This is a genomic window from Streptomyces sp. 142MFCol3.1 (genome assembly GCF_000424945.1).
Taxonomy (GTDB): domain Bacteria; phylum Actinomycetota; class Actinomycetes; order Streptomycetales; family Streptomycetaceae; genus Streptomyces; species Streptomyces siamensis.
This window is the reverse complement of the sequence record NZ_AUKV01000003.1, coordinates 228364-286034: the sequence shown is the minus strand read 5'-3', so window position 1 is coordinate 286034 and position 57671 is coordinate 228364. Positions and strand designations below refer to the sequence as shown.

50 protein-coding genes and 2 pseudogenes (1 of these 52 running past the window's edge) are annotated in these 57671 nt (G+C 71.5%); 32 read left to right on the top strand and 20 right to left on the bottom strand.

Annotated elements, in window-relative coordinates; translation table 11 throughout:
• A protein-coding gene (locus H305_RS44600; RefSeq protein WP_234020628.1) for a SpoIIE family protein phosphatase crosses the window boundary here: on the bottom strand, positions 1–2295 show its 5' portion. The gene continues 738 nt to the left of window position 1, outside the view; the window shows 2295 of its 3033 coding nt (coding positions 1–2295); the start codon lies at positions 2293–2295; the stop codon falls past the left edge of the window.
• Between the two features lie 496 nt (positions 2296–2791).
• On the bottom strand, positions 2792–4150 hold the full coding sequence (locus H305_RS0105910) for a diacylglycerol/lipid kinase family protein (protein ID WP_051370384.1): 1359 nt from the start codon (positions 4148–4150) through the stop codon (positions 2792–2794).
• Positions 4151–4725: 575 nt separating this feature from the next.
• Between H305_RS0105910 and H305_RS0105905 the strand changes: the two genes are divergently transcribed.
• Positions 4726–6369 carry a sigma-70 family RNA polymerase sigma factor gene (locus H305_RS0105905; protein WP_028799601.1) on the top strand — a complete coding sequence of 548 codons (1644 nt, stop codon included), beginning with the start codon at positions 4726–4728 and terminating at the stop codon, positions 6367–6369.
• A gap of 352 nt (positions 6370–6721) precedes the next feature.
• Here H305_RS0105905 and H305_RS0105900 read toward each other — a convergent pair whose 3' ends face one another.
• The 3 genes from H305_RS0105900 to H305_RS0105890 form a co-directional block, all read right to left on the bottom strand.
• Positions 6722–7417, bottom strand: coding sequence for an LPXTG cell wall anchor domain-containing protein (locus H305_RS0105900; RefSeq protein WP_028799600.1), 696 nt, complete (start codon positions 7415–7417; stop codon positions 6722–6724).
• 411 nt (positions 7418–7828) lie between these two features.
• The gene (locus H305_RS0105895; protein ID WP_028799599.1) at positions 7829–9910 is read right to left on the bottom strand and encodes an NPCBM/NEW2 domain-containing protein; all 2082 of its coding nucleotides are present in this window, start codon (positions 9908–9910) and stop codon (positions 7829–7831) included.
• 408 nt (positions 9911–10318) lie between these two features.
• The gene (locus tag H305_RS0105890; RefSeq protein ID WP_028799598.1) at positions 10319–10798 is read right to left on the bottom strand and encodes a hypothetical protein; all 480 of its coding nucleotides are present in this window, start codon (positions 10796–10798) and stop codon (positions 10319–10321) included.
• Positions 10799–10839: 41 nt separating this feature from the next.
• On the opposite strand from H305_RS0105890, the gene H305_RS0105885 reads away from it, so the two are divergent.
• The 4 genes from H305_RS0105885 (at position 10840) to H305_RS0105870 (ending at position 17549) form a co-directional block, all read left to right on the top strand.
• The gene (locus tag H305_RS0105885) at positions 10840–13620 is read left to right on the top strand and encodes a helix-turn-helix transcriptional regulator (RefSeq protein WP_028799597.1); all 2781 of its coding nucleotides are present in this window, start codon (positions 10840–10842) and stop codon (positions 13618–13620) included.
• A gap of 314 nt (positions 13621–13934) precedes the next feature.
• The gene (locus H305_RS0105880; RefSeq protein WP_028799596.1) at positions 13935–14366 is read left to right on the top strand and encodes a Fur family transcriptional regulator; all 432 of its coding nucleotides are present in this window, start codon (positions 13935–13937) and stop codon (positions 14364–14366) included.
• 51 nt (positions 14367–14417) lie between these two features.
• Positions 14418–16631 carry a catalase/peroxidase HPI gene (gene katG, locus H305_RS0105875; protein ID WP_028799595.1) on the top strand — a complete coding sequence of 738 codons (2214 nt, stop codon included), beginning with the start codon at positions 14418–14420 and terminating at the stop codon, positions 16629–16631.
• A 102-nt stretch (positions 16632–16733) separates the two neighbouring features.
• Positions 16734–17549 (top strand): DUF427 domain-containing protein, encoded by an 816-nt coding sequence (locus tag H305_RS0105870; protein WP_028799594.1) that lies wholly within the window; start codon positions 16734–16736, stop codon positions 17547–17549.
• A gap of 18 nt (positions 17550–17567) precedes the next feature.
• Here H305_RS0105870 and H305_RS0105865 read toward each other — a convergent pair whose 3' ends face one another.
• Positions 17568–18068 (bottom strand): carboxymuconolactone decarboxylase family protein, encoded by a 501-nt coding sequence (locus tag H305_RS0105865; protein ID WP_028799593.1) that lies wholly within the window; start codon positions 18066–18068, stop codon positions 17568–17570.
• Positions 18069–18193: 125 nt separating this feature from the next.
• On the opposite strand from H305_RS0105865, the gene H305_RS0105860 reads away from it, so the two are divergent.
• Entirely contained in the window at positions 18194–19183 is a 990-nt protein-coding gene (locus tag H305_RS0105860; protein WP_028799592.1) for a pirin family protein, read from the top strand.
• A gap of 219 nt (positions 19184–19402) precedes the next feature.
• Here the strand turns inward: H305_RS0105860 and H305_RS0105855 are convergent, their stop codons facing one another.
• The 5 genes from H305_RS0105855 to H305_RS0105830 form a co-directional block, all read right to left on the bottom strand.
• Positions 19403–19936 (bottom strand): hypothetical protein, encoded by a 534-nt coding sequence (locus H305_RS0105855; RefSeq protein ID WP_028799591.1) that lies wholly within the window; start codon positions 19934–19936, stop codon positions 19403–19405.
• Positions 19937–20448: 512 nt separating this feature from the next.
• Positions 20449–20694 carry a hypothetical protein gene (locus tag H305_RS0105845; RefSeq protein ID WP_028799590.1) on the bottom strand — a complete coding sequence of 82 codons (246 nt, stop codon included), beginning with the start codon at positions 20692–20694 and terminating at the stop codon, positions 20449–20451.
• Positions 20695–20853: 159 nt separating this feature from the next.
• The gene (locus H305_RS44595) at positions 20854–21393 is read right to left on the bottom strand and encodes a hypothetical protein (RefSeq protein ID WP_037762626.1); all 540 of its coding nucleotides are present in this window, start codon (positions 21391–21393) and stop codon (positions 20854–20856) included.
• 184 nt (positions 21394–21577) lie between these two features.
• Complete coding sequence (locus H305_RS0105835) at positions 21578–22480, bottom strand: TIGR03943 family putative permease subunit (protein ID WP_028799589.1); 903 nt, start codon at positions 22478–22480, stop codon at positions 21578–21580.
• Entirely contained in the window at positions 22477–23496 is a 1020-nt protein-coding gene (locus H305_RS0105830; protein ID WP_028799588.1) for a permease, read from the bottom strand. The genes H305_RS0105835 and H305_RS0105830 overlap by 4 nt, the downstream gene beginning before the upstream one ends.
• Positions 23497–23698: 202 nt before the next feature.
• On the opposite strand from H305_RS0105830, the gene H305_RS44590 reads away from it, so the two are divergent.
• From H305_RS44590 to H305_RS0105810, 4 genes are all read left to right on the top strand, one after another.
• On the top strand, positions 23699–25204 hold the full coding sequence (locus H305_RS44590; RefSeq protein ID WP_051370383.1) for a purine-cytosine permease family protein: 1506 nt from the start codon (positions 23699–23701) through the stop codon (positions 25202–25204).
• A gap of 32 nt (positions 25205–25236) precedes the next feature.
• Entirely contained in the window at positions 25237–25824 is a 588-nt protein-coding gene (locus H305_RS0105820; RefSeq protein ID WP_267880781.1) for a cysteine hydrolase family protein, read from the top strand.
• Between the two features lie 397 nt (positions 25825–26221).
• Positions 26222–29191: a carbohydrate binding domain-containing protein gene (locus H305_RS0105815; protein ID WP_028799586.1), complete on the top strand. Its 2970-nt coding sequence runs from the start codon at positions 26222–26224 to the stop codon at positions 29189–29191.
• Between the two features lie 286 nt (positions 29192–29477).
• A complete protein-coding gene (locus H305_RS0105810) occupies positions 29478–29900 on the top strand; it encodes an SseB family protein (RefSeq protein ID WP_028799585.1) in 423 nt (140 codons plus the stop codon).
• Between the two features lie 181 nt (positions 29901–30081).
• On the opposite strand, the gene H305_RS0105805 is transcribed toward H305_RS0105810, so the two are convergent.
• Both H305_RS0105805 and H305_RS0105800 read right to left on the bottom strand, forming a co-directional pair.
• A complete protein-coding gene (locus H305_RS0105805) occupies positions 30082–30471 on the bottom strand; it encodes a MarR family winged helix-turn-helix transcriptional regulator (protein WP_028799584.1) in 390 nt (129 codons plus the stop codon).
• Between the two features lie 142 nt (positions 30472–30613).
• Entirely contained in the window at positions 30614–30964 is a 351-nt protein-coding gene (locus tag H305_RS0105800) for a VOC family protein (RefSeq protein WP_028799583.1), read from the bottom strand.
• 428 nt (positions 30965–31392) lie between these two features.
• Between H305_RS0105800 and H305_RS0105790 the strand changes: the two genes are divergently transcribed.
• The 13 genes and pseudogenes from H305_RS0105790 to H305_RS0105730 all read left to right on the top strand — a co-directional run bounded on the left by H305_RS0105790 (position 31393) and on the right by H305_RS0105730 (position 42961).
• On the top strand, positions 31393–32901 hold the full coding sequence (locus H305_RS0105790) for an FAD-binding oxidoreductase (RefSeq protein ID WP_028799582.1): 1509 nt from the start codon (positions 31393–31395) through the stop codon (positions 32899–32901).
• 282 nt (positions 32902–33183) lie between these two features.
• Positions 33184–33471: a helix-turn-helix domain-containing protein gene (locus H305_RS0105785; protein ID WP_028799581.1), complete on the top strand. Its 288-nt coding sequence runs from the start codon at positions 33184–33186 to the stop codon at positions 33469–33471.
• Positions 33472–33475: 4 nt separating this feature from the next.
• Entirely contained in the window at positions 33476–34471 is a 996-nt protein-coding gene (locus tag H305_RS0105780) for an SMP-30/gluconolactonase/LRE family protein (RefSeq protein WP_078628887.1), read from the top strand.
• A 417-nt stretch (positions 34472–34888) separates the two neighbouring features.
• Entirely contained in the window at positions 34889–35365 is a 477-nt protein-coding gene (crcB, locus tag H305_RS0105775) for a fluoride efflux transporter CrcB (protein WP_028799579.1), read from the top strand.
• Complete coding sequence (locus H305_RS0105770; RefSeq protein WP_028799578.1) at positions 35362–35541, top strand: hypothetical protein; 180 nt, start codon at positions 35362–35364, stop codon at positions 35539–35541. Before crcB (H305_RS0105775) ends, H305_RS0105770 begins: the two co-directional genes overlap by 4 nt.
• A complete protein-coding gene (gene crcB, locus H305_RS0105765) occupies positions 35538–35912 on the top strand; it encodes a fluoride efflux transporter CrcB (RefSeq protein WP_028799577.1) in 375 nt (124 codons plus the stop codon). Before H305_RS0105770 ends, crcB (H305_RS0105765) begins: the two co-directional genes overlap by 4 nt.
• Positions 35913–35995: 83 nt before the next feature.
• Positions 35996–36832 carry an undecaprenyl-diphosphate phosphatase gene (locus H305_RS0105760; protein ID WP_028799576.1) on the top strand — a complete coding sequence of 279 codons (837 nt, stop codon included), beginning with the start codon at positions 35996–35998 and terminating at the stop codon, positions 36830–36832.
• A 148-nt stretch (positions 36833–36980) separates the two neighbouring features.
• Positions 36981–37712 (top strand): FadR/GntR family transcriptional regulator, encoded by a 732-nt coding sequence (locus H305_RS0105755; protein ID WP_078628886.1) that lies wholly within the window; start codon positions 36981–36983, stop codon positions 37710–37712.
• Positions 37713–37797: 85 nt separating this feature from the next.
• Positions 37798–38829 (top strand): asparaginase, encoded by a 1032-nt coding sequence (locus tag H305_RS0105750; protein WP_037762519.1) that lies wholly within the window; start codon positions 37798–37800, stop codon positions 38827–38829.
• A gap of 15 nt (positions 38830–38844) precedes the next feature.
• A pseudogene (aspA, locus tag H305_RS50165) lies at positions 38845–39057 on the top strand (aspartate ammonia-lyase); the annotation flags it as partial.
• A gap of 38 nt (positions 39058–39095) precedes the next feature.
• Positions 39096–40028: a glutaminase gene (locus H305_RS0105740; protein WP_028799573.1), complete on the top strand. Its 933-nt coding sequence runs from the start codon at positions 39096–39098 to the stop codon at positions 40026–40028.
• 162 nt (positions 40029–40190) lie between these two features.
• Positions 40191–41585: a polyprenol phosphomannose-dependent alpha 1,6 mannosyltransferase MptB gene (gene mptB, locus H305_RS0105735; RefSeq protein ID WP_028799572.1), complete on the top strand. Its 1395-nt coding sequence runs from the start codon at positions 40191–40193 to the stop codon at positions 41583–41585.
• Entirely contained in the window at positions 41582–42961 is a 1380-nt protein-coding gene (locus tag H305_RS0105730) for a glycosyltransferase 87 family protein (RefSeq protein ID WP_028799571.1), read from the top strand. Before mptB ends, H305_RS0105730 begins: the two co-directional genes overlap by 4 nt.
• Before the next feature lie 59 nt (positions 42962–43020).
• On the opposite strand, the pseudogene H305_RS50160 reads toward H305_RS0105730, so the two are convergent.
• Positions 43021–43875 (bottom strand): annotated as a pseudogene (locus tag H305_RS50160) (D-alanyl-D-alanine carboxypeptidase family protein); the annotation flags it as partial.
• A 90-nt stretch (positions 43876–43965) separates the two neighbouring features.
• A complete protein-coding gene (gene rho, locus H305_RS0105720; RefSeq protein ID WP_028799569.1) occupies positions 43966–45102 on the bottom strand; it encodes a transcription termination factor Rho in 1137 nt (378 codons plus the stop codon).
• Between the two features lie 480 nt (positions 45103–45582).
• Here rho and H305_RS0105710 point away from each other — a divergent pair, with 480 nt between their 5' ends.
• From H305_RS0105710 to H305_RS0105685, 6 genes are all read left to right on the top strand, one after another.
• The gene (locus H305_RS0105710; RefSeq protein ID WP_028799568.1) at positions 45583–45900 is read left to right on the top strand and encodes a hypothetical protein; all 318 of its coding nucleotides are present in this window, start codon (positions 45583–45585) and stop codon (positions 45898–45900) included.
• Between the two features lie 75 nt (positions 45901–45975).
• The gene (locus tag H305_RS0105705; protein WP_028799567.1) at positions 45976–47235 is read left to right on the top strand and encodes a cytochrome P450 family protein; all 1260 of its coding nucleotides are present in this window, start codon (positions 45976–45978) and stop codon (positions 47233–47235) included.
• Positions 47236–47423: 188 nt separating this feature from the next.
• Positions 47424–48161, top strand: coding sequence for a nuclear transport factor 2 family protein (locus H305_RS44585; protein WP_051370382.1), 738 nt, complete (start codon positions 47424–47426; stop codon positions 48159–48161).
• Positions 48158–48499: a YciI family protein gene (locus tag H305_RS0105695; protein WP_028799566.1), complete on the top strand. Its 342-nt coding sequence runs from the start codon at positions 48158–48160 to the stop codon at positions 48497–48499. The genes H305_RS44585 and H305_RS0105695 overlap by 4 nt, the downstream gene beginning before the upstream one ends.
• A complete protein-coding gene (locus H305_RS0105690) occupies positions 48496–49761 on the top strand; it encodes an RNA polymerase sigma factor (protein WP_028799565.1) in 1266 nt (421 codons plus the stop codon). Before H305_RS0105695 ends, H305_RS0105690 begins: the two co-directional genes overlap by 4 nt.
• 52 nt (positions 49762–49813) lie before the next feature.
• On the top strand, positions 49814–50059 hold the full coding sequence (locus H305_RS0105685) for a hypothetical protein (RefSeq protein WP_028799564.1): 246 nt from the start codon (positions 49814–49816) through the stop codon (positions 50057–50059).
• 19 nt (positions 50060–50078) lie between these two features.
• Here H305_RS0105685 and H305_RS55970 read toward each other — a convergent pair whose 3' ends face one another.
• Genes H305_RS55970 through H305_RS44565 form a run of 3 tightly spaced genes read right to left on the bottom strand, consistent with a single transcriptional unit; the run spans position 50079 to position 52811 of the window.
• A complete protein-coding gene (locus tag H305_RS55970; protein WP_051370381.1) occupies positions 50079–50834 on the bottom strand; it encodes a hypothetical protein in 756 nt (251 codons plus the stop codon).
• Positions 50831–51148, bottom strand: a complete 318-nt coding sequence (locus tag H305_RS44570; RefSeq protein WP_037762607.1) for a PadR family transcriptional regulator — start codon at positions 51146–51148, stop codon at positions 50831–50833. The genes H305_RS55970 and H305_RS44570 overlap by 4 nt, the downstream gene beginning before the upstream one ends.
• Positions 51149–51167: 19 nt before the next feature.
• Positions 51168–52811 (bottom strand): alpha-amylase family glycosyl hydrolase, encoded by a 1644-nt coding sequence (locus H305_RS44565; protein ID WP_051370391.1) that lies wholly within the window; start codon positions 52809–52811, stop codon positions 51168–51170.
• A gap of 54 nt (positions 52812–52865) precedes the next feature.
• Here H305_RS44565 and H305_RS0105665 point away from each other — a divergent pair, with 54 nt between their 5' ends.
• From H305_RS0105665 to H305_RS44560, 3 genes are all read left to right on the top strand, one after another.
• Positions 52866–53609 (top strand): class I SAM-dependent methyltransferase, encoded by a 744-nt coding sequence (locus tag H305_RS0105665; protein ID WP_028799563.1) that lies wholly within the window; start codon positions 52866–52868, stop codon positions 53607–53609.
• Between the two features lie 148 nt (positions 53610–53757).
• Positions 53758–54021 (top strand): hypothetical protein, encoded by a 264-nt coding sequence (locus H305_RS0105660; RefSeq protein WP_028799562.1) that lies wholly within the window; start codon positions 53758–53760, stop codon positions 54019–54021.
• Positions 54011–55459 (top strand): MFS transporter, encoded by a 1449-nt coding sequence (locus H305_RS44560; RefSeq protein WP_051370380.1) that lies wholly within the window; start codon positions 54011–54013, stop codon positions 55457–55459. The genes H305_RS0105660 and H305_RS44560 overlap by 11 nt, the downstream gene beginning before the upstream one ends.
• Before the next feature lie 174 nt (positions 55460–55633).
• On the opposite strand, the gene H305_RS0105650 is transcribed toward H305_RS44560, so the two are convergent.
• Together H305_RS0105650 and H305_RS0105645 are read right to left on the bottom strand one after the other, a co-directional pair.
• On the bottom strand, positions 55634–56359 hold the full coding sequence (locus H305_RS0105650) for a GntR family transcriptional regulator (protein WP_028799561.1): 726 nt from the start codon (positions 56357–56359) through the stop codon (positions 55634–55636).
• A gap of 142 nt (positions 56360–56501) precedes the next feature.
• Positions 56502–57668 carry an EstA family serine hydrolase gene (locus H305_RS0105645; RefSeq protein ID WP_028799560.1) on the bottom strand — a complete coding sequence of 389 codons (1167 nt, stop codon included), beginning with the start codon at positions 57666–57668 and terminating at the stop codon, positions 56502–56504.
• Positions 57669–57671 lie beyond the last annotated feature (3 nt).

The following is a 57671-nucleotide window of genomic DNA, read 5'->3' as shown; positions in this document are numbered from 1 at the left end:
CGGGGGCGCCTGACCGGCGCTGGCGTACGACAGACACCGGGTCACCGGGTCGTAGATGCCGTACAGACAGGTCACGAAGGCATCGGTGCCCAGCTCGCCGACGATGTCGTTGAGGTGGCCGAGGATCTCGTCGGGCGGCAGCTCCAGCTCCGAGAGGGTGCGGACGGCGGTGCGGAGCCTGCCCATGGTGGCCGCCTCGGCCATGCCGTGGCCCATCACGTCGCCGATCACGAGCGCCACCCGGGCCGCGGAGAGCGGGATCACGTCGTACCAGTCGCCACCGACGTCGGCTCCCTGCTTGGCCGACTGATAGCGCGCCGCCGTCGTCACCTCGGGCAGCACGGGGAGCGCCTGCGGAAGCAGGCTGCGCTGGAGCGTACGGGCCCGGGTCGTCGCCTCGTCGTAGAGCCCGGCCCGCTCCAGGGCCTGTGCGGTCAGTCCGCTGAGCGCGGTCAGCAGCGTCCGCTCGTCATCGTCCAGCACGCGCGGCCGGTGGAAGCCGATCACCGCGGCGCCGATCCCGCGCCCCGATACGGCCAACGGCAGAAAGGCCCACGCTTGCTTGCCGCCCTCCTGGATCAGGATCTCGGTCCCCGGGTACCGCTTCAGGAACTCCTCAGCGGAGGAGACGCAGATGGGCGTGCGGGTCCGCAGGGCGTCCACCACCGGGCTCGCGGTGTCCCGCAGCGACCACTGCCCGTCCAGCAGCCGGGTGAAGTGCTCCGAATACCCCTGGGAGCCGATCACGTTCAGTCGGTCGCCGACGACGCCGAGCATGATGAGTCCGCTGGCCCCGAGGGGTGTCATCACGCCGTCGGCCACCGCCGTCATCACATCCTGGGCGGTGACGGCCTCGGCCAGCTCCCGCGTGATCCGCTGCACGAGACAAGCGCGCTCCGCAGCCGCACGCTCCGCGGCGACGCGCTCGGCCTCCCGCAGGTGTCGCTCGGTGGTGTCGGTGATGTAGAGCGTGAGGCCTTCCGGCACCGGTACCAGCCGCAGGTGGTACCAGGACGCCCCGTCCGAACCCGGTACGTCGAATCCGGCCGGCCGGCCCTCGGCCGCCGTGGCCCGGCACCGCTGCTCCAGCCCCGGCACGGCACGTACCGCGGGGATGTCCCAGAGCAGTGCTCCGGCCACATCTCCCGCGGCGCCCAGGAGCCGCTCGGCGGCCTGATTGAGAAATCCGATGCGCCAGTCCGAGTCCAGAGAGACGAAGCCGTCGCTCATGTGCTGCAGCGCCCGCCCCACCGACTCGGCGGCGGCATGCGTTTCACTGCTGTCCCGAAGGGTGCCGATCACCTTCACCGGCGTCCCCTCCGCGTCCGTGATCGTCCTGGCACCGGCTTCGATCCAGACGTACGTGCCGTCCTGGCGACGGATCCGGTACTCGTTCTGGAAGCCGCCGCGCAGTTGGATGCCCGTGTCGAAGCCGGCCACCGCACCCGGCAGGTCGTCCGGGTGGATCAGCTCCGCCCACGCCTCGATGCCGCCGCCCATCACCTCCGGATCGATGCCGGGCAGCACCTCCTCGACGGGCAGGTCGGAGGTCAGCTCGCCGGTGCGCAGGTCCCAGGTGTAGGTGAGGGTGGGCGTCCCTTCCCTGTCGTCCCACGGGGAGGCCTCCCGCGGTCCTGGCTCGTTCTCCAGGGCGCGCAGCAGGGTGGGGGACGGATTGAGGATCCCGGACGACCTGAGCCTCGCGGACATCCAGGCCGCCACCTCGCTCAGAAACGCGCGCTCCGCCGCGCCGACCGTGGCGCCCGGCGCGAAGAGAACGGAGAGCGCGCCGCGGCGCGAGCCACAGCCCGCGATGGGGACGGCCAGGTGACCGATGCCGGCGGTGAGCCGGGCAGGCCACATGACCGCGGGGTCCCGACCCGGTACCGGGTCGGGCGGGGCAAGCTCGGGCTGCCAGGCGATGGTGTCGTAGCGGGCGGCCCTGCTGGGCGGCGCCGTGCCCCGTACCGGAATGATGACCCAGGGCCGGGTCATCGACTCCGGCAGGCCGCTGTCGGAGACCATGTAGAGGATGCCGCTCATGCCGCCGCCCGGGAGATGCACCATGCCGCCCAGGCCGTGCACCTCGGCCACCGCCTGCTGGAGCGCGGTCAGCAGCACGTCGACATCGCGCCGGCCCTCGTCGACGGCGTCGAGCAGCAGCATGCGCATGCGGTGTCGGTCCATGGGCGGTACGGCCTGCAGGGTCCGCAGGCCGTGTGTCTGGCGCAGCGGACGGGGGACGTGGGGTATGGACGAGTCGGTTCTCTCCGCGTCGCCGCCTCTGGTGTTCACCACTGTCGACTGTCGCCTCCGCTCACCGCTTGGGCACCCGCTGAGCCGTATGCGATCGGACATGGACCCACAGCGGTCTACATTCATCGCATCCAACCTAATTAGAACAACTTAGGCGATTTCATCCGCTCAGGTGAACTGTCTATGGTCGATCAACCGTACGTGGTGTCGACTCACGCTGTGTCACCACCGAGGATTCGCCCCCGGGCTCGGCGCCGTGGCGGTACCAGCAGCGCGCTTCATCAGGCGGCGGAGAGCGGTGCTGGCAGGGCGGTGAACCCGGCGGTGGACAGCGATGCCTGAGGGCGGTGCCCTATCGCGCGATGACCCTTCGATCAGGGCTGGGCGCGACGCGCATGTGCTGCCGCGCGAGGGGTCAGGCCGCCCGGAAGCGCCCCGGCTCCACCCTCTCGACCAGTCCTCGTCCGAGCGGCCGGTCCAGGTGATGGACCGCCGGCCATACCGCGGCGGGATCGGCGACCGGGGCTGAGCTCGGTCAGGTGCGGGTCGCTCCCGGGAGCTTGCGCTCCGTGGGCGCGAACGCGAGGTCGACGAGCCTTCGCCAGTTCACGGGCGGTGCGGGAACCGCGACGCCCGGGCGGTCGTGGGGCACCAGGACCCGCAGGGCGCCGGCGCGCAGGGAACACACCACCGGCGTCGGCATCCGCAGGGCCTCACCGTCCACCGCCACCGGGATCGTGTCCTCGTCGGACGTCACCTCGACCCGCCGCGCGGTCGTGATGGTCAGGCCCTGCGCCTGCGAGCCCCGCACGGCCACGTCCGCGGCCTGCGCCGCGCCCTCCACCCGCACCGCCAGTACGCCCAGTTCGCCGCCGTCGAGCCGTGCCCTGCGTCCGGCGCCGCTCAGTTCCTCGGGGGAGACGTAAGGGTTGTTGCTGACGAGCAGCGCCTGCTGGGAGGAGAGCACGGTCTCGTCGACCCGCGCGTCGAGCCTCCGTGCCTGGTCGCCCGCCAGCAGATCCGGCATGAGGTTCAGCGCGGTGGCCGCCTTGGCGTCGCGGTACTCGGGCCTCTGCACGATGTCCGCGTACACACCGAACGACACCGTGTTGACGAAGGCGCGCCCCGCGACGTCGCCCAGGTCGACCCGGATCTCCTCGCCGCCCGTGAGCGCGTCGAGGCAGCGTGCCGGGTCGGACCTGTCGAGGCCGAGGTCCATGGCGAAGTGGTTGCGGGTACCGGCGGAGACGACGAGGAAGGGCAGGTCGTGCTCGGCGGCGACCGCCGCGACCAGCGCCTGGGTGCCGTCGCCGCCCGCGACCCCGAGCAGATCGGCGCCCTCGGCCACGGCCTGACGGGCCAGCGCGGCGACGTCGGCCGGGGCGGAAGGGTCGAGCAGGATCACCCGCGCCCCGAGCTCCTCCGCGCGCTCGACGAGACCGAATCGGCCGACCTTCCCGTCACCGGACTTCGGGTTCATGACGATGACCGCCCGCCTCGGGCGGGGCGCGGGGACGGGGCGCTGCGACCGTGGCGGACGCGCCCTGCGCAGCGCCGACCGGCCGCAGGCCAGGGCCGCGGTCCAGCACAGGCTCGAGGCCAGTGCCGTCAGCCACAGGCCGCCGTGCGCGAACAGCACCAGGACACCGACGGGCGCGGCGACCGCGACGACGGCCCCGAACAGTCGCACCGCGCCCCGGTGCGCCAGGAACCACCAGCCTCCGGCAGCGCAGACGATCAGCCCGAGAAGCCCTGCACCGACGATGAGCAGCCCGCCCGCTCCCAGCGCGACCAGCAGGACCACCGCGGCGGCGGCCGCCGCCAGAAGGGCGCACCGGGCGAGCAGCCTTCCGGCCGGCCCGCCACCTGGGCTCGTCACCCGTGTCCTGCCCATGTCGCCCTCCCGGCGTGCTGCCCATCCCGTTCCGACCCGCGCGTGCGAGCGAGGCCGAGGCCCTGAAGGAAGACAAGGCGCGGCCCGTCACGACCGGCTCGACGTGCCGGGAGCAGTCCCCGTCGGGGCCGCTGCCGAAACGTCACCCCCGAAGTCAACCACCACCCGGAGCGGACACCGGTGTCGCCACCGCCGGGCAGACCGGGGCGATGACGACGTGGGTGAAGGCCACCGGTACGCGCGGCACGACGGAAAGAATGTGGCCGCGCGGATGCCGGAGACTACGGCGTCGATCGCCGTCTCCGTGCCGTCCGGGCGCAGTTGCCCGCCGAGCGGACCCGGGAGCGCGGCACATTTCCGTCAAGTCATGCCCCTTCGTCCGTCTTTGGGGCCTCGACCGGGAGCGGCATTCTTGTCCGCCGGGTGTGCCGATGTGACGTCCTCCATTGCGGTCGCCCGCCCCTGCGGACAGCCTCTCGGGAAACGAGTGACCGAATAACTGTTATCCGGGGCTCGCCGAGCGGTCTCCCATGTGTCGGACAGCATCGTTCGGAGCCGAGGACGGGGAAGTTTTGATGAGCACACAGCGCACGGCGGCGTCGGTGGCACTGGTGACCGCCGCGCGGAAAGGCGACCCGGAAGCCCAGGACGCCTTGGTCAGCGCGTACCTCCCGCTGGTCTACAACATCGTGGGGCGGGCGCTGAACGGCTCGGTCGACGTCGACGACGTGGTGCAGGAGACCATGCTCCGCGCCCTCGACGCGCTCGAGGACCTGCGCACCCCTGAGAGCTTCCGCTCCTGGCTCGTGGCGATCGCGATGAATCAGGTCCGGGCGCACTGGCGGGACCGGCAGGTCGCGCCGGACGCCGTGGAGGACACCAAGGACTTCGCCGACCCGGGCGCCGACTTCGTGGATCTGACGATGGTGCGGCTCCAGCTGTCCGGCCAGCGGCAGGAGACGGCGCGTGCGACACGCTGGCTGGAGCCCGACGACCGCGGACTGCTGTCGCTGTGGTGGCTGGAGTGCGCGGGCGAACTGACCCGCGACGAGGTGGCCGCGGCGCTGGAGCTGTCACCTCAGCACGCGGCGGTCCGAGTTCAGCGGATGAAGGCGCAACTGGAGGCCGCGCGCGTGGTGGTGCGCGCGCTCGACGCCCGGCCGCCGTGCGAGGAACTGCGGGGCGCGCTGGCCTCCTGGGACGGCCGGCCCTCGGCCCTGTGGCGCAAGCGAATAGCCCGGCACGCCCGCGGCTGCGTCTACTGCTCCGGACTGTGGAGCGGGCTGATGCCGGCCGAGGGGCTGCTCGCGGGCCTGGCGCTGGTGGCGGCCTCACCCGCGCTGCTGGAGGGAGTGCGCGCCGCCTGCCGGGAGTTGGAGGGGGTCGGCTCGGCCTCCTCGCTCGGCGCGTCCGGCGGCCACGCCGGGCCGGGTGCCGGGGCGCGCCACCGTGCCGGGCGCGGCCGGGGGACCTCCCGCGGCGAGGCCCGCCGGCTGCGGCGTGTCCGGCGCCGGGCCGTCGGCGGAGCGGTGGTGGCGGTCTGCGTCGCGGGCGGTGGTCTCTGGTACTTCGGCACGGACCCGGGGAACGGCGGCGGATCCGACGAGGCGACCGCCGTGCAGCCCGACGACCAGCACGTGGTGGACCTCTCCGCGTCCGGTCCCGCCGAGAGTTCGCCCTCGGCTACCCCGTCGCCGTCCGTATCGGCGTCCGCGTCCGAGAAGCCGAGCCCTTCCAGGACCCCGACCCACGCCAAGGAGAGCGTGTCGACCTCCCGGCAGAGCGCACGGCCGACTCCGACGGCCTCCCGGACGATCGAGGCGCAGTCGGCGCCGACGAACACCGTCACGCAGGTGGTAGCGCTGGTGAACAAGGAGCGGGCGGCCGCCGGCTGCGGGCCGCTCACGGAGGACCCTCAACTGGAGGACGCCGCGCAGGCCCACTCCGACGACATGGCGGCCCGCAACTTCTTCGAGCACACCAACCCGGACGGTACCGACCCCGGCCAGCGCATCACCGCCGCCGGTTACCGCTGGTCCACGTACGGCGAGAACATCGCGCAGGGGCAGCAGACCCCCGAGGCGGTGATGGAGTCCTGGATGAACAGCCCCGGCCACCGCGCCAACATACTCAACTGCTCGTTCAAGAACATCGGCGTGGGTGTCCACAGGGGGTCCGGCGGCCCGTGGTGGACGCAGGACTTCGGCGCCAAGCTCTGAGGGGACGGGCGCCGTTCGCGCCCAGACGCTCGCGGCGAGGCCCTGGGGCACGTCGTCCGCCCTCCGGAAGGCTTCCGCCTCGCCGGCGAAGGGCTGGACGGTGACGACCGGCGACGCCGCTGGGGGACCGACCGCGAGGGCGGGCCCCAGCAACGACAAGCTCAGCGGCGGCGCACCGCGCCGGTCCGAACGGCGAGTGAAGAGACGTTGCTCAAGGGGGCACCCGGCCTGATGTCCGGCTGGATGCGCTACGGCGAGCGTTCGCCCGGTACGACGCTTGGTCCCCCGGACACGACGGTGCCCCCGTCTCGTCACCTGGACGAGCGCGGGGGCACCCTCATGCACGGTGAAGTCAGCCCCGGGAGGCCCTGCGACGCCGCAGCACCAGGTAACCGCCCGCGGCCACCAGCGCCGCCGCGACGCCCGACAGCGGGCCCACCGGGGCGCTGCTACCGGTCTCGGCCAGATCGCCGCCGCTCTGCGCGGACGGGGAGGCGGCGGGGGACGGTGCCGCCCCGCCCTCGCTGGAAGAGGCACTTGGCGCGCTGGTCGCGCCGGCTGAATCCGAAGGCGAGGACGATGTCGGCGAGGAGGGCGACGCCGACGCGGACGGTGCCGTGCTGCCACCACCGCCCTCGGAGCCCTTGCAGTCTGTCCAGAACACCTTGTGCTTGGCGGCTCCCTTCTCGCCGTCGAAGTTCCAGAACAGCTTGTAGTGCCCGTCGGGCAGCGAGAGGTCCGCCGTACGGCCATGGCCGTCGCCAGACAGAGTGATGGCACCGGACTTCACGGTCTCGCCCTTGGTGGTGGCGGTCGGCGCCCAGGCTTCGATGTGCCAGTCGATCGTCTGGGCCGCGTCGAAACCGAAGGCGTCGAGGTAGAACGTGCAGACGTGCGGCTCGTTGCGGCGCAGCTCTTCGCCTGTCTTGGCGTCGTGGATCTTCACCGTCCCGTTGTCACCAGGAGCGGTGGCGTGCGCGACCGGCGCGAGGAGCAGTGCGGTCGAAACGCCGGCGGTCAGCGCGCCGGCGCGGATGAGGGTACGCATGGGGCAGGCCCATCTTCGAGATGCGAATGGGAAGATGTGGAGGGGGCGGCTAAGCCTCCAGTGCGTCCTGACGACGGTTCAAGCACGAGCAGGCAACGAATGGGCCTCCTGGCGGGGAGTCCGCCCTGCGCGTCACGACGGGTGCCCCGGCGGGCTCTGATCGCCCCCCGCGGGGGACCGACTTCCGTCCGCGTACCCGAGCAGGATGTACTTGCCCAGCTTGACCGCTGCTTCCGACGTGAGTCTGGACTCGAACCTGCGACATCGGAGGGGGAAAACGGATCGAGGGCCGGTGAGGCCCGAGGCCGGGCGAGGCGCGGACCTTCGCGCTCGCCTGCGCCGGATCACCCCCGCCCGTGCGGGGACGGTCCCCGCACGGGCTCGAGGGTGATCGGCCCCGTGGGAGCCGATTCAGCAGGTGGCGTTCAGACCGGCCCAGTCGGCGCGGTCGTTGTAGCCGCCGTCGCCGGCGTCGCCGACCACCAGGTCGAGCACCCGGACGCCGGTCAGGTCGATGTCGGCCTGGCGGATGTCGTCGCGGCTCAGCACACCGCTGTCGAACAGCACCCGGCCGTCACCGATGACCTGGAAGGTCGACGTGCCGCCCTCCGGGCCGACGTTGCGCACTGCGTCGTCGATGCCGACGGTCGTGGTCAGCCGGGTGCACCGGTCGCCGAGGTAGTAGCGGACCGTGGAGGGTGAGGCGACCCCGATACCGGTCGGGTGCACCTGGCCGAGCATGCTGATCGGGGTCCAGCCCCCGACGCTCCGGTCGACCGTCGGGCTCATCCACCCGCTGGTGGCGCTGATCCAATCGTGATGGGACAGGACGACGTCGCCGTCCGGTGCCGCCGGTGCCACGACCAGCGACGTGGCCGTCTCCTGCCGCAGCCGTCCCACGCCGGTCACCTCGTACGAGGTGGTGGCGGTCAGGGCGGCGCTGCCCGGCGCGGCGGTGGTCGGCAGGGTCATCGTGAAGGCGAGGGTCACGGAGCGCTGGGACGCCAGCAGCTTCGGCGCCCTACCGAGCGGACGGGCTGTCCACCCGGCGGGCACCGCAAGCTCGACGCGCGGCGTGAAGACCGGCCGCGCACCGTCGTTGCGGACGGTGACCTCGACCCGGGCCCGGTCGCCGCCGGCGACCACCGGGGCGACTCCGGCCGGCACCGCGTCGTCACCGACCTCCGTCACCTGCGGCAGGCCGGCGACGACGTGCGGAACGCCGGGCTTGCCCGTCGCCGGGGCGACCCGGAACAGGGCCGCGCCGTGGGCCGGGACGGCGGCACTGATGGTGCCGGCGCTCTCGGTGACCTGGTCGGTCCAGGCGTTCTTGAGGGTGAACCGATCCCCGGTCAGCCCGACCGACGACGCCTTCGTGGTCAGGGTCGCAGGGCTGTCGCCCCGGTTCAGCAGTACCACCGCGCGGTCACCGTCGGCCAGCCGCTTCACCCAGGTCTCCGTCGTGCCCGCGGGGCCCACGCGAACGGCCTGGACACCGGCGGGGTCCTGGTTGATCGCGATGACGTCGCGGTCCGAGAGGATGCCGAGCGAGGTCTTGCTGAGCTTACGGACGTCGCTGCCGATCATCAGCGGCGCGGCCGCCGCCGACCAGAGCGTCATCTGGGTACGGAATTCTTCGTCGGTCATCCCCAGTTCGGGTCCGAGGTAGTCCGGGTCGTTGAAGTGTCCCGGCCCGGCGGCCTCGGGGTGCCGCGCGTTCGCGTCGTAGTTCCGCAGCACGTCCTTGTACTTGATCTCGCCGACGAAACCGACATCCGTGTACGTCCGCCAGGACTGCGCGATCGCCGGTGCGTAGGACCAGGAGTACGTCGACTGCTGGGTCTCCGGGTAGTTGCCCCAGTCCGGGGAAGTGACCGGGTTGCAGAGGTTGAAGATCATGGGGCGCCCGCCGGCGTTGTTCCGCAGCGCCTGCGCGAACTGGGTGTAGACGGTCTTCGGGTCGAGGTCCGCGGCGATCCCGCAGAGGTAATCCGCCTTGACCGCGTCGAACTCCCAGGCGGCGAACTGGTTCGCGTCGTGCTGGTAGTGGCCGTGGCTGCCGAGTCCGCACTTGCCTGGAATGTACGGTCCGGCGTCGGTGTAGATGCCCGCCTTCAGGCCCTTGGCGTGGATGTAGTCGACCAGCGGCTTCAGCCCGTTCGGGAACTGGTCGGGGTTGGCCACCAGGTCGCCGGCCGAGTTGCGCGGGGTCGGCGCCGCCCAGTTGCCGTCGATCCAGACGTACTGGTAGCCGGCGTCGCGCAGTCCGCTGCTGACCAGGAAGTCCGCCGTCGACTTGACTTCCGCCTCGGTCGGATCGCCACCCAGCGCGTAGTAGGTGTTCCAGCCCATGTAGGGCGTCGGGCTCAGCTCCTGCCGAGGCGCCGGGGCCGTGACGGCGGCACTGTCGGCCGGAGGGGCGGCGTGGGCGGGTGCCTGCACGACCAGCAGGCCGGTCAGGAGAGCCAGGAGGACGGTGAGATGTCGTTTCACATCGGATCCTTCGCTGTCCGATCAGGCGTGCCGAACCGTCACGGTCGTGAGTCTGAGGCACCGCTGCCCGGCGGAAGGTGCGGCGGTCGTTCCCAGGACCGGTCAACGCCCGCTCGCCTACGGGTTGGTTGCCAGGATCCTGCAGCGGCCACCGGCGCACGTCAATAATAATTCCTAAATTAATAGTTAGTGATGGATCCTCGTTCGGTACCCCAACTACCGCCTGCGAGGCGGTACATGCCCCAGAACGGACAGCAGCCGCCGGAACGCCGGGTACCGACGGGCGAGTTGTTCCGGTCCGCGGTGGCCCGGTCGACCTCCGCGAACGCCCCGCGGGGCGGCCGGGTGGACCCGGAGTGGGCCGCTCGGCCGCCCCGCGGGGCGTGTTCAGGCGTCAGGCGTGGTCGGTCACCGCAGGCTTCGCAGGCCCGAGCGGATCTCGTTCACGAGGAGCTCCGGCTGCTCCCAGGCGGCGAAGTGGCCGCCCTTGGGGAGCTTGTTGTAGTGGACGAGGTTCGGGTAAGCCTGCTCGGCCCAGCTCTTCGGGGCCCGGTACATCTCGTCGGGGAAGACGCTCACGGCGACCGGGAGGGCGACGCCCTTGACCCCGAAGAAGGAGTTCTTGTTCTCCGCGTAGAGGCGAGCCGCGGAGACCGCCGTGCCGGTCAGCCAGAAGAGCGTGATGTTGTCGAGGACATCGTCCCGGGTCAGACCCTCCTTCTCACCGGCGAAGGACCGGGAGATCATGGCCAGGCTGGCCGCGTCGTGGTCGAGCAGGAAGGCCGCCAGACCGACGGGAGAATCCACCAGCCCGGTCAGCGTCTGCGGGCGCGACGCCATCAGGTAGGCGAAGTAGACGTGCCGGTACACGAAGTCCAGCTGCTCCACTGCCGCCTTCTCCTCGTCGGAGCGGGGTCAGGAGATCGACTATGGGCGTGCCCAGCCTCGATGCTCAGATCGGACTGCTGGGGCGGGACCGGGAGCTGGCCGCACTGGAGCGGGTACTGGCCGCGGCGCAGGCGGGCAGCAGCGCGGTCCTGGCCCTTCGCGGCGAGGCGGGGATCGGCAAGACCGCCTTGCTCGACTACGCGGCCGGCCGGGCCGTCGGGTTCCGGACCGCCGCCATCGCGGGCGTCGAGTCGGAGATGAGGTTTCCGTTCGCGGGCCTTCAGCAGCTTTGCACGGTCACCTGCGCGTTGGATCGGCTTCAAGAGCTGCCGGAGCCGCAGCGCGATGCGTTGTCCGTGGCGTTCGGGCTACGGGAGGGCAAGGCGCCGAATCCGTACCTGGTGGGCCTGGCCGCGCTCGATCTGCTCGCCGGCGCCGCCGAGGCGCAGCCACTGGTCTGCCTCATCGATGACGCGCAGTGGCTGGATCGGGAGTCCATGGAAGCGCTGGCGTTCGTCGCCAGGCGGTTGATGGCCGAACCGATGGCGTTGGTCTTTGCCCTGCGGGAACCTGACGATCATCGTGAGCTGACCGGCCTGCCGGAACTGATCCTCGGCGGCCTCAGCGAGTGCGCCGCCCGTACCCTGCTGGCCTCGGCTCTCCGGGTGCCCCTCGACCCACTGGTACGGGACCGGATCGTCGCCGAGGCCCACGGCAATCCGATGGCCCTGCTGCTGCAGCTGCCCCAAGCGCCCGCGGAGCTGGCGGGCGGATTCCGGCTACCCGGCGGGCGCCCCCTGGCAGGCCGCATCGAAAACGCCTTCTACCAGCAGTTCCGATCACTTCCGCAGGACTCCCGGCGTCTCCTGCTGATCGCCGCGGCGGAACCGACCGCAGACGCGTCCCTGCTGTGGCGCGCGGCCTGCCTGCAGGAGATACCGCAGGACGCCGCGGCGCCGGCCGAGGCCGCAGGGCTCGTCGAATTCGACGCCGGGGTGCGGTTCCACCACCCCTTGGTGCGCTCGGCCATCTATCGGCGGGCCTCTGCGCCGGATCGCCGTGCGGCACACCGAGCACTGGCGGAAGCCACCGATCCCCACCTCGACCCCGATCGCAGAGCGTGGCACCACGCTCACGCCGCCACCCGGCCGGATGAGAGCGTCGCCGTCGACCTGGAGCGCTCGGCCGGCCGGGCACAAGGCAGGGGAGGAACCGCCGCGGCAGCCTCGTTCCTGCGGCGGGCGGCGGAACTGACGCCCGATCCCGCACGCCGTGTCGCCCGCGCACTGGCCGCCGCCCGGGCCGCGATCGATGCCGGCGCGGCCGACCAGGCCTGCACGATGCTGACGGCCGCGGAGGCCGGCCCTCTGGACGACCTGCGACGCGCCCGACTCGAGCGGCTGCGAGCACGACTGGTGTTATCCCAGGTGCGAGGTGGCGACGCGGCCCGGCTCTTGCTCGACGCGGCTCATCGGCTGGCGCCTCTCCGCGCCGCCCTCGCCCGTGACACCCTCCTGGAAGCGGTCGGCGCGGCGATCTTCGCCGGCCGTCTGAGTGAGGGCCCCGGGCTTCGGGAGGTGGCCGAGGCGGCCCGCGCCGGACCGCCGCCGTCGACGGCACCGCGGACGGTCGACATCCTTCTGGACAGCGTGGTCAGCCGGATCATCGATGGCTACACCGCCGGCGTCGCCCCTCTCAGACACGCACTGCAAGCCGTACAGCAGGAGCAGGCATCCGGCGCGACGGATGAGGACCGGCGCTGGCTGTGGCTCGCCTTCCGTCTGATACCCGAGCCTCTCGCGTCCGAGCTGTGGGACGACGACGCCTGGCACCAGCTGGCGGTCGGTGCCGTCCGCATCGCCCGCGAAGCGGGGGCGCTCACCATCCTCCCGATGGCGCTGACCTACCAGGCGTTCACCCACGTCCATGCCGGCGAATTCGACACCGCAGCGGCTTTGATCGACGAGGCCACGGCGATCTCGGACGCCGTGGGCGGCGTACCCATGATGTACACATCGCTCGTGCTGGGCGCCTTGCGGGGTCAGGAGCGCCGGGCAAGGGATCTCATCGAGGCCACCATCGAAGAAGTGCGCGCCAGGGGTGAGGGGCGCAGTCTGGGCCTTGCCGAGTACTCGACCGCAGTTCTGTACAACGGCCTCGGCCGCTACGATGCCGCGCTGGCAGCCGCGACGCGCGCATGCCGATACGAGGATCTGGCCTTTTTCGGGTGGGCCCTGTCCGAGCTCATCGAGGCGGCCGTCCGCAACGGGCAGCCGGAAGTCGCGGGGACGGCACTGGACGACCTCACCGAGCGCACCCGTGCGAGCGGAACCCGGTGGGCCCTGGGGGTAGGGGCCTGCGCGCGTGCCCTGGTGACCGACGACCAGGCTGCCGAGGCGCTCTACCAGGAGGCGATCGAGCATCTCGGGGGCTGCCGCATCGCCATCCACCTGGCCCGTGCCCGACTGCTGTACGGCGAGTGGCTACGTCGTCGTAACCGCCGCCAGGAAAGCCGTGTTCAGCTGCGGTCCGCCTACGAGGCGTTCACTCGGTTCGGAGCCGGCGGCTTCGCCGAGCGCGCCCGCAAGGAGCTCTTGGCGACCGGGGAAACCGCACGCAAGCGGGCGAACGGCACCGACACCGAGCTCACCGGCCAGGAAGCCCAGATCGCCAGGCTGGCCCGAGACGGGCATACCAACCAGGAGATCGCTGCCCAGCTGTTCATCAGTCCGCGCACGGTGGAATGGCACCTCGGCAACGTTTTCGCGAAGCTCGGAGTCAGCTCTCGAAGGCAGCTTCGCTCAGTGGTGCCTCCTCCGTGACCGGAGTGCCCCGATTGGTGTCACCGGCAGCCACCACCGCGCCTGCGTAGCTCGCCCTTCTACGGCGGCGCGCTCGGCAACGGGACCCTGATCCCCGCGACGTGCCCGGGAGGGACGACCAGGTGTCCATCGACTTACGGCAGGAGGCGATCACTCCGGCAGGCAGGCGCTTCGGAGGTGCGGGCCCTCCCAGCAAGCCCAAGCGCCCCGGTCGGCGGCGACGACTCGGCCTCGTGGCCGACAGGTGCACGACACCAGACTGGCACGGTTCGTTTTCTTGAATCGCTCGTGTTTATGAGGGTAGGTTCGGTGGCATGACCGCATCCCGGAATCCGTCCACCGCCCAGGAACTGCGCGGTGCCGGCCTGCGGGTGACGGCGGCCCGCGTGGCACTGCTGGAGACCGTCCGCGACGGTGACCACCTCGGTGTCGAGGCGATCGCCTCCGGCGTGCGCGACCGCGTGGGCCACATATCACTTCAAGCCGTGTACGACGCCCTTCACGCGCTCACCGCGGCGGGACTCATACGCCGCATCGAGCCGGCCGGGAGTCCGGCCCGCTTCGAGGGACGTGTCGGGGACAACCACCACCACGTCGTGTGCCGCTCGTGCGGTGTGGTCGCCGACGTCGACTGCGCGGTCCGTGAGGCTCCGTGCCTCACCGCGTCCGAAGACCACGGCTTCGCGATCGACGAGGCCGAGGTCATCTACTGGGGCCTGTGCTCCGCCTGCTCTGCCGCTGCCTAGTAATCGCTCAGTTCCTGAACAACGTGATCCGCCCAGCCCGGAAGGATTCCCATGTCTGAGAACCATGACGCAATCGTCACTGACGCGAAATCGGAGGGCGAGGGCGGCTGCCCGGTCGCGCACGGCCGTGCCGCGCACCCGACCCAGGGTGGCGGGAACCGCCAGTGGTGGCCGGATCGCCTCAACCTGAAGATTCTTGCCAAGAACCCCGCCGTGGCCAACCCGCTCGGCGAGGAGTTCGACTACGCCGAGGCGTTCAACGGCCTCGACCTCGCCGCCGTGAAGCGGGACATCGCCGAGGTCCTCACCGATTCCCAGGACTGGTGGCCCGCCGACTTCGGCAATTACGGGCCGCTGATGATCCGTATGGCCTGGCACAGCGCGGGCACCTACCGCATCAGTGACGGCCGTGGCGGCGCCGGCGCCGGCCAGCAGCGCTTCGCCCCGCTCAACAGCTGGCCGGACAACGGCAACCTGGACAAGGCCCGCCGCCTCCTGTGGCCGGTCAAGAAGAAGTACGGCAAGAGCCTGTCCTGGGCCGACCTGATGGTCCTCACCGGCAATGTCGCGCTGGAGACGATGGGCTTCAAGACCTTCGGCTTCGGCGGTGGCCGTGCCGACGTGTGGGAGGCCGAGGAGGACGTCTACTGGGGTCCCGAGACCACTTGGCTCGACGACCAGCGCTACACCGGCGACCGCGAGCTGGAGAACCCGCTCGGCGCGGTCCAGATGGGCCTGATCTACGTCAACCCGGAGGGCCCGAACGGCAACCCGGACCCGATCGCCGCGGCCCGCGACATCCGTGAGACGTTCCGTCGGATGGCGATGAACGACGAGGAGACCGTCGCCCTCATCGCCGGAGGTCACACCTTCGGCAAGACCCACGGCGCCGGTCCGGCGGACAACGTCGGCGCCGACCCCGAGGCCGCCCCGATCGAGGCGCAGGGCCTCGGCTGGGCCAGCACCTACGGCACCGGCAAGGGCGGCGACGCGATCACGTCCGGCCTGGAGGTCACCTGGACCACCACGCCGACCCGGTGGAGCAACGGGTTCTTCAAGAACCTGTTCGAGTACGAGTACGAGCTCAGCCAGAGCCCGGCCGGCGCCCACCAGTGGGTGGCGAAGGACGCCGCGGAGATCATCCCCGACGCCCACGACTCGTCGAAGAAGCGCCTCCCGACGATGCTCACCACCGACCTGTCGCTGCGCTTCGACCCGATCTACGAGCCGATCTCGCGCCGGTTCTACGAGAACCCGGAGGAGTTCGCGGACGCCTTCGCCCGCGCCTGGTACAAGCTGACCCACCGCGACATGGGCCCGAAGTCGCTGTACCTCGGCCCGGAGGTCCCGGAAGAGACCCTGCTGTGGCAGGACCCGCTGCCGCAGGCCGAGGGCGAGGCCATCGACGCCGCCGACATCGCGGCCCTGAAGGCCAAGCTCCTCGACTCGGGCCTGACCGTCTCGCAGCTGGTCTCGACCGCGTGGGCCTCGGCCTCCACCTTCCGCGGCAGCGACAAGCGGGGCGGCGCCAACGGCGCGCGCATCCGCCTGGAGCCGCAGCGCGGCTGGGAGGTCAACGACCCCGACCAGCTCGCCTCGGTGCTGCGCGTCCTGGAGGGCATCCAGCGTGAGTTCAACTCCGGTGCCAAGAAGGTGTCCCTGGCCGACCTGATCGTGCTCGGCGGTTCCGCCGCTGTGGAGAAGGCGGCCAAGGACGCGGGCGTCGCCGTCGAGGTCCCGTTCGCGGCGGGCCGTGTCGACGCGACCGACGAGCACACCGACGCGGAGTCCTTCGCCGCGCTGGAGCCGACCTCCGACGGGTTCCGCAACTACCTCGGCAAGGGCAACCGGCTGCCGGCCGAGTACCTGCTGCTGGACCGCGCGAACCTGCTCACCCTCAGCGCCCCCGAGCTGACGGTCCTGGTCGGTGGCCTGCGTGTCCTGGGCGCCAACCACCAGCAGTCCAAGCACGGTGTCCTCACCGAGACGCCGGGCGTGCTGACCAACGACTTCTTCGTCAACCTGCTCGACCTGGGCACGACGTGGAAGTCGACCTCCGAGGACCAGACCACGTTCGAGGGCCGGGACGCCTCCGGCGCGGTCAAGTGGACCGGCACCCGCGCCGACCTCGTGTTCGGCTCGAACTCCGAGCTGCGCGCGCTCGCCGAGGTCTACGCGAGTGACGACGCGAAGGAGAAGTTCGTGAACGACTTCGTCGCCGCGTGGGCGAAGGTCATGGACCTCGACCGGTTCGACCTGGTCTGACGGCACCGGGTGTCCGGGCAGGCCCACGGGCAGGCCCGGACACCCCCGTCCCGCAGGTCTTGGCATCGTCCTTTTGGCGCGATGTCTCCAGGAGAAGCAGCCATGACCGCACTGCGCACCGCCGAGTCCGTCCGCACCACCCCGGAGGGCTTGCTCTGGGAGCCCAGCGAACGCTGGGTGCGCGGCCGCACGGGCGACGTCATCGTCGTCGACAGCCGCCACCCCGTCCTCGTCTGGGAGCCAGGGGTGCCCGTACCGCTGTACGCCTTCCCGCGCGCGGAGGTCCGCGAGGACCTGCTCCGCCCGGCCCAGAACCCGCGGACCGGCACCCACACCGGATCGCGGATCTTCTACGACCTGGAGACCGACGGCGCCCTGCTGGAGAACGCCGCCTGGACCTTCCCAGCCGACGACCTGGCCGGTCACATCGCCTTCGAGTGGTTCCGGCGCACGGGCCGCGGGCTCGACCACTGGTACGAGGAGGAGGAAGAGATCTTCATCCATCCCCGTGACCCGCACAAACGGGTGGACGCCCTGCCCAGCAGCCGCCATGTCCAGGTCGAGATCGACGGCACCCTCGTCGCCGACACCCGGCGCCCGGTCCTGCTCTTCGAGACCGGCCTGCCGACCCGCTACTACATCCCCCGCGAGGACGTCCGCCTCGAACTGCTCACGCCCACGGACCACAGCAGCGGCTGCCCCTACAAGGGGACCGCCGAGTACTGGTCGTGGCGCGGCGCGGCCGACGTGCCGCCGGACGTCGTCTGGAGCTACCCGGAGCCGCTGCCCGCGGTGGGCGCCGTCAGAGGACTCCTGGCGTTCTACAACGAAGTCGTCGACATCGTCGTGGACGGTGAACGCCTCGAGCGGCCGTCGACGCCCTTCACGCAGGCGTTGTCCCGACGGCCGACCGCCTGACCTCCCCGGTTCCGCCTGTCAGATGTGCGCCCGGGGGCCCTCGATCCTGCGCACCGGATGCTTGCTCATGATCGAGACGCGGTTGAAGGCGTTGATGGTGATCGCCACCCAGATCACCGCGGAGACCTGATCGTCGGTGAGCGCCCGGTGGGCCGCGTCGAGGGCGGATTCCTGCGCGGCCGCATCCGTGGGATCGGTTGTTGCCTCGGCGAGGGCGAGAGCGGCGCGCTCCTGGAGAGTGAAGAGCTCGGTGTCCCGCCAGGCAGCCAGTACGCCCAGCCGCTGTGTCGACTCGCCCAGGCGCAGGGCCGCCTTGGTGTGCGTGTCGAGGCAGTAGGCGCAGCCGTTGATCTGCGACACCCGGAGGTTGATCAGCTCCACGAGCGTGCGGCCGAGTCCCGCGTCGGCGGCGATCGCGCGGACCGCCTCGGATGTCTGGACCATGGCGTGGTACGCCTTGGGGCTCTGCTTGTCGATGAAGATCCGCCGGGTCGCGGAGTCCGTCGTGGGGCTGGTCAATGTGGCGCTCCTTCGGGGCCGCTCCCCGGCTCCCTGTCGATCGTGCGGGCGAAGTTGTCGTGGTTCTATGATCCAGGCATAGTTGTTGAACGTGAAATCATCATGTGGGTGAAAGGCGGACCACGATGAGCAACGTCGAGGTCAAACCCGTGGAAGTGCGCTGTGGGACGCCGGCGGACGGCGCCCGGCCGGCGGTTTCGCCGCAGGTCGACGTACTCGCGCCGCGCGACGTGCCGCTGGGCGGCCCGCGGGCGATGACCGTGCGCAGGACGCTGCCGCAGCGCGCCAGGACGCTGATCGGAGCCTGGTGCTTCGCCGACCACTACGGCCCCGACGACGTGTCCGCGACCGGCGGCATGGACGTGCCACCTCACCCGCACACCGGGCTTCAGACGGTGAGCTGGCTGTTCAGCGGCGAGATCGAGCACCGTGACAGCCTCGGCAGCCACGCCTTCGTGCGCCCCGGCGAACTGAACCTGATGACCGGCGGACACGGGATCAGCCACTCCGAGGTGTCCACCGCGCGGACCGCCGTCCTGCACGGTGTTCAGCTCTGGGTGGCGCTGCCCGCCGAGCACCGCGACGCCGAGCGGGACTTCCAGCACCACGCACCCGCCCCCGTACGCATCGCCGGAGCGGAGGTCAGGGTCTTCCTCGGTTCCCTCGCCGGGGACGACTCCCCGGTGCGGACCTTCACGCCGCTGCTCGGCGCCGAGATCCTCCTCGAACCCCGGGCGACGGTCACGCTCGCCGTGGACCCCGGCTTCGAGCACGGCCTGCTCGTCGACCAGGGCGACGTCCGCATGGCGGACACCCTGCTGCGGCCCGCGGAACTGGGCTACGCCCCCACGGGAGCAGACGCCCTCACGCTCACGAACGAGTCGGACGACACGGCCCGCGCGGTCCTGCTCGGCGGCACGCCGTTCGAGGAGGAGATCGTCATGTGGTGGAACTTCATCGGCCGCACCCACGAGGACATCGTCCGGGCGCGCGACGAGTGGGAGGCGGCCTCGGACCGCTTCGGCACCGTCGAAGGACACGGCGGGTTCCGACTGCCCGCTCCCGCCCTGCCGAACGGAGTCCTCTCGCCGCGCGGCAATCCGCCTCGTCACTGACGGACCGTCACTGTTCGCTCCCCCGAAATCGCAGCCTCGCCCGGGGCCCGCATGTTCACCGCCAGGCCCCTCCGTGGTGCCCCGGCTTAGTGATCGGCAGGACGCGCGGGGGCGCCGACCGGAATGGTCGCCGCCCCCGCGGTCATCGCACCGTCCGCGGCATCGCCGGGAGGGGTTGAAGGCGGGGCGGGTCAGGGTGACGGCCGAGGCGTCATGCCGTCAGGAATCGGCAGCGTGACGGAATCTGATGGTTGCCGGATCCCACACGTAGTACCGACTGAAGGAGATGAGGGCTTGCCACTCGGGTTCGTAGAACCGTGGTTGCACCCAGGCGACTGACCGACCGCCCGGACCGTTGAAGTGAGCCCGTAGTCCGCCCTCGTGCCAGCGGCCGCCCACGCGCACCTCGACCGCGCGGTGCGGCCAGTAGGAGACGGGCCTGTCATCGAAACAGTCGAGCATGTCGTCGCCCGCGATCGCCACGTCGCCGACCTGCTGTCCGGCCTCCGGCGCCGCGGGGACATGGTGTTCGGAGTAGAGCAGGCTCATGCGGTGGGGGTCCCAGAGGACCCAGGTCATGCGGATGGTGGGCCGGGGCCAGTCGAGAATGACCAGCAGGGCGCGACGGCCGTCGGGCTGGTCGCGGTAGGCCAGCACCTGCGTCTTCTGTCGTCGGCCGGCCCTGTGGAGCGTGAGCGTGAGTCCCGTTCGGGCAAATTCGGTGTCCCGCCAGTCCGGCACCTCGTCGGGCACTGGGAGGGCAGCTTCTTCCGCGTCACGCCATTCGTTCATACGTTCGAATGTAGCGGGATGCGTGGGACGGTACGAGACCTCATACGGGTGAAGACGTTGTCGACTCGACCCGGCAGTGGCCCTTCGGTGCCCCCGGTAACTCTCAGCGCTACGTCTCTCCCAGGGTTCCCCGGGCAACGCAGGGGACCCCGATCACAACACCACGTCGGGCGCCGTCCCTCGGTGGCTTCTCACCAGGCATCTTGCCGCCTGCCGAGGAGGTGTGGCGGGCTCTGGACGGGCGTGGGTGGTCGGTGTTGAGTGCGGTTCGTGAAGACTGGCGCCGGCAGCGGCGCGCGGCGGCGGACTCGGCGAAGGTGAGGCGGCAAGTGCCGTATGTGCCGGTCGGCACGTACGGCTCGATGGACTTCCACAGGTCATCGGTGAGCTGTCGACGAGTCACCCCGGCGTTCTTCCGCATGTACCTGTGATCCTTGAGCGCGTACCAGCGACGCTTGATCGTCTCCGGACGCCTACCAGCCCATGTCCTTGGCCACTTCTTCCTGAGCTGCAACGATCTCATCCTCGGTGGACTCGATGACATCCACCTCTTCCAAGCGCGTCAGCAGGTCTGCGAGAGCTTGCTTCTGAGCCGGATGCGTGATCGGTACGGTGTTCAGGTCGGTGCTCATCAGCCAGTCGAACAGCACGATGGCATCGGAGCGCCACAGGCGGAGATCGACGGTTGGTGTGGACCCCCATGGGAAACCAATGTCCATGGAGGCATCTTGCCAGGTCATCCGCATGCTTGGACCGGTGCAAAGGCCCCGGACCGATCAAGGTCCGGGGCGTTGGGCATCCATCTCGGCCAGAGGCAGCGCTCGCGGCGCCATCCATGATCCACAGACGCTTGTTAAGGAGATTGCCCCGATTGCGCGTCAGGAGAGGCTATAGGTGACCACGGCGCGGGCGGGGAAGCGGAAGTCGTCGCTGAGCGTGGGAGAGACCTCGACCATGACGCTGACGCTCGAACCGGTGGCGTTTGTGGAGTCGTAGATCCAGACGGGGCCCCGCAGTGGAGACCCGCACAGGCCCTTGGGGAGCTCGATCTCGTCATCGGCGACCCCCTTGCTGCCGTACTTCCTGTCGAACAGCGGCTTGCCCTCCGGGAGGATGCCCGCGCGGTGGAGGTAGTCCGGTATCTGGTTGCTCTCGAAGGTGACCTCAGCGCCGCCGTTCCTGGTGAAGTAGTGGATGTCGGAGGCACCCGTGGGAATCGGTGCGCCCCCGGCCCGGATCACACCTGGCAGTTGCATGTCGCTGCCCTCACAGGCTCGGGCGTCCCCGAACGGATGGAACAACTCGTCCCGGAACAGCCAGCCCAGGCCGCCGGCGATCAAGGCCAGGGCCGCCACCGCGACCACCAGACAGGACAGACGCCGTCGCCATGCGGAGCCGTCGCGCTCCGTATCGTTCACGTCATCCAGGTACGAAGCCTCGTTCACCCCGTCCGAAACGGCTCGACCGCTCGTCGCTCTTTCAGTACCCATGACACGCCCCCCGAGAGTTCCCGCACATGATCGGCGGCAGCATATGCCCGATCGACGGTATGGGTCCGGTCCCCGATGTGCCGGGCTCACCCGGGGCTGCAGTGAGCCGGGTTCAGTTGTTCCAGCTCTCGTCGTACGGGTCCCGCGGCGACTGGACCGGTTTCGCACTGCTGACGTCCAGGAACGGGATGACACCGCCGTTGACGGGGTCCTTGCTCCGCCTGCCGGTGTAGGTGCCGGTGACTTCCAGCCAGCCGTCCGGCCGCAGCACCGGGGGTATCCGGCCGGTCAGACCGATCTTGACGGGCTGGGCGTCGGCGGCGCAGCAGTTGAGGGCCATGCGCACCAGGTACGGCCTCCCGGCGTGGTCCAGGGCGACGAAGCCCGTGATCCTGATGTGCCGGCCGGCGAGGGAACGGCCGTGGTCGTAGGCGGCGCGGCCCGCGTAGTCGACCAGGCCCATCGGGAGCGGGTCGCGATCGCCCAGCGGCGGGTAGGCGAGCGGTTTCTGCAGGGCCGTACCGGTGCGCAGGGCGCTGTAGGAGCCCAGGGCGGGCGGGGCGACCAGGATCAGGGCGAGCAGGGGGAGGACGAGGAGCCAGGAGACGAGCGGTTCGCGGTGGGAATGGCCGTGGTCGTCCGCGTGCCCGCTCGCGTCCAGGGCTGCCTGCCCGTGCCCGTGTCCGTCCGCGTCCGCGTCGATGGCGGTGCGCTCGTGCCGGCCGTCCGCGTCGGCGGCGAGGGTGCGCTCGTGCCGGCTCCCGTCGGTGTGCCCCGCCTCGTGGACGTGCCCCGCATCGCGGGCGGCCCGCGCGCCCCTTCGCCACGGGAAGCCCCGCTCGCGCATCTCGTACCACACCGTGGCGACGGCCGCCGCGATCAGGACGACGCCGGCCCCCAGCAGCATGGGGCGCAACCCGGCCTTGACGTACCGGAGATAGAGGTCGGTGGCGCCCGCGTGGAGGACTGCCGCGCCGACGAGGAAGAGGACAGCCGCCTGTGCCTGACGGTTCAAAGCAGCACCGCCCCGACCAGGACCGACACGGTGATCGCCAGGACGAAGGTGGCCGGGGCGAACCGCAGGGCGAAGCCGCGGCCGAAGGTGCCGACCTGCATGGCGAACAGCTTGAGGTCGATCATCGGCCCGACGACCAGGAACGCCAGCCGCGCGGTGGGTGAGAACTGCGACAGCGACGCGGCCACGAACGCGTCGGCCTCGGAACAGATCGACAGCAGGACGGCCAGGACCGCGAGGGCGAGGACGGACACCACGGGGTTGCCGGCCGCCGCGTGCAGCCAGCTCGCCGGGACGACGGCCTTGAGCGTGGCCGCAGCCATCGCGCCGACCACCAGGAAGCCCCCGGCGTGCATGACGTCGTGCCGCACCGAACCCCAGAACGCGGCCCCCTTGCCGAGGCCCTCGTGGGCCGGACGGGCCGGCGGGCGCAGCCAGTCGGTGCGGCCCAGCCGCTGCCACAGCCAGCCCATCGCGCACGCCACGAGCAGACTCGCCACGAACCGGGCGAGCACCATCCGCGGGTCGTTCGGAAAGGCCACCGCGGTCGCGGTCAGCACGATCGGGTTGATCGCGGGAGCGGACAGCAGGAACGCCAGCGCCGCCGCCGGAGTGACACCGCGTCGCACCAGCGCCCCGGCCACCGGCACCGAGGCGCACTCGCAGCCGGGCAGCACCGCCCCGGCCATCCCCGCGACGGGCACCGCGAGGGCGGGCCGCTTCGGCAGCGCGCGGGCGAAGAACGTGGGCGGCACGAACACCGCGATCACCGCCGAGAGCAGCACGCCGAGCACGAGGAAGGGCAGTGCCTGGACCACCACCGCGACGAACACGGTCATCCAGCTCTGCATCATCGGCGCGGACAACGCCTGCCGTACCGGTCCCTGCGCCGCCACCACGAAGAGCAGCACCATCGTCAGGACGAGGGGGGAGTTGAACTGCCAACCTCGCGCGCTCTGCCGGTCGTCCGCGTCGCCGCGGTCGACCGGGGGCGGGGCTGCCTTCGTGATGGTCACGGGTGAGGTACCTCCGGTAGGGAAGGGCTCGGTGGCTCGCTGCCCCTCGACCTTCAGTACGCCGGTTCGGGCACAGCTTCTCATCGTGGGGCACGGAGATTACCGGCCGGACCGGACCACCGGCCCGTTCAGCAGGCTCCCTTGACGGTCCGGGAGCCGAGACCTAGCCTCGCGCCGACACGTCCACAGGGGGAGGTCCACGATGGCCGGCTTCACGGACGCCACCGGCAGCGGATCCGCGGGCGGGCCGCTCCAGGTGGAGGCGCACGGCCTCGACGTGATCCGCGACAGCGAGCGCAAGGGCACTCCGCGCACATTGTTCTGGCCCTGGTTCGGGGCCAATGTCTCGATCCTGGGCCTCAGTTACGGCGCTTTCGCGCTCGGCTTCGGCATTTCCTTCTGGCAGGCGCTGGTCGCCGGAGTGATCGGCATCGTCTTCTCCTTCCTGCTGTGCGGTTTCGTCGCGGTCGCGGGAAAGCGGGGTTCCGCGCCGACCATGGTGCTCGGCCGGGCGGCGTACGGAGTGCGGGGCAGCCGCCTGCCGGCGGTGATCTCGTGGATGCTCACCGTCGGCTGGGAGACCGTGCTCACGGCGCTCGCGACCATGGCCACCGCGACCGTCTTCGAGCGGCTCGGGCACGGCGGCGGCACCGGGACCCAGGTGGTCGCGCTGATCGGCGTCGGCGCGCTGACGGTCGTCGGCGGCGTGATGGGCTTCGACCTGATCATGCGTCTGCAGACCGTGATCACCGTCGTCACCGGCGTGCTGACCGTCGTCTACATCGGGCTGGTCGCCGACCACGTCCACTGGCACACGGTGAGCGCTGTACCGGCCGGGTCCGCGCAGGAGTTCATCGGCGCGCTGGTGTTCATGATGACCGGGTTCGGCCTGGGCTGGGTCAACGCCGCGGCCGACTACTCGCGTTATCTGCCGCGTTCCTCGTCCGGCCGGGGCGTGATCGGCTGGACCACTTTCGGAGCCTCGGCGGCGCCGCTGCTCCTGCTCGTCTTCGGCCTCCTCCTCGCGGGATCCTCCGATGACCTGAGCAAGGCCGTGGCCCTCGACCCGATCGGCGCGCTCACCACGATCCTGCCCACCTGGTTCCTGGTTCCCTTCGCGGTCGTCGCCGTGCTCGGCCTGGTCGGCGGCGCCGTCCTGGACATCTACTCCTCCGGGCTCGCGCTGTTGTCCGCGGGGCTGCGCGTACCGCGCTATCTGGCGGCGCTCGTCGACGGCGTGCTGATGATGGCGGGCTCCGTGTACATCGTGTTCTTCGCGGACGACTTCCTGGGCCAGTTCATCGGGTTCCTCACCACCCTGGGCGTCCCGGTGGCCGCCTGGTGCGGGGTCATGCTGGCCGACCTGGCGGTGCGCCGCCGCGACTACGACGAGGGCGACCTCTTCCGCAGGAGGGGCCGGTACGGCGACGTGCCGCTCCAGCCGCTGCTGCTCACCCTCGTCGCCACCGCACTGGGCTGGGGTCTGGTCACCAACTCCGCGGCCGGCTGGCTGGAATGGCAGGGATACTTCCTCGGCCCGGTCGGTCTGGGCGGCAGGAACGGCGACTGGGCCTACGCCAATCTGGGCGTCCTGGTCGCGCTGGCCCTTGGCTTCCTCGGCACCCTGGCCTTCGGGGTCGGCCGCGTGAAGGCCCAGGAACGAACGGACCCGAGCCCGGCCGCCGGAGCGGAGGCCGTCCGCGCGTGAACAGCGGTCCGCGGGGACGGGACGGTCACCGCGTGGGTGGCGGTCGCACCGGGGGAGAGGGGACGGGCGGCTCGAAGCGCGGGCTGCTCGCCGTCATCGACATGCAGCGCGTCTTCGCCGAGCCCGGCGGCCCGTGGTCCACGCCCCGCTTCGACGAGGCCGTCGACGGCGTACGCCGCCTGCTGCCGGCCTTCGGCGACCGGGTCGTCTTCACCCGCTTCGTCGCGCCCGAGGAGCCGGCCGGTGCCTGGCGGGCGTATTACGACCGGTGGCCCTTCGCGCTCCAGCCGCCGCAGTCCCCGCTGTGGGACCTGGTGGACGGGCTCGCGGTGCGGGCCGGGCGGCAGATGGACGCCACGACCTTCGGCAAGTGGACGCCGGAACTGGCGGGGCACCTCGGCACCGGGGGACCGCTGGTCCTGGCCGGTGTCAGCACGGACTGCTGCGTCCTGTCCACCGCGCTCGCGGCCGCCGACGCGGGAGCCGAGGTCCTCGTGGTGGCCGACGCCTGCGCGGGTGCCGACGACATCGCGCATGCCGGGGCGCTGCGCGTGATGGATTTGTACCGGCCGTTGATCCGGGTCGTCACTGTGGCCGAGGTGCTCGCCGTCGACCTGTAGTGGCCGGGCTTGCGGTGACCGAGGTGCTCGCCGTCGTTCTGTCGTGGTCGCGGTGCTCTGTGACGACCTGCCGTGACCGCCATGTGGGCCGCATTTCTGTCCTGACCCAGTAGCTCCCCGCCCACCTGCCGTGACCGTGGGTGGGGCTCGGGGGCCGGCGCCGGCCCCCGAGCCCGTGGATCACCGACCCGCCCCGGCCCGGCCGGCGAGACCCTCGGCCGAGCCCACGTCCGCTCCCGTCGAGGGCGTCAGGACGGCGCTGCGTATCGGGCGCTGCGCGATCTCTTTACGTCTCTGTCATGTCCCTGTAGCTTCCGCCCTGCAAGCGCTTTCAGGAACTTTCCGGTTCTTCTTGCAGAGCAACTCCCCGCTCCCCGGCTCCCGTTGGAGACCCGTGATGAGACGTAGACCCCCACCCCTGCTGCTGCGCCCGCTCCTCGCCTTCGTGACGGCGCTCGGACTGTTCGGGCTGGTCCCGCCCGGCGAAGACCCTGCCTCCACGACGCCCACCGCTGCCACGTCGAACAGCGCGACCGTCTTCTACTACACGAAGACCAAGAACTGGCCGGCCACCTATCTGCACTACGCGCCCGACGGCGGCTCCTGGACCACCGTCCCCGGCGTGCGGATGGAGACCGCCTGCACCGACTGGGTCAAGACGGCCGTCGACCTCGGATCGGCCACCGGACTCCAGGCGACCTTCAACAACGGCAGCGGCACCTGGGACAACAACGGCGGGAGCAACTACGCCCTGGGTACGGGCGACATCACGGTCAAGGACGGGGTGGTCGCGCACAGCGACCCGTGCGCCGACGGCGGCACCGGGAGCGGCAACCAGGCCACCGTCTACTACTCGACCGCCACCTCCGGCTGGACCACCGTCAACATCCACTACGCGCCCGCCGGCGGCTCCTGGACGACCGTCCCCGGACTCGGCATGGAGGCGGCCTGCACCGGCTGGTGGAAGAAGATCCTCGACATCGGGACGGCCACCTCGCTGAAGGCCGCGTTCAACAACGGCAACGGCGTCTGGGACAACAACAACAGCGCCGACTACACCGTCCCCGCCGGCACGACGACCGTGCAGAACCAGAAGGTCACCGCCGGTGCCCAGGACCCGTGCGCCGCCGAGGAACCCGACACCGAGGCCCCGACCGCGCCCACGAAGGTCAGCGCGAACGCCACCGGCACGTCGGTGGTGGTGAGCTGGGACCCGGCGACCGACAACCGGGCGGTGACGAAGTACCAGGTGACCCGCACCGGCGGCGCCCAGGGCACCCTCGTCACCGACGTCGGCTCGACGGTGTGGTCCGACACCGGCCTGGAGGAGAAGACCAGTTACACGTACACGGTGAAGGCCGTCGACGCGGCGGGCAACACGTCGCCCGCCTCGGCCGGGGCCACCGTCACGACCGGCGAGAAGGCCCCCGAACCCGCGGCCGGCACCCCCTTGGGCACCGATCCGCGCAAGGACCCCGTCTACTTCGTCCTCACCGCCCGTTTCTACGACGGTGACAGCTCCAACAACCGTGGCGGCAGCCAGCATGTGAAGTCCGGCAACGCCGCCAACGACGACCCCATGTTCCGCGGCGACTTCAAGGGCCTGGTCGACAAGCTCGACTACATCAAGGCCCTCGGATTCTCCGCGGTCTGGATCACGCCCGTGGTCCTCAACCGCTCGGACTACGACTACCACGGCTATCACGGCTACGACTTCTACAAGGTCGACCCGCGACTGGAGTCGGCCGGCGCCTCCTACCAGGATCTGATCAACGCCGCGCACGCCAAGGGCATGAAGATCTACCAGGACGTCGTCTACAACCACAGCTCCCGCTGGGGCGCCAAGGGCCTGTTCACCCCGACGGTGTACGGAGTGCGCGACTCCCAGTGGAGCTGGTACTACGACGAGAAGAACGACGGTTTCGAGTACGACGGCCTGACCGTCGAGCCCAAGTCCGGGAAGTCGTACTACAACGGCGACCTGTGGTCGACGGCCGAACCCTCCGGCAACACCTGCGTCAACTGGGGCAAGCCCACCGGTGGCAGGAGCGCCGAGGGCTACACCCTGTACAACTGCCAGTGGCCGAGCCCCACGTCGGGCATGTTCCCGAAGGCGTACTACCACCAGTGCTGGATCGGCAACTGGGAGGGAGAGGACTCCCGTTCCTGCTGGCTGCACGAGGATCTCGCCGACTTCAACACCGAGTCGGCGCCCGTGCAGAACTACCTGATCGGCGCCTACGACAAATACATCGACATGGGCGTGGACGGATTCCGCGTCGACACCGCCGTGCACATCCCGCGCGTCACCTGGAACCGCCGCTTCCTGCCCGCCGTCCAGGAGCGCGTCACCCAGAAGTTCGGAGCGGAGGCGGCACGGAACTTCTTCGTCTTCGGCGAGGTCGGCGCGTTCGTCAACGACAAGTGGAACCGCGGCTCCGTGAACCACTCGGCACAGTTCTTCACGTGGAAGGAGCGCAAGGAGTACAGCGCCGACGACGCGGCCGCGGCCATCGAGCAGTACGACTACGAGGAGCAGCTCGGCACCGGCAACCAGCCCACGTCCACCAACGCCTTCCTCAGCGGCAACAGTTACCACGCGCCGGACCACAGCCGGTTCAGCGGAATGAACATCATCGACATGCGCATGCACATGAACTTCAGCGACGCGCAGAACGCCTACAACAACGGCAAGGACTCGGACGACTCCGTCAACGACGCCACGTACAACGTCGTCTACGTCGACAGCCACGACTACGGCCCCAACAAGTCGAGCACCCGCTACAGCGGAGGCACCGACGCCTGGGCCGAGAACATGTCCCTGATGTGGACCTTCCGCGGCATTCCGACCCTCTACTACGGCTCGGAGATCGAGTTCCAGAAGGGCAAGCAGATCGACTGCGGGCCCACATGCCCGCTCGCGACCACCGGCCGGGCCTACTACGGCGACCACCTCGCGGGGTCCGTGACGGCATCCGAGTTCGGCAGGGCCGACTCGGCGAGCGGTGAGGTTGCCACAACCTTGGACCAGCCGCTGGTCAAGCACCTCCAGCGCCTGAACCGGATCCGCCGCGCGATCCCGGCGCTCCAGTCGGGCCAGTACTCCACCGAAGGCATCACCGGCTCGATGGCGTTCAAGCGCCGCTACACCAGCGGGTCCACCGACAGTTTCGCCCTCGTCACGGTCACCGGCGACGCCACCTACACCGGCATCCCGAACGGCACCTACAAGGACGCCGTCACGGGTGACGTGAAGACCGTCTCCAACGGCACGCTCACGGTGCCGGCACCGGGGAAGGGTAACCTCCGGGTCTATGTGCTCGACGGTCCCGGCAAGATCGGGAGCGACGGTCCATACCTGAAGTGACGGTCCATACCTGAAGTGACGGTCCCTGTCCGCCGCGACGGAACGCGCAGTACCGAAAGCGAACCCGCACCGCGCCGCGGCGGACGAGTCGGGCCCGGGCCCCGAGGGCCTGGACCCGGCACCCCGCACGGGCCGCGACCGGCTCGGACCGCCGTCCGAGGGCATGCCGCTCCGGCCCGGAAGCGATCACGAGGGTTGCCGCGTACGAGGGTGGGTACGCGTCGGGCGTTGCGCCCGGGAACGATCGTGTCCCGGGTGTCCCGTCCACGACTATCCGGGATCTGCCATGGACACACCCTCGAACAACCACGACCGGCCCAAGGTTGCCCCGACACCGGCCCAGGAGGCCCTGAACGCCCTCGCCGACAACACCGAGGACACGGCGGCTCTGGACACGCTCGCGGGCAGCGACGTGCTGGTCCCCGTGCCCGACGACGCCGTCGAAGAGGGCATGGCCGACCCCTCGGCCGTGGCGCTGCCCGTCCTGGACCAGCCGGGCGGCGCCCAGGTGGTGCCGGTGTTCACCTCCGAACTGGAGATGGCCGAGCTGCTGCCGTTCGTCTCCCGCTACCGGCTGGTGCCGCTCGGGGCGCTCGCCTCCCAGTGGCCCTCGGGCGACCTGGCGCTCACCATCGACGCCAGTTCGCCGCACGGCCTGACGCTCACCTCGGAAGGCGTCCGCACCCTGCTGGCCCGGCCGGCGGACTGAGCCTGCCGACCCGAGACCTTGCGCGGGCCCGGGAGTCCGCGGAACCCACGAGCCCAGCGGCCCGCTCCATCACGCGCGGGCCGCTCGGCTCTCGTCATGGCCCGCCACGGGGTGAAAGCCGTCGGAACCGCACGTTGCCGTCGCGGGGCGACCGCCGTCCGTGCTCCTCGGTGAACGGGTCCTAGTCGTGCAGCATCCGGGCGAGGACCGCCCGCTGCAGCGGGAGCACCTGGGAGTGCAGGTCGCGTCCCTGCCGGGTGAGCGCCACCCACACGCCGCGCCGGTCCTCCTGGCAGACGGTGCGCTCCACCAGGCCCTCCTTCTCCAGCCTGCCGATCAGCCGGGACAGGGCGCTCTGACTCAGGTGGACCTGGCCCGCGATGTTCTGGACACGGCACAGCTCGCCGGGGTCCGCGACGCGCGAGGCGAGGATGTCGAGGACCTCGAAATCGCTCGCCCCGAGGCCGTGAGGATGCAGCGCGCGGTCGATCTCACACATCGTGCGCGCGTGGACCGCGAGGATGTCCCGCCACTGGTCTTCCAGCCGGGCGTCGGACGTTTCCGTTGCCATAACTGAACGGTAACAGAGATCCGGCCATTCATTGACCATGCAACTAGTGTCGATGCATTCAAGCGGGGATTCCGTGCACGACCTTCTTCACTCACGGTCCCCGGCGCCCGGCGCCCGGCGCCCGGCGCCCAGCGGCCAGAGGTCAGGCGGCCGGATCCTGCACGAGCCCGACCAGGTTGCCATCCGCGTCCTTCACGGAGGCGATGAGCTTGCCGCCGCCCACGTCCTGGACGTCCTGAAGCGTCTCCGCCCCGGCGTCGAGCAGCCCCTTCAGCGTCGCCCGGAGGTCGGAGACGTGCCAGTACGGAACCGGCCCCGTCATGCCCTTGGCGTGGCCGTTGGGATCGAGGCCGACCTCCTGCCCGGCGGTCCGGAACCCCACGTAGTAGGCCTCGTCGGCGTAGGGGTCCACGCCGAGCAGCGCGGTGAACAGCGCCTTGGACCGTGTGAGGTCCTTGACGGGATAGACGATGGTCTTGAGACCGTCGGTCATGACGACTCCTTCGTGGTAAGTGTCCTGCGTGCGGTGCCCGTCGCGTACGGGGGCGCTCCGAGCGTCGACGGTGCTCCCGCCGACGCCTTCACGCTAGATCGCCGCAGTCCCGGGCGGCTTCTCGAATCCTGACCGGTCGCGCGGGGCTGCGGAGCCGTCTGCGGCCGCCGGCCGCCGGCGTCAGGCCGACGCGCGCCGCACCAGCTCCGTCGGCAGGATCACCGCCGCGGGGTCCGCGCCCTCGATCTCGGCCGGCGGCGCCCGCACCGTCTCGGCCGGCACAGGGTGTGCTGACATCAGGCGCCTTGGTCGTGCCTGCGAGTGTGTCGAGACGATCCCCCCCCGGTCGTCCTTGCTACCGTCCACTTCGCCCGAATCATCAACAAAAGACCGATTCGCGTCTGCTGGCGGTCGAGAGGACACGGACCATGAACGACTTTTCCCGTCGCGGACTGCTCAAGGCAACGGCGGTCGCCGGTGCCGGTGCGGTCGTCGTGCCGGGCGCTGCGGCCGCCGCAGCCCCCGGTGCGAGCGCGGTGACCGGCGCCACCGGAGGCGAGGAGTACGGGGCGGGGTGCGGGCCGGCGAAGCTGACCGGCCGGATCGTCCGCCCCGAGGACCCCGGGTACACGGACGCGCGTCTCGGCTGGGACCAGCTCTTCTCCCACTATCCGCTGGTCATCGTCTTCGCCCAGAACACCCAGGACGTGGTCAACGCCCTCACGTGGGCGCGGCAGAACGACGTCGCGCTGCGGATCCGGAGCGGCCGCCACAACCTCGAGGGCTGGTCGAACGTCGACAGCGGCCTTGTGATCGACATCAGCGAGCTGAAGTCGGTCCACATCGACAGTGCCTCTCGCATCGCGACGGTCGGCTCCGGCCTCAACCAACTGGAGGCGGTGACCACGCTCGCGAAGCAGAACTTCGCGGTGACGACGGGGACCGAAGGGAGCGTGGGTCTGTCGGGTGCGACGCTCGGCGGTGGGTTCGGCTTCCTCACGCGCTGGCTCGGCATGGCCTGTGACAGCCTGATCGGCGCCGAGATCGTCGTCACGAAAGGCGACGAGTGCGCCAAGGTGATCAAGGTTGATCTGAACCACAACTCGGATCTGCTCTGGGCGCTGCGCGGAGCGGGCAACGGCAATTTCGGAATCGTCACCTCGCTCACCTACAAACTGGCCCCGCTGAAAAGCGTCACGTATCTGCAGGCCACGTGGGACGGCATCGACGACCTGCGCAGGATCTTCGAGGCCTACCAGCACACCGCTCCGTACACCGACGACCGTCTCGGCACCCAGCTCGAAATCCACCGGAACCAGAACCTGCTTTTCGCGGTCCTCGCGGAAGGAACGCCGGCGGAGGCGGAAAAGCTGCTGGCCCCGATCCTGTCGATCGGCAGCCCCCAGGTTTCGACGCAGGTGGGAAACTGGGGCGACGTGTATGCGGGATTCCAGATCCCGACCGAGGACGAACCCGCGAACTGGAAGTTCTACTCGCAGTTCGCCAGAAAGCCGTTCCCCACCAAGGCGATCGACGTGGTCGCCTCGTTCATCAAGGACGCCCCCACGGACGACAGCAACTTCTTTGTCCAGGCCTTCGGCGGGGCGGTCAGGAAGAACCCCCGTGGGGGCACCGCGTTCCCGCACCGCGACGCGCTCTTCTACTCCGAGCCCGGCGCCGGCTGGGGCAAGCGCAGTGACCAGCCGGGCATCTGCGACCCGCTCACCCCGCAGGCCCAGGCCTGGATCGCCGAATTCAGCCAGGAACTGCGCCCCTATGTGGACGGTGCCTACGTCAACGTGCCGAACATCGGCGTGCAGGACTGGGAGACCGCGTACTGGCGATCGAACGTCGACCGGCTGCGCAGGCTCAAGGCGAAGTACGACCCGCACAACGTCTTCCAGTACGACCAGAGCATCCCGCCCGCGTCCCGCTGACCGCGCACGACATCGAGCCCCCTCCCGACAGGTGAGGGGGCTCAGCCGTGCCCAGCCCCCTCATGACTCCGTTGGGTCATGAGGGGGCTGGGCACGGCGAAGTTCGGCCACCGCTGCGGTCACGGCCCGGCGACCGTGCGCGGCGGCCGGGCCGTGACGCAGCGCGATGCGCCCCGCCGCGCCGTCCGCCCGATCGGCCCCGGCCAGAGAAGCGGAACGCCGTGCGTGCCGCCCCTGGCTGCGGGACAGTAGCGGGAGACCGTCGTGACGGAGGGGGACGAGATGCTGAGGGCTCCCGTCAGAGGACAGCGCCTGGACATACTGGAGTTGTTGCGGGACCCCGTCGCGCACTTCCCGGTACAACGCCACGGTGATCTCGTCGAGGACGGCGTGAGCCCGGAGGTCCTGGCCGCGAAGCTGGGCGTGAGCCGAGCGGTGGCGCGCACCCACCTCGATCTGCTCACCGGCGTCGGACTGCTGCGGGCGAAACGCGTCGGACGACGCACCTTCTACAGCCGTGACGAGTACCGCATCGCCGAGGTCGGTCTCTTCTTCGAGAAGGGTTGGTAGCGGCGTGGGCGAGAAGTCGCGGCGGACGCAGGTCGCATGGCCGGAGGAGTCCCGTCTGGTGCCCCGGCGTTTCGTGCCGCTCGGCGGCCGAGGGCCGGAGGACGTGGTCGCCGACTCGCGGGGGAGGGTGCTCACCGGTCTGGAGGACGGCCGCATCGTCCGCGTCGAAGGACTCGCGGACCCCGGCCGCACCCGCGTCCAGGTGCTGGCGGAAACCGGCGGCAGACCGCTGGGCCTCGAACTCGTCGCCGACGACGACCTGTTGGTGTGTGACGCCGAGCGGGGGTTGCTGCGCGTCGCCCTCGACGACGGCACGGTACGGGTCCTCGCCGACAGCGTGGCGGGTGAACCCCTGCGCTTCTGCAGCAATGTGACCGCGCTCTCGGACGGCACCGTCTGCTTCACCGTCTCCAGTCGCAGCCACCCGCTGGAACACTGGATCGGCGACCTCGTCGAGCACACCGGAACGGGTCGGCTGCTGCGCCTGGCGCCGGGGGAGAAGGAGCCGGAAGTGCTCCTGGAGGGCCTCCAGTTCGCCAACGGGCTCGTCGCCGCGCACGACGAGACCTTCCTCGTCCTCGCGCAGACCGGAGCACGGTGCCTCACCCGCTACTGGCTCGGCGGTCCCCGGCAGGGCAGCGCCGAGACCCTCGTGGACGATCTGCCGGGCCAGCCCGACAACCTCTGGCGCGCCCCCGGCGGCCCGATCTGGGTGGCGCTCGCCGGACCTCGCGTCGCCCCGCTGGAACTGCTGCACCGGACGGGGTCCGCCGTGCGGCGCGTCGCCGCACGGATCGCGGTCCGCGCGCCGTTTCGTCCCCCGGGCACCATCGGCGTCCTCGCGGTGGACGAGCAGGGCGACGTGCTGCACCACCTGACGCGTCGCCGCTCCCGGTTCCGCATGGTCACCAGTGCCTGTGAGGCAGACGGGCGGCTGATCCTCGGGAGCCTGTGGGAGCGGGGGCTCGGCGTCTGCGACCTGCCCGCCGCGGCGGAGTGATCCGCCGACGCCCGGCGGGCGGGGCGGTGCTTGCCACGACGGGGCTGATCCGTCGAGGCCCGGCGGCCGGAGCCCTGTGCTCCGTCACGGGATGATCCGTCGGGTCCCCGCGGATATCAGGGCCCTGCCCGCCGCCACGAGGTGATCCGTGGAGCCTCGACGGCCGCCGACCTGTCCGACGGGAGGCCGTGGTCCCTCGGCTGCGAAGGCCCGAGGCCTTGACGAGTGGTCATGGACGGGGCCGTGTGTGCGTGTGCCGTCCTCCCGGGGTTAGGCTGTTCGCCGGCCGCGATCTTGCGTCGCGGCGCGGCGGTGGGGCCCGCCGTACCCGAACCGCGGCACCGCCGCCAACGGTCCCTACTTGCGACGAAGTGTGCCCGGAGCCGTCCGGGCCCGGCGAGTAGGAGAAGTGCGCCCATGACAGCCCCACGTCCCGAACGAGTCGAGGAGCCCGGCGCTCCCGTGCGCATGCCCGTGCGGACGGCGTCCCTCCGGCAGGGCCGGCGGCCGGTCGTCGCGATGGTCGCCCTCGGCGGAGCGATCGGCGCGACCGCGCGCTACGGCGCCGCACGCGTGTGGCCCGCCGAGACGGCCGGGTTCCCCTGGACCACGTTCTGGGTGAACGTCCTCGGCTGTGCCGTGATGGGCGTCTTCATGGTCCTCATCACCGACCTGTGGGCCGTCCACCGGCTGGTGCGGCCCTTCTTCGGCACCGGGGTGCTCGGCGGATTCACCACTTTCTCGACGTACGCCGTCGACATCCAGAGACTGGTCGACGCGGGACGCCCCTGGACCGGGTTCGGCTACCTCGTCGTGACGCTCATCGCGGCGCTGGCCGCGGTCTGGCTCGCCGGTGCGACGACCCGCCGCACCGTGGCGGGCAGGCGACGATGACCGGGCGGACGGCCGACGCCCTGCGCGTGACGGTCCTCACCGGCGAGCGCGACACCTGCCACCACGAGCCGCTGTTCGCGCCGCTGCTCGAAGAGAACGTCACCGGCGGACCGATCGTCCGCGGCGACTGGGAGATCGTCCTTCCCGAGGGCGGGGAAGGTGAGAAGTCGTTGTGAACTGGCTATTGGTGATCATGGGGGCCGCGGTCGGCGCACCCCTGCGCTATCTGACCGACCGGGCGGTCCAGGCGAAGCACGACTCGGCCTTCCCGTGGGGCACCCTCGTCGTCAATCTGACGGGCTCCCTCATCCTGGGGCTGCTGACCGGCGCGGCCGCCGCGGGGCACGCCTCGCCGCACCTGCAACTGCTGATCGGCACGGGCCTGTGCGGGGCGTTGACCACCTATTCGACGTTCTCGTACGAGACGGTACGGCTGACGGAGACCGGGGCGGGGTTCTACGCTGCGGCCAACGTGATCGTGAGCGTGACGGCCGGCCTGGGCGCGGCGTTCGCCGGGGTCTCGTTTGCGCAAGCTTTGTGGACGTAGGCGCCGGGCGTCGTCGCGGATAGGCCAGACTGTGCCGTGTACCGTCTACAGCACTGTCGACCAACTCCTCAGAACTGGATCCCATGAGCGTCATCAACGTCGGTCAGGCCGTCGTCCTCGGAGCCGTCGAGGGGGTCACCGAGTTCCTCCCCGTCTCCTCGACCGGTCACCTCAAGATCACCGAAGGGCTGATGGGCATCCCCGTCGACGACGACGCCGTCGTCGGGTTCTCGGCGGTCATCCAGGTCGGCGCGATCGCCGCCGTGCTCGTGTACTTCTTCAAGGACATCGTGCGGATCGTCTCCGCCTGGGGGCGCGGCCTGCGCAACAAGGAGGAGCGCGGGCACCACGACTACAAGTTCGCCTGGTGGGTCATCTACGCGACCATCCCGATCGTCGTCGTGGGCCTCGCCGCCAAGCCGCTGATCGAGGGCCAGCTGGCCTCGCTCTGGGTCGTGGCGGCCTCGCTGATCGTCGGCAGCGGCGTGATGTGGGCCGCGGACCAGATGGGGCGGCACAAGCGGGGCGAGGACGACACCTCCTTCAAGGACGCCATGCTGGTCGGCAGCTCGCAGATCCTCGCCCTGCTCTTCCCGGGCTTCTCCCGCTCGGGCGCGACGATGTCCACGGCGCTCATCCTGGACCTGGACCGTGTGGCGGCCACCCGCCTCTCCTTCTTCCTCGGCATCCCGGCCCTGACCGGTGCCGGCCTGTACGAGCTCAAGGACGCCCTGGGTGCGGGCGTCGGCGCCGCCCCGCTGGCCGTCGGTACCGTCGTGTCCTTCGTGGTCGCCTACGCGTCGATCGCCTGGCTGCTGAAGTTCGTCGCCAAGCACTCCTTCAACGCGTTCGTGATCTACCGGCTCGTCATCGGCGTGCTGCTGTTCGGGCTGCTGACCACTGGGGCCCTGGACAGCTGAGTCCACAGGGCGCCGGATCAGGGGGCGTGAAGCCGGTTCTCCGGCTTCACGCCCACTGATCCGTTTCCCTCCGGCCGCCCTCGCTCCGGCCGCCCTCGCTCCGGCCGTCGCTTGACAGCGCGCGTCCGTCCCACGGATCATCGCCACCGTGAACCTGTCAGACAGCCAGACAGGTGGCTCGGTGCCGCGGCGCGTCAGCGCCATGGAAGCGGTGCTCACCCACCTCCGCGACGCCATCGAGCGCGGCGACTACGCCATCGGCGACAAACTCCCCTCCGAGGCGGAGCTGTGCCGCCGCCTCGAAGTCAGCCGGCCCGTGCTGCGCGAAGCCCTGCGGGCCCTCCAGGTCATGGGCCTGACCGTGTCGCGCACCGGCAAGGGAACCTTCGTCGTCGCGAGCGCGGTCGAGGACCCCACGTTCGGCGACTACGCCGCGAGCGACCTGCTCGAAGTGCGCCGGCACGTCGAGATCCCCGTCGCCGGATACGCGGCCGTCCGACGCACCCCGGAGAACCTCGACCACCTCGCCCACCTCCTCGACCGGATGGAACGGGAGACCGACACCACCGCGTGGGTCGCGATGGACACGATCTTCCACATCGCCGTCGCCGAGGCGTCGCAGAACCCGGTGTTCCGCCGGGTCATCGAGGAGATCCGGGACGCTCTGGCTCGCCAGTCGGCGTTCCTGAACGAACTCGGCGGCCGGCGCGAGCAGTCCAACCGCGAGCACCGCGCGATCGTCGAGGCGCTGATCGACGGCTCCGAGCATGACGCCGTCCAGGCCATGTCCCACCACCTCGACCGCGTCGAGACCACCCTCACCTCCATCGTGCGCCCCGAGGCCACGGACCCGGCCACGGAAGGCGGACCCCAGACGTGAGCGAGCAGGAACCGCGTGCAGTGCCGCCGCACGGCGCCCCCGCCCCGACGGCGCGGCCCGCCGCGATACGCGAAGGAGCCGACGCGTGAACCCGGCCCTGACTCACCCCACCCGCCCCGCGGGGGCCCCCTCCGTACGCGAACCACTGCACGCCCCCGTCGCCCACCTCGTACGCGGCGGCATGATCGAGGGCATCCACTACGGGTCCGTGGTCGTCCTCGCCGCGGACGGCGGCGTGGAACTCCAGATCGGCGACATCGAGGCCGCCTTCTACCCCCGGTCGGCGCTCAAGCCCGTCCAGGCCGTGGCCATGCTGCGGGCCGGACTGCCCCTGAACGGCGAACTGCTCTCGCTGGCCGCCGCCAGCCACTCCGGAGAGGAACGCCACCTCGCCGGGACCCGGCGCATCCTGGAACTGGCCGGACTGCCCGAGGGCCGGCTGCGCAACGTCCCCGACCTGCCTTTCGACCCCGTCGTACGGGAGACCTGGGTGCGCGAGGGGCGCCCGCCCTCGCGGCTCGCCCAGAACTGCTCGGGCAAACACGCGGCCATGCTCTACACCGCCCGCCGCAACGGCTGGCCGCTCGACGACTACCTCGACCCCGCACACCCGCTTCAGCGGACGATCGCGGAGACCGTCGAGGACCTCACCGGCCAGGCCGTCGCCCGCACCACCGTCGACGGCTGCGGCGCGCCCCTGTTCTCCGTCTCGCTGCACGGGCTGGCCCGCGCCGCCGCCCGGATGACCACCGCGGGGCCCGGCACCCCCGAGGCCAGGGTCGCCGACGCCATGCGCGAGCACGCCGAGATCGCCTCCGGGGCCGGGCGCGACGTCGCCGCACTGATGCGCGCCGTGCCGGGCCTGCTCGCCAAGGACGGCTTCGAAGGCGTGCAGGTCGCCGCGCTGCCGGACGGCCGGGCCGTCGCCGTGAAGATCGCCGACGGCGCCGACCGGGCACGCGTTCCGGTGACCGCCGCCGCCCTGGCGCGCTGCGGGGTCGACCCCGCAGCGCTCACCGAGTTCGCGGGCGCGCCGCTCCTCGGCGGGGGCGAGGTGGTCGGGAGCGTCCGGCCGGCCCGCGCCCTCGACCCGCTCACGCACCCCACGCACGCCTGAACCACCCCTCCGGGAAGAGGACCGCCGGAGAACTCCATCGGCCTGGTCACGGCGCTCAACCCGTACATCGGGTACACCGCGGCCACCGACATCGCCAAGGAAGCCCTCGTCACCGGACGCGGCGTGGCCGAACTCGTCCTGGAGAAGGGGCTGTTGCCCGCCGAGCGGCTGGAGGCCCTGCTGCGCCCCGAGGTCGTGGCCGGCGGCAGCGCCGCCCCGGCCGCCTGAACCCGGGAAATGAGCGCCAGGACCGGACCGGAGGCACAATGGCGATCATGAGCTCGCCCCTGACGTTCCAGCCGGTGCTGGAACGGATCGCCGAGGACATCGAGCGGACCCCCGGCCGCGGCCGGCCCGCCGACTACATCCCGGCCCTCGCCGCCTGCGACCCGCGCCGCTTCGGCATGGCCGTCGCGGAGCTGGACGGCACGGTGTACGGGGTGGGGGACTGGCGGCAGCCCTTCTCCACCCAGTCCATCACCAAGGTCTTCACCCTGGCGCTCGACCTGTCCCGGGAGGGCGACGCCCTGTGGGAGCACGTCGGCCGTGAGCCCTCGGGCAACCCGTTCAACTCCCTGGTCCAGCTGGAGTACGAGAACGGCATACCGCGCAACCCGTTCATCAACGCGGGCGCCCTCGTCGTCACGGACCGGCTGCAGACCCAGACGGGCGACGCCGCCGCCGCGCTGCTCGACTTCCTGCGCGCGGAGAGCGGCAACGCGGACCTCACCTTCGACAGGGAGGTCGCCTCCTCGGAAGCCGCGCACGGCGACCGCAACGCCGCCCTCGGCCACTTCATGGCGTCCTACGGCAACATCGACAACCCGGTGCCGGTGCTGCTGAAGCAGTACTTCCGGCAGTGCTCGATCGAGGCGTCCTGCGCCGACCTCGCGCTGGCCACCGGGTTCCTCGCCCGGCACGGCATCCGCGCCGACGGCTCCCGGCTGCTCACCCGCAGCCAGGCCAAGCAGGTCAACGCGGTGATGCTGACCTGCGGCACGTATGACGCGGCGGGCGACTTCGCCTACCGGGTCGGCCTGCCGGGCAAGAGCGGCGTCGGCGGCGGCATCATCGCGGTGGTCCCGGGCCGGTGCACGCTCTGTGTCTGGAGCCCGGGACTGGACGAACGGGGCAACTCGGTGGCGGGCGTCGCGGCACTGGACCGCTTCACGACACTGACGGGGCTCTCGGTCTTCTGAGACGCCCGCCGCCCGGGCGACCACGCGTGGCTCTCGGCCTGGCGTCCGCGCGTGGTTTCCGGCGTCCGGCGACCACGCGGCGGTCACACACCGGCCCCCGCCCGGAAGGCGTCACGTCGCTCCCCGGCCACCTCGCGTTGACACGCTTCCCGAGTGCTGGCCATGGCTTTTCCCGTCGATCTCCGCCGCTGTCAGGCTCTCGGCCTGGCCGGTTCCGCCTTCCTCGCGCTGGGTGGTGAGACGGCCGGGGCACTTCGCGCGCGAGACCTGCTCGCCCCCGAGTCCGCGCGTGCCGTACTCGGTCTGGTCGGTGTCTACTTCGGAGTCGTCCTGCTGATCGCCGCCTGGGTGCTGCTCGGCACGGTCGTACGCGGTCCCCGCCCGCCCACTCCCCGCTCCCTGCTGCTGGTGCTGGCGGTGTGGGGGGCACCGCTGCTGCTGGCGCCGCCGCTGTTCAGCAGGGACGTGTACAGCTACCTCGCGCAGGGCGCCATGGTCGACGCGCACATCGACGTCTACGCGCACGGGCCCGCCCAGCTCGGTGGCCCGCTCGCCGACGAGGTGGCACCGCTGTGGCAGCAGACCACCACCCCGTACGGTCCGGTCTTCCTCGTCGTCGCCTCCGCCCTGTCCGGGCTGACCCGCGGCGAGGTGCCGGCAGGGCTGCTCGGCATGCGACTTGTCGCCCTGCTCGGCGTGGCCCTGATGGCGGCGGCGCTGCCCCGCCTCGCCCGGCACAGCGGCGCCGATCCGGCCGCGGCGCTGTGGCTGGGGGCGCTCAACCCGCTCGTCCTGCTGCACCTGGTGGCCGGTGCGCACAACGACGCCATCATGCTCGGCCTGCTCGGCATGGGGCTGGTCGCCGCGCGAGGCCGGTGGCACGTCCTCGGCGTCGTCCTGGTCACCCTGGCGGCGCTGGTGAAGGCGCCTGCCGCCCTCGGCCTGCTGGCCGTCGTCGCACTGCGTGGACGGCGGGGCGTGACACGGTCGGCGCTCACGACGGCCGCTGTCGCCCTGGCCACGACGGTCGCGGCGACCGCGGTGGCCGGTACGGGCTACGGCTGGATAGCGGCGCTCAAGACCCCCGTCTCCCCGCACAACTGGGCACTCACCAGTGTGCTCGGCCGCGCCACCGGGGCTGTGCTGCAGCAGCTGGGCAGCGGCCTCGCCCCGCTCGCGCTGCCCCTCTGGCACGCGGCCGGCCTCGCGGTGACCGTGCTGGTGGTGCTGTTCATATGGCTGCGGCTGCGCCCCGGCCCGGTCTACGCGCTGGGGCTGAGCCTGGCGGCGGTGGCCGTGTTCGGGCCGGCCGTGCGGCCCTGGTACGCGCTGTGGGGCCTGTTCCTCATCTCCGCGGCGGCGCCGGACGGTTCGGTGCGCACGCGGGTCGCGGCCGCCAGCGCGGTGCTGGCGCTGGCGGTGCTGCCGAGCGGAGGCCCGCCCGACACCGCCCAGGTCGTCCTGGCCTTCTCCGGCGGCGCACTCGCCCTGGTGGTGCTCTGGCAGGCACACCAGGCGACGCGGACGCGGACACCGGTATGGGAGCGGACGGCATGAGAGCACCGGCCACCGACCGCGGGCGGCTGCTGTGCCTGCTCGCACTCGCCGTCGCCGTCGGCTTGTTCACCGCCACGGTGCCGCTCCTGCGCGGCTGGTTCGACCTGCGCGTCTACTACGGGACGGTCGACACCTGGGTCCACCACGGGGGCCGGATCTACGACTACCGGGTGCCGGGGACGGCGTACGGCTTCACGTACCCGCCGTTCGCCGCGGTCGGCATGCTGCCGATGGCGCTGGTGGGGCTGCCCACCGCGATCGTCGTGGGCTTCGCCCTCAACCTGGCGGCGCTGGCGTTCGTGGTGTGGGTGCTGGTCGGGCCCGCACTGCGCCGCTACGGCTGGTTCGGCTTCGCCGTGGCGGGCTGCCTGCTGGCCCTGTTCGAACCGGTCCGCGACACGTTCAGCTTCGGCCAGGTCAATCTCCTGCTCCTCGCCCTCGTGCTGAGCGACGCCTGGCTGCTGTCCACCGGCCGGGGCCGCCGGGCGGGCGTCGGCATCGGTCTGGCCGCGGCGGTCAAGCTCACTCCCGCACTCTTCATCGGGCTGCTGCTGCTCGCCCGCCGCCCGCGTGCCGCCGGGGTGGCCGCGGCGGTCGCCGCGGCGGCCACCGCCCTGGCGGCCTGGATCGCACCGGACGCCTCGCGCTTCTACTGGACGGACGCGCTGTGGGACACGGACCGCATCGGCCGCCTCGGCTATGTCTCCAACCAGTCGTTGCAGGGCGTCCTGGCCCGTCTCGTCGCGCCGGACGGGCCGAGCAGGGCCGTCTGGGCGACGGTCGCCCTGCTGGTGATGTGCGTGTGGGTGTGGCGGACCACCCGCGCCCTGGCCGAGAGCGACTGGACGGCCGCGTTCGCCCTCACGGGGCTCACCGCGTGCCTCGTCAGTCCGATCACCTGGGTGCACCATCTCGTCTGGCTGCTCCCGTCCTTCGCCGTGCTGCTGCACCGGCGCCGACTGCGCGTCGCGGGTGTGCTCTACGCGGTTCTGTGCAGCAGCGTGGTGTGGCTGTGGTTCGACGACGCCTCGGGTCTCGACGGGTTCCTCGGCAGCAACACGTACACGTGGATCACCCTCGGGCTGCTGCTGTGGCTGCCCGTCGGTCAGCCGCGGGCCGAACGGGCGGCCTTGAGCCGCAGGGCCAGGGCCACGCCCCCGGCGCCGATCCCGGCCGCGCCGGCGATCCCGGCGGCGTCCGGCCAGCTCGTTTTGTCCTCCTGCGGCGACGCGGCCGGCCGCGCGGAGGGTCCCGCCGCGGGCACACCCCGCGTGTCGATCAGCGAACCCACCGGGTCGACGTGCCCGGACGCCTTGAACCCCCAGTCGAGCAGCGAGCGCGCCTCCTCGTACACGGTGAACCCGTCACCCTCCTGAGGGTTCATCACGGTGACGATGAGGGTGCGCTCGCCGTGTCGTGCGGCGGCGATGAGGGTGTTGCCCGCGTTGGAGGTGTAGCCGTTCTTGATGCCGATCAGGCCCGGGTACGGGTCGACCCCGTCGGCGCCGGTCAGCAGGCGGTTGGTGTTCTCGATCCGGTACGGGTAGCCGTCTCCGGGGAACATGGCCTGCGCGGTGGAGCAGTACCGCGCGAAGTCCGCGTTGCGCAGTCCGGCCCGTCCGAAGACCGCGAGGTCGTAGGCGGAGGAGACCTGGCCCGGCGCGTCGTACCCGTCGGGTGAGACGACACGGGTGTCGAGCGCGCCGAGGGCCTTGGCCTTGGCCTGCATCCGGGCCGCCGTCGCCCGCCATCCACCGGTCATCTCGGCCAGCACGTGCACGGCGTCGTTCCCGGAGTTGAGGAAGACGCCGCGCCACAGGTCGGCCACCTTGTACGTGTGGCCGGCGTCGACGCCCACCAGACTGCTGCCCTCGCCGACGTCCGCGAGTTCCGCTGCCTTGACGGTGTGCCGGATGCCGCTGGGCAGCGCCGGCATGACGGTGAGGGCGAACAGCGTCTTGAGGGTGCTGGCGGGCGGCAGCCTGCGGTGTGCGTTGTGCGCGGCGAGCACGTCGCCGGTGCGGGCGTCGGCCACCAGCCACGACAGCGCGGAGACGTCCTCGGGGACCTCGGGCGCACCTGCCCGTGGCCGTACGTGCGTCCCGGACCGGTACAGGGGCGGTGGCGAGGCCGTCGGCCGGGCCGCGCCCGGGTCCGTGCCGATCCGGGCCTCGGCCGGACTCGGCGCGAGGGCCAGTGCTCCGACCACGCAGACGACGGAGCAGGAGACGGCGGCGCGACAGGCGGCGGCCCGCGAGGCGGCGAGGCGGGATGAGAATCCGATGGTCATACTGATCAACGTAGGAACCGAGCGGCCCTGGACCCGGACGCCAGGCCCGAACGGCGGCAGCGAGTACCCGGATGGCACACGCGGTAGAGGTCAGGCGGGCAGTGTCGGCTGGACCCGCCGGAGGAAGGCCGCGTTGTCCGGGGTGGCCCGCAGCCGCTCCAGGAGGGTTTCGAGACCGGCCTGGCCGTCGCGTGTGGCCAGTGCCCGGCGCAAGCCGCGAACGGCCGCCAATTCGGCGGCGGGAAAGAGGAGTTCCTCGCGGCGGGTGCCGGACGGGGTGATGTCGACGGCCGGGAAGACACGCCGGGACGCCAGGTCGCGGTCGAGGCGGAGTTCCATGTTGCCGGTGCTCTTGAGCTCCTCGAAGAAGTAGCCGTCGGCGCGGGAGCCGGTGTCCACCAGGGCGGTGGCGAGGACGGTGAGCGAGCCGCCCTCCTCGGCGAGGCGTGCCGCGCCGAAGAACCGCTTGGGGCCGAGTACGGCGGCCGCGTCGACGCCGCCGCTCAGGGTGCGGCCACCGGAGGCTGCGGCGTTGTTGTGCGCCCGGCACAGCCGGGTGAGGGAGTCCATCAGGACGACGACGTCCTCGCCCTGCTCGACCAGCCGCTTGGCGCGTTCCATCACGAGTTCGGCGAGCGCGATGTGCTGTTTGGGGGCCTTGTCGAAGGTGGAGGCGTAGACCTCGCCGCGGACCGAGCGCCGCATGTCGGTCACTTCCTCGGGGCGTTCGTCGAGGAGCAGCACCATCAGCCGGCATTCGGGATGGTTGCCGGCGATCGCGGCGGCGAGCTGCTGGAGCAGCACGGTCTTGCCGGTCTTGGGCGGGGCGACGATCAGGCCGCGCTGGCCCTTGCCGACCGGCGCGACGAGGTCCATGACGCGTCCGGCCAGGCCGCTCGCCGGGTGTTCCAGACGGAGCCGGTCGCGCGGGTGCAGCGGGGTGAGGTCGCCGAAGTGGGGGCGTCGGCGCAGCTCCTGGGGCGTACGGCCGTTGACGTGCTCGACCTCGGTGAGCGCGCGGGCCGCGCCGCGTACCCCTTCGATCGTGTCACCCCTGCGCAGCCCGTGACGGCTGATCAGGGCGGGGGAGACTTGGAGGTCGGCGTTCGAGGGCAGGCAGTCCGTGGCGCGCAGGTGCCCCTTCCCGCTGCCGTCGATGTCGAGGACACCGGTGACGGCCTGCGGCCGGGGCTGCTGCACAGGGGGGCGTTCGAGTGTGGTGGTCATGGAGGTCCTTTCACGGACGAGGTGCACGGGACATGCGGGGAAGGGGTGAGAGGCCGCGAAGGAAGGGCGACGGCCGGTGACGGCGCGCCTCGGCGCGGCGGGAACATCACCTCGCAGGCGGCGGGACGGAACAGTCCGTGACCGGTTTCAGGAGGTGGTGCCGAGAAGCTGATCGGCCGGTCGTTCGTCGACGGGCGTGACAGCGGAGAAGGAGAAACTGACACCGGCGATCCGAAGGGGATCGCGCATGAGTGCTGTCTCGAACAGTACCACGCCTCACGCCGGTGCGGCCGGGAGACGGTGCGCGGGGCCCGTGCCGGCGGGCTTCGGCGGGAAGAACGCCGAGCGGCGGGAGTTGGTGTACGGCCAGTCGTCGACAGCCGGAGAAGGTACCTCCCATGCGCGCACTGATCGTCGACCCCGCGGCACCCGCCAGGCTGCGTCTGGGGGGCCCCGGACCCCGAGCCCGGTCCCGCGCGGGTGCTCAGGGAGGTCCAACACACCTCCCTGAACGCCGCCGAACCGTTCGCCGCGGAGCGGGCCGATCCGGGCGAGGTCATCGGCTTCGACGCGGCCGGGATCACGGCGGCGGCCGGGGACGGAAGCGCGCCCGCGGCGGGCCCGATCCGTATCGTGCCCGCCGCCGTACACCCCACCCCGCGGGCCGTGTTCGACTGCCGGCGCCCGCAAGAACCGGCGGCCGCGTTCGGCGCGGAGCGCGTCCCCTTCCCCGGCGGCGACAACGGCGACCGCACCGATCCCCAGGGCTTCGCGGAGCGGCTGCGCACACTGCTGTGAGCAGGCAGAATCGAGGACCATGCCGCCCCGGCGGCGCCGAACGGCTCCAACTCGACTTCCCACAAGGAGAATCCGGTGGACACCTCGTCCGGCACGCCCCATCGCCTGGATCCCGCGGGCGGTTGCCCGCACGCCGACAACGCGCGGCTCCTCGCGTGTGGCGGCGTCGCGCCGGTCGTGCTGCCCGGAGACGTGGAGGGCATGGCTGTGCTCGGGCACGACGCGCTCAAGGAGTTCCTCGCGCACCCCGACGTCGCCAAGGGAGCCCAGCACTTCACGGCACTGCGCGAGGGCGACATCGCCCCCGGGTGGCCGCTGATGACCTTCGCCACCGTGCGGGGGATGACGACGGCCGACGGCGACGACCACCGGCGGCTGCGGTCATTGGTCAGCAAGGCCTTCACCGCCCGCCGCGTGGAGCGCATGCGTCCCTGGATCGAGGAGCTGACGGAGGGACTGCTCGACGACCTGGAGCGCGCGGCCCGCGACGGTGGGGGAGTCGCGGATCTGCGCCGGCATTTCGCGCTGCCGCTGCCGATGGGAGTCATCGGCGAACTGCTCGGTGTCGACGCCGAGTACCGCGACCGGCTGCACCATCTCTCGAACCAGGTGGTCGCCACCGACATCGGACCCGAGCAGGCCCTGGCCGCGAACCGAGAACTGGTCGGCGTACTGGCCGCGGTGGCCGAGGCGCGCTCCCGGCGGCCGGGCGACGACCTCACCAGCGCACTCATCGCCGCCCGGGACGAGGAGGGGGACCGGCTCGGTCACGAGGAACTCATCGGCACCCTGGTCCTGATGATCATCGCCGGGCACGAGACCACACTGAACCTCATCACCAACGCCGTAAGGGCGTTGTGCGGACACCGCGACCAACGGGACCTGGTGGCACGCGGCGGGGCGGGCTGGGCGGACGTCGTCGAGGAGACCCTCCGCTGGGACGCCCCGGTCAGTTACTTCCCCTTCCGGTACCCCGTGCGGGACATGACGCTCGACGGCACCGTGATCCCCGCGGGCACCCCGGTCCTCGCCGGATACTCGGCCGCCGGGCGCGACCGCGACGCGCACGGTCCGGACGCCGGCCGGTTCGACGTCACCCGTCCTGGACGCGCGGACGCCGCCCGGCACCTCTCCCTGGGGCACGGCGCCCACTACTGCCTCGGCGCCCCGCTCGCGCGCATGGAGGCCACCATCGCTCTGGAGCGGCTGTTCGCCCGCTTCCCCGGCCTCGACCTCGCGGTCGCAGAGGACGAACTCTCCCGTCACGCGAGCTTCGTGGGCAACAGTGTCCGAGAGTTGCCGGTGCGGCTCGAACCACCCTCCAGCACGGCGTGACCGTCGAGCACGGTGTGAACATCCGGACCGCTGAAGCGGCCACCTGGACCGCCGGGACGGTCTGGGCGAGAGGACAGGCGCGAGGCCCGCGACGCGAGGTCGGCGAAATTGTCGCGCGGACGTTGTCGATGCGGCGCGTTCCCGTTCGTCGGTGGGACGCAGGAAGCTCACAAACACCGGGAGGAACCATGAAGTACATGCTGCTGGTCTGCGGCGACGACACCGCCGACGCCTCCGACATGGCACCCGTCGAACCCTGGGTGGAGGAACTGGGCGTCGAGCGCGGCGTGCGACTGCACGGCCACCGGCTCAGCCGGCCCGCCGAAGCCGTCACCGTCCGCGTCCGCGACGGCGAAGTCCTGTGCACCGACGGCCCGTTCGCCGAGACCAAGGAGTACGTCGCCGGATACGACATCCTCGAATGCGACAGCATGGAAGAGGCGGTCGAGGCCGCCGCCAGGCACCCCGTGGCGACGATCGGCGCCATGGAGGTACGCGCGTTCTGGGAGGACGAGGACGCCGAGGGCGACATCCGGCGGCTCGACGCGGAGCTCACCGCCGCCGCGCGCGAGCGGGACTTCGACCGGGCCATGGCCTGCTACGCGCCGGACGTCGAGGTCTTCCACCCCGTGTCCGGTCTGGAACAGCGCGGGATCGAGGCTCTGCGCAAGGCCGAGGAACTCTGGTTCTCGACACTGGCCGGGCCGGTGGAGCGCGAAGTGCTCGACTTCCGGGTCCGGGTCGACGAGAGCATTGCCTTCAGCCACGCCCTCGTGCGGATGCGCGCCGAACTGGTCACCGGCGACTCGCTGGACACCACCGCGCGCGTCACCACGGGCTACCGCGCGGCCGGCGACCGCTGGCAGATCGTCCACCAGCACACCTCGCTCCCCTTCGACTCCACGGTCACCCAGGACCGGCCGTGAAGTACGTGCTGTTCGCCTGCACGCCCGTCGACGGCGCGGAACAGGGCCCCGCCGAGACCACCCGCGACCCCCGCTTCACCGCCTATTCCGACGCGGTGCGCGGGCACGGCGTCACACGCGGCGGCGCGCGCCTGCGACCGCCCGCCGACGCCACCACCGTCCGCGTCCGCGGTGACCAAGTGCTGATCGACGACGGGCCGTTCACCCGCTCCGAGCAGTACGTCGCGGGCTTCGACATCGTCGAGGCCGCCGACCTCGACGAGGCGATCGCGCTCGCCTCCCGGCACCCGGCCGCGCTGGACGGCGGCGCGGTCGAAGTGCGGCCGGTCTGGGAATGAGCACGAACCCGCGCGCGCGAGACGTCGAAAGCGCGGTCGCGGGCGCCTTCCGCGAGGAGTGGGGCCAGGTCGTCGCCACCCTGATCCGGGTGACCGGCGACTGGGAACTCGCCGAGGAATGCGCCCAGGACGCCTTCGCCCAGGCCCTCGACCGGTGGCGGCGCGACGGCGTGCCGCGCCGCCCCGGCGCCTGGCTGACCACGACCGCACGCCACCGCGCCCTGGATGTGCTGCGCCGGGAGGCGACCGGGACACGGAAGCTGCGGGAGGTGGCCGTGCTGGCACGCGACGACGGGCCCTACGACCCGGAGTTCGAGGACGGGAGCGAAGTCGGCGACGACCGGCTGCGGCTGATCTTCACCTGCTGCCACCCCGCGCTCCCCATCGAGGCCCGGGTGGCGCTGACCCTGCGCACCCTCGCGGGACTGACCACGCCCGAGATCGCCCGCGCCTTCCTCGTACCCGAGGCGACGATGGCGCAGCGCCTGGTCCGCGCCAAACGGAAGATCCGCAACGCGGGCATCCCGTACCGCGTGCCGCCCGCGCACCTCCTGCCCGAACGCATCACCGGTGTCCTCGGCGTGCTCTACCTGCTCTTCAACGAGGGGTACGTCGCAGGCGCAGGCGACGATCTGGTGCGCAGGGACCTCTGCGCGGAGGCGATCCGGCTGGCCCGCGTACTGGCCCGGCTGATGCCCGACGAGCCCGAAGTGCTCGGTCTGCTCGCGCTGTTGCTGCTGCACGACGCGCGGCGGGACACTCGCGTCGACGCGGCGGGCGACCTGGTGACGTTGGAGGACCAGGACCGGTCGGCCTGGGACCGGACGGCGGTCGACGAGGGCGCGGCCCTGCTGGAGTGCGCGCTGCGCCGCGGGCGTCCGGGCGCCTACCAGATCCAGGCCGCCGTCGCCGCCTGCCACACCACGGCGGCCACTGCCGACGACACGGACTGGGCCGACATCGCCGCGCTCTACGGCGAGCTGAGGCGGTTCGTGCCGTCCGCCGTGGTCCGGCTCAACCGCGCGGTGGCCGTGGGCATGGCCGAGGGCCCCGAAGAGGGGCTCGCCCTGGTGGCGGAGCTGGAGGAACAGGGCGAGCTGGCGGACTACCACTTGCTGCCCGCCACCAGGGCGGACCTGCTGCGTCGTGCGGGCCGCCGCGCCGAGGCCGCGAACGCCTACGCCAGGGCTCTGGAGCTGGTGGAGAACGACGCCGAGCGGCGCTTCTTGACGAAGCGGCTCGCGGAGTGTCGATCGGCGTAGGCGTCGTTCGTCGGTGGGGTGACAGCACCCCATGACGACGACGGAGGACCCTATGACCGCCACGTCCACCACCACTCCCGCCGGCTTCGTGTCCGCCACCCACGCCGCGGCCGCCGACACGTCCGCCGTCCCCGTGACGGCGACCCCGCCCCACTTCCTCAGAGCCCTTGCCCGGCGGCTGCTGCCCGCTCGCCGCAGTCGCCCGGGGACGCACGCCCCTTTCCGGCGGGAGGACTCCGCCGGACCGGGACGCCACGGCCCCGACGCCTGGCTCGCGTTCCTGCGGCTGCGCGCCTGACGGGCCCCGCCCGTCGTGCTCAGTCCGGGGGCGCGTCGTCCCGCGGCGCCGCGGCGAGCTCGATGCCGCGGACACGGCGCAGCCAGCGCACCAGGACGTAGAGGGCGCCGCCCACGATCGCGCAGGGTTCCCACACGTCCGTGACGAGGACTGTAAGGCCCCCGTGGCCGACGATCCAGACCGCCTGGGCGCCCACCACGGCGGCGATGAAGCCGTTCGTGCGGGACTCCACGGCGAGCGTCCAGTCGACCGGAACCCACAGGGGGGCGGCGAGGTCCCGGACACGCAGCCGAAGGGCCGCCCACAGGAAGCCGAGGGCGTAGCGCATCCTCGTGCGCGGTGACAGCACGATCCCGTGCTCGGGGGCCCCGGCGAGGACGGCCGCCCACTCCTCGCGCAGATGGGTGCGACGCCGCCCGGCCACGAACGAGGCGATCCCCACAGTGCCGTTGCCCCTGCGGCTCTGCCGCTGCGGGGCGGCGGACGCCGTCCCGGTGTCCGGCTCCGGCGCGGCCTCACCGCCCGTGCGGAGAGCCGTGATCAGGAGGCCGACCGCGGCGATCAGGATGGATGCCGAGGTGATGGCGCCGAAGATCCAGCCGTTGGTGATCAAGGAAGCGGAGAACGTGGAGCCCGGGCTCACCGTCTTCACGGTGTAGCCGATCACCAGGAAGAGGACGGCCACCGTCCCGGCCAGTACGGGTGCGAGGACCGCCACGATCGCCACGGGTCCGGCGCCGGGGACGGGCTCGTCGTCCCGCCGGTCCGTACTCACGCCGCACCCCCGTCGCCGGCCGGGCGCAGCCCGAAGAGCCGTGGCTTGCGCTCCCGGGCCTCGCGGGTGGCGAGCCGGCCCGCGGCGGTCAGTTCGTAGAAATAGCGCTTCGGACGGCCGGGGTGCTCGCCGGTCTCGGCCCGGCGGACCGCCCACCCGGCGTCGACGAGCCGTTCGAGAATGGGATAGACGGTGCCGGAGCCGAGATCGGCCTCCTCGCAGATCCGCAGCCCCCACGCCGGGTCGTCCGGCGTGGCGGCCAGCAGCACCTTGAGGACCTCAAGTGTCGGTCGTGTCAGGCGAATTGATGCCATATGACGAGTGAAGCAGGCATCACGGCGTATGTCGAGAACGACAGTCGCTCCGGTCTCCGCCGGGATCCGGCTGTCCCTTCAGGCGGTAGATGCCGTACCCGAACCCCTGCGCGTCGATCGTGCCGTCGTCGCCGATGCGGACGCCGGAGGACTCCAGGGGTTCGGCGCCACGGACGCGGGTGCAGGTGTAACAGGCCGCGCCCTGCTGCGGATTGATGACGACGAGATGGCGGTCCCCGCGTCGGTACACGAAGGGATAGCCGGGGTGCAGGACTTCCACCGGGCTTCGGGCGCCGAGGTCCGGTGTGCCGGCGCGGAGGGCCACGAGGCGGCGCACCAGGTGGAGGAGCGAGGTCTCGTCGGCGAGTTGGGCGGCGACCGTGGGGCGGGCGGGGGAGGGGTCGACCGGGAGGTAGAGGGCGTCGGCGTGGGCGGACGAGAAGCCGGCGTTCGGGCCGTCGTCCCACTGCATCGGGGTACGCGAGCCCGCGCGGTTGTAGCGGGGGCCCAGCACGCTGCCCTCCTTGTCGGGCAGCCCCGGGATGTAGCGCATGCCGATCTCGTCGCCGTAGTAGATCGCCGGCAGGGTCGGCCAGGTGAGCTGGAACGCGAAGGCCACGGGAAGCTGCTCGGCCGTGCGGGGGCCGCAGTTGAGGCGGGAGAAGTCGTGGTTGGCGGTCGGCAGGGAGATGAACCCGCTGTCACCGAGGGCGGTGACCGCCCCGTGCCAGGCCTCCACGAACGGGCGGGGCGAGCCCTTGCCGCTCGGGTCGAAGAAGCAGTCGAGCGGGTCCCAGGCCTCGTTGACCGTGCCCTCGGAGTTGCTCCACAGCGACCGCAGCGCGAGGCCGTCGGCCGGCCCGCCGAACTGGAGGAAGAAGTCGGTGTGGAAGCCCGCGGGCACCGACACCTCCGGCTCGCCCCACTCGGACAGCAGCGCCGCGTCCGGGTGCGCGCCGTCCAGCCAGTGCCGCAGCTCCGTCCAGATCCGTGCCGTCTCGGTCCTGCCCGGATCGTCCTTCACGAGTGAGGCGGCCATGTCGACCCGGAAGCCCGACACGCCGAGCCCCAGCCAGTGGTCCATGATCTCGCGCAGGGCGGCGCGGTTGGCGCGGGGACCCTCGGCGTCCACCGGACTGCGCCAGGGTTCGGCCGGATCGGCGCGCGCGTATCCGAAGTTGAGGGCGGGCTGGCAGGCGAAGAAGTTCGGCAGATAGGCGCCCGGCCGATTCCCGGGGGAGGGTACGAAGCCGTCGGGGAGTCCGTCGGGTGTCCAGATGTACCGGTCGTCGGCCGGATCGTCCGCGGCTGCCTCGAACCACGGGTGCTCGTCGGAGGTGTGGCCCGCGACGAGGTCCAGCAGGACCCGGATGCCGAGGCGGCGTGCCTCGTCGATCAGCTCGGCGAGGTCGTCGTTCGAGCCGTAACGCGGGGCGGTGTTCAGGTAGTCGGAGACGTCGTATCCGGCGTCCCGGAACGGCGAGGCGAAGCAGGGGTTGAGCCACACGGTGTTCACGCCCAGCCACGCGAGGTGGTCGAGGCGCTCGGCGACACCGCCGAAGTCGCCGATGCCGTCGCCGTTCGAGTCGGCGAACGACTGCGGGTAGATCTGGTAGAAGACGGCGTCGGCCAGCCATGCGGGGGCAGGACGGAACGAAGTCATGCCGGCGACCATAGATCAGCCCGCACTGCGCGCGCTGCCCCTAAGCTGGACGCGATGTTCACCCCGCAAGGTCCCAGCCTCCGCGAACTCGCCGTCCAGGCCCTGTCCTCCGTCGAGCGAGGCTACGACCTGCTCGCGCCCAAGTTCGACCACACGCCCTTCCGGACGCCGGACTCGATTCTCGATTCGGTCGGGCGGGCGCTGCGCCCCATGGGGCCCTTCCGGGCGGGCCTGGACCTGTGCTGCGGAACCGGCGCGGGCATGGACGTCCTGCGGGGGCTGTGCCGGGACTCGGTCACCGGGATCGACATCAGCGCGGGGATGCTGACCGTCGGACGCGCGGGGCACCGGGCCGGCACGGAGCCGTCCATGGCCTGGGTGCGGGGCGACGCTCGCGCGCTGCCCTTCGGCCCCGCGTTCGACCTGGTCGTGAGCTTCGGGGCGTTCGGGCACTTCCTGCCGCGGGAGCTTCCGGGGCTGTTCGCCGGGGTGCACTCGGTTCTGCGGCCGGGCGGGCGGTTCGCGTTCCCCGTCATGGCTCCGCCCCGCCCCGGCTCGCCCTGGTTCTGGGCCCTGCTGGGCTTCGACGCGGTGATGCGGGTGCGCAACGCCGTTTGGCGTCCGCGGTTCGTCATGTACTACCGGTCCTTCCGCCTGGGTGAGGTGCGGCGGGAGTTGGTTTCGGCCGGTTTCGACGTGAAGCTTCACGCGCTGCCCGAGTTCGGCACACGGCCCGACGGCAGCCCACGGTGCCGGATGGTCGTGGCGAGCCGGATCCCGGACACGGTCTCCCGCTGAACCCTCAGGTCCCCTCAGGTCCGCCTGTCGTGGCCGAAGCATGCCCTTGAGCGCGTTTGTTTCCCAAACTCACCGGGCTATAGTGAGTCTGTTTTTCAAACTAAGCATTTCATGCCCGTCCTCAGGACCGACTGTGCGAGGAAACACGATGAAGATCCCCCTGTCCGTCGGCGCACCCGCGCCGGACAAGGCCGTTGCCGGCATCGACCCCGGCACAGGCACACCCGACGTGCCCGGACCGGAGGATCGCCGCACCCTGAAGCTGCCCGGCCGCCTCGCCCCCTTCGCCGGGGAGCTGGAGATACGCCCGGCCACCGACGTCCTGCCGCTGTCCGAGGGAGGGCGGCAGGACGCCGGCAGCCCGGCGACCTCCGACGCCGCGCCGGCCGACGGGGTGCACGATGGCATCTGATCTGCGCGCCGCTGCGACCGCACCGCGCACGGCTCCCGGCGCGAGCCCGCTGCCGGTCCTCGTCGCCGCCTGCCTCGGCCTGTTCACCGCCTTCCTCCAGACCACACAGACCATCGGCACCCTCAGCGCGGTCCAGGACGACCTGGGCCTCGGCCCCGCCGACCTCGTCTGGGTGCCCAGTACATACACGCTCGTGGTGGCCGCCTGCGTGCTGGGCGCCGGAGCGCTCGCCGACCGGTGGGGCCGGCGGACCGTCTTCCTCGCCGGAGCCGTCACCATGGCGGTCGGCGGAGTCGTCCTGGTCTTCGCAGGCAACCTGACCGCCGTGCTCGCCGGGCAGGCGATCGCGGGCCTGGGCGGAGCCCTCATCACGCCCAGCTCGCTCGCGCTCGTCACCCACGCGGTCCCCGACCCCAAGCGCCGGGCGGGCGCGATCGCCGCCTGGGCGGCCACCTCGGGCCTCGGTCTGGCGATCGGCCCCGTCACGGCCGGCCTGGCCCTGCGCTGGTGGACCTGGCACAGCGCGTTCTGGCTGAACGCGGCGGTCGCCGTCCTCGCGGCCGTCGTCGCCCTGCGGTTCGTCCCGGAGTCCCGGAATCCTTCCCAGCGCCTCGACTGGCCGGGCCAGGTGACGGCCATGGCCGGACTGGGACTGATGGTCTTCTGGCTCATCGACGGCGGACACCACGGTTACGGCTCGGCGCGCGCGCTCGCGGCCGTCGCCGCCTCGGGCGCGCTGCTCGCCGCGTTCGTCCTGATCGAACTGCGGCGCACGGCGCCCATGGTCGACCTGCGGCTGCTGCGCGACCCCTCCTACGGCGCCTCGCTGGTGCTCGCCGCGACCGTGCTGTTCGGCTTCGTCGGCCTCTCGCTCCTCCAGGTGCTGTGGCTGCAGCGGGTCCGGGGACTGAGCGCCCTGGAGGTCGGTGCCCAACTCCTCGCACAGTTCGGCACGTTCATCGCCGCATCCGTCCTCGCGGGTGTGCTCGTACGGCGTCTGGGCCCGCGCACCCTGATCACCGCGGGGCTGCTGTTCGCGGCCGCCGGAGCCGCGCTCTTCGCGCGGGTCGGACCCGGCACCTCGTTCACCGGATACGTCGCCGCCTTCGTGCTGTTCGGACTGGGCAGCGGCCTCGCCAACGCGCCGTCCACCGCGCTCGCGGTCGGCCATGTGCCGCGCGGACGCGAGGGCGAGGCGGGCGGCACGGTGAACGCGGCCCGCCAGATCGGCGCCGTCCTCGGCACCAGTGTCCTCGGCACGCTCATGACCTCGCGCTTCGAGGACCGGGTCTCGCAGGTCCGCGATCCGCGTGCCGCCTTCACCGACGCCGTCGGCTCCACCGTGTGGGTCGTCGTGGCGGTGCTCCTGGCCGGAGCGGCCGTCGCGCTCGCCCTCTCGGCCTGGACGCGGCGCGCGACACCCGCCCGCAACCGCTGAGGGGTACGCCCGCATCGGCGCCGCTACGCGAGCAGGCCCCGTGCCCCCGGAACGAAACGGGGCGGCCGCCTCCATGTCCTCGGGGTCCTCGGGGTCCTCGGGATCCGCACCGGGTTGCGCGGTCCCGGCGGAGGACGGCCTTCCTCGCGTCGCCCGGTCGTCGTCCCGGCGCGGTCAGCCGGCCGCCGGGAGCGTGAACTCGTACACCAGGGCGTCCTGCCGGGCGTCGACGACGAGGTCGGTGATCTCCAGTGGGCGGTCGTACTGGTCGTGCACGCGCCGGGTGACCCTGACGGACTCGGGGAGGCGGCTGATCGCGTCCCGGTGGTGCAGGGTCAGCCCCGCCTTGCGCATCCAGTCGTAGGCCCTGCGCAGCTGCGCCGACGCGGTGCCGTCGGCACGGTCCCGGTAGCGGGCCAGCTCCTCCACCTCGGTGACCGCCACCGCGGAGAAGGACGTCACGGCCGTCCGCAGCCCGGTGCCGTCAGCCGCGGTCGACTCGTAGCGGTGGACGAGGGTCGGGCGGCGCGGGGCGAGGCCGAGGGCCTCCGCGTGTTCCGGCGGGGGTGTCTCCCAGGTCACGGTGGTCCGCTGAAGCGTGGGCGGTTCGGGACTGAGCGCCCCGACCGGGAAGTCCAGGGAGGGGACGTGCTCGGCGGCGGTGCCGGGCAGCGTGGCGTGGCTGCCGCGCCGGTCCGTGGAGACCGTGCCCTCGCGGCGCAGCAGTTGCAGCGCCTGCCGCACCGTCTCGCGGCTCACGCCGAATCGTGCGGCCAACTCCCTTTCTGCCGGGAGACGTTCACCGGGTGCCACGGTTCCGTCGCGCAACTCGCCGAGCAACTGCGTGGCGATCCGGGCGTAGAGCGGCTCGTGGTCGGATGACTGGGTGGTGCGGGCCATGTCCGCGCCTCCTGGATGGTGACAAGGCGTAGCCGTGCGGGCTCATTGCGCCACCACATCTAGCATTGGTCTAAACCACCAGGAAAGAGCGGCCTGGCAGTTCGGCCGATTTCAGTCCGCGCCCCGGCGGGCGCGGACCCCCTCAGAGCGTGCTGTACAGCGCGTCGACGAGCGCCGTCTTCCTTGGGTCGTCGGCGATGTGCGGGCCCATGCGGTTCATGACGTACCCCAGGGACACCCCCGCCTCCGGGTCGGCGAGACCGCACGAGCCGCCGAACCCGTCATGACCGAAAGCCCTCGGGTTGGGCCCGTACGAGCCGTTGGCCCCGCTCAGCCACAGTCCGAGCCCGATCTCCGTCTCGCCCTCGAACCCGGCGCCCAGGACGAGATCGCGGCAGCTGCCCTGTCCTTCGCGTACCCGCTCGGCGGCATCCGCCGACAGCAGCTTCCGGGAGCCGTACGTGCCCCGGCCGGCGAAGATCCCGTACAGCGCGGCCACCGCGCGCGCCGTTCCGTGGCCGTTGGCCGCGGGGATCTCGGCCGCCCGCCACCGGGCCGTGTTGGCCTCCCCTGCGCCGACCGCCGGATTGGTCAGCGCGGCGAGTGCCGCGGGCGCCAACTGGGCGAAGACGGCGGCCTGTTCGCTGGTCATGGCGGCCGGCGGGTGCACCAGTTCGGCCGCCCGCTCCGCGTCCTTCTCCGGCAGCCCGATGGTGAAGTCGATGCCGAGCGGGCCGGTCACCTCGTGCTCCAGGAACGCGCCCGGCAGCAGCCCCGAGACTCGCCGCACCACCTCGCCGACCAGATGGCCGAAGGTGAGCGCGTGATAGCCGGACCGCGTTCCCGGCTCCCACCAGGGCTCCTGCGCGGCCAGCCGCTGCACGGTCAACTCCCAGTCGCACAGCTGGGCGAACGAGTGCGGCTCGCGCAGTCCCGACAGCCCCGCCCGGTGCGACAGCAGATGCCGTACGAGGACGTTCTCCTTGCCGGCCGCCGCGAACTCCGGCCAGTACTCGGCCACGGGGGCGTCGAAGTCGAGCAGCCCCCGGTCGGCCAGGATGTGGGCACAAAGGGCCGTCGGCCCCTTCGAAGTCGACCACACGTTCACCAGGGTGTCCCGTTCCCAGGGGCGGGTGCGCGCCGCGTCGGCCCAGCCGCCCCACAGGTCGACCACCGTCTCCCCCTGCAGCGTGACCGTCACCGCCGCTCCCAGCTCCTCGCGGTCGCGGAAGTTCTCCTCGAACGCGGTGCGGACCACCGCGAATCGCTCGTCGCAGTGGCCTTGGACGTCGGACGGGTGCTGGGACATGGG

What these genes read in the sequence shown, in the direction of transcription:
- H305_RS0105910 (WP_051370384.1), bottom strand. Translation starts at nt 4,150, where the DNA reads ATGGGCAGGACACGGGTGACGAGCCCAGGTGGCGGGCCGGCCGGAAGG.
- H305_RS0105905 (WP_028799601.1), top strand. Translation starts at nt 4,726, where the DNA reads ATGAGCACACAGCGCACGGCGGCGTCGGTGGCACTGGTGACCGCCGCG.
- H305_RS0105900 (WP_028799600.1), bottom strand. Translation starts at nt 7,417, where the DNA reads ATGCGTACCCTCATCCGCGCCGGCGCGCTGACCGCCGGCGTTTCGACC.
- H305_RS0105885 (WP_028799597.1), top strand. Translation starts at nt 10,840, where the DNA reads ATGGGCGTGCCCAGCCTCGATGCTCAGATCGGACTGCTGGGGCGGGAC.
- H305_RS0105880 (WP_028799596.1), top strand. Translation starts at nt 13,935, where the DNA reads ATGACCGCATCCCGGAATCCGTCCACCGCCCAGGAACTGCGCGGTGCC.
- katG (WP_028799595.1), top strand. Translation starts at nt 14,418, where the DNA reads ATGTCTGAGAACCATGACGCAATCGTCACTGACGCGAAATCGGAGGGC.
- H305_RS0105870 (WP_028799594.1), top strand. Translation starts at nt 16,734, where the DNA reads ATGACCGCACTGCGCACCGCCGAGTCCGTCCGCACCACCCCGGAGGGC.
- H305_RS0105860 (WP_028799592.1), top strand. Translation starts at nt 18,194, where the DNA reads ATGAGCAACGTCGAGGTCAAACCCGTGGAAGTGCGCTGTGGGACGCCG.
- H305_RS0105845 (WP_028799590.1), bottom strand. Translation starts at nt 20,694, where the DNA reads ATGGACATTGGTTTCCCATGGGGGTCCACACCAACCGTCGATCTCCGC.
- H305_RS44590 (WP_051370383.1), top strand. Translation starts at nt 23,699, where the DNA reads ATGGCCGGCTTCACGGACGCCACCGGCAGCGGATCCGCGGGCGGGCCG.
- H305_RS0105815 (WP_028799586.1), top strand. Translation starts at nt 26,222, where the DNA reads ATGAGACGTAGACCCCCACCCCTGCTGCTGCGCCCGCTCCTCGCCTTC.
- H305_RS0105810 (WP_028799585.1), top strand. Translation starts at nt 29,478, where the DNA reads ATGGACACACCCTCGAACAACCACGACCGGCCCAAGGTTGCCCCGACA.
- H305_RS0105805 (WP_028799584.1), bottom strand. Translation starts at nt 30,471, where the DNA reads ATGGCAACGGAAACGTCCGACGCCCGGCTGGAAGACCAGTGGCGGGAC.
- H305_RS0105800 (WP_028799583.1), bottom strand. Translation starts at nt 30,964, where the DNA reads ATGACCGACGGTCTCAAGACCATCGTCTATCCCGTCAAGGACCTCACA.
- H305_RS0105790 (WP_028799582.1), top strand. Translation starts at nt 31,393, where the DNA reads ATGAACGACTTTTCCCGTCGCGGACTGCTCAAGGCAACGGCGGTCGCC.
- H305_RS0105785 (WP_028799581.1), top strand. Translation starts at nt 33,184, where the DNA reads ATGCTGAGGGCTCCCGTCAGAGGACAGCGCCTGGACATACTGGAGTTG.
- crcB (WP_028799579.1), top strand. Translation starts at nt 34,889, where the DNA reads ATGACAGCCCCACGTCCCGAACGAGTCGAGGAGCCCGGCGCTCCCGTG.
- H305_RS0105770 (WP_028799578.1), top strand. Translation starts at nt 35,362, where the DNA reads ATGACCGGGCGGACGGCCGACGCCCTGCGCGTGACGGTCCTCACCGGC.
- H305_RS0105760 (WP_028799576.1), top strand. Translation starts at nt 35,996, where the DNA reads ATGAGCGTCATCAACGTCGGTCAGGCCGTCGTCCTCGGAGCCGTCGAG.
- H305_RS0105740 (WP_028799573.1), top strand. Translation starts at nt 39,096, where the DNA reads ATGGCGATCATGAGCTCGCCCCTGACGTTCCAGCCGGTGCTGGAACGG.
- mptB (WP_028799572.1), top strand. Translation starts at nt 40,191, where the DNA reads ATGGCTTTTCCCGTCGATCTCCGCCGCTGTCAGGCTCTCGGCCTGGCC.
- H305_RS0105730 (WP_028799571.1), top strand. Translation starts at nt 41,582, where the DNA reads ATGAGAGCACCGGCCACCGACCGCGGGCGGCTGCTGTGCCTGCTCGCA.
- rho (WP_028799569.1), bottom strand. Translation starts at nt 45,102, where the DNA reads ATGACCACCACACTCGAACGCCCCCCTGTGCAGCAGCCCCGGCCGCAG.
- H305_RS44585 (WP_051370382.1), top strand. Translation starts at nt 47,424, where the DNA reads ATGAAGTACATGCTGCTGGTCTGCGGCGACGACACCGCCGACGCCTCC.
- H305_RS0105690 (WP_028799565.1), top strand. Translation starts at nt 48,496, where the DNA reads ATGAGCACGAACCCGCGCGCGCGAGACGTCGAAAGCGCGGTCGCGGGC.
- H305_RS0105685 (WP_028799564.1), top strand. Translation starts at nt 49,814, where the DNA reads ATGACCGCCACGTCCACCACCACTCCCGCCGGCTTCGTGTCCGCCACC.
- H305_RS44570 (WP_037762607.1), bottom strand. Translation starts at nt 51,148, where the DNA reads ATGGCATCAATTCGCCTGACACGACCGACACTTGAGGTCCTCAAGGTG.
- H305_RS44565 (WP_051370391.1), bottom strand. Translation starts at nt 52,811, where the DNA reads ATGACTTCGTTCCGTCCTGCCCCCGCATGGCTGGCCGACGCCGTCTTC.
- H305_RS0105665 (WP_028799563.1), top strand. Translation starts at nt 52,866, where the DNA reads ATGTTCACCCCGCAAGGTCCCAGCCTCCGCGAACTCGCCGTCCAGGCC.
- H305_RS0105660 (WP_028799562.1), top strand. Translation starts at nt 53,758, where the DNA reads ATGAAGATCCCCCTGTCCGTCGGCGCACCCGCGCCGGACAAGGCCGTT.
- H305_RS44560 (WP_051370380.1), top strand. Translation starts at nt 54,011, where the DNA reads ATGGCATCTGATCTGCGCGCCGCTGCGACCGCACCGCGCACGGCTCCC.
- H305_RS0105650 (WP_028799561.1), bottom strand. Translation starts at nt 56,359, where the DNA reads ATGGCCCGCACCACCCAGTCATCCGACCACGAGCCGCTCTACGCCCGG.
- H305_RS0105645 (WP_028799560.1), bottom strand. Translation starts at nt 57,668, where the DNA reads ATGTCCCAGCACCCGTCCGACGTCCAAGGCCACTGCGACGAGCGATTC.